Here is a 57,671-nt window from a genome sequence, read left to right on the forward strand (position 1 = left end):
AACACAACCCGGGCTTATTACTAATTTTAAAAATAATTATTGATGAAAAATACACTTTCTTATTATTCCCATTATTCACCTGCTCTATCAATTCTATAAGTTACATTTTCTGTTATCACCGAAAATCTAAACGGAAAGAAATAGCTCTCCGTCATGAAATTGTAACCATTTATCTTTCAAAAGTTTCTTTTTGAGCTGATACAACATCTTTGATCTCTGAGAATTATTATCTGATATTAATTCTTTCCGTGCAACATATGATTTGATGTTCAGCAGATTACCAGAAAAAGAAAGACTATTTTTAAAATTGATCTTAACCGCGCAGAAATAAATACAAATATGCTTAAAAAAATAATTCTCATTCTTCTCATCATACTGTATCTTACAGGTTTTCTTCTTTCCTTCCCTTATATCTTTGATAATCTTTTTGGGGCTGAAAAGTTAGACAGTATCCGGAATTTTTTTGAGTATGGAACTATGTTTTGCTCCTTTCTTGTATTCAACGCGCTTCTTTTTAAGAATAAATTTACGTCTGTAATTGCTGTTATCTTATGCTTTTTATTAAGCCTTAACTTTCTGATATCGGCATCCTGTTATCTTATTTATCATTCCGGGTTTAATGTAGGAATGGCCATCAGTATTCTTGAATCTAATCCGGATGAAGCTATGAGCATGTCTTATATGTTTATTCTTCCGGGTATTTTGTTTTTCATTTTTCTGGGGATGTTACTGTACTCTGTAAATTATCTTAAAAAAGATGTTGTAAAATTTGATGCTAAATTTATCATTATTGCTTTATTATGGCTTATTCTTCCATTTGGGTATCACTTAAAACACACCTATATAAGCAATAAAGGCGGAGGAAAGATGATCAAGAATGTATATTATCACTTGTCCGATTTCAATACAGCATTAAATATCCAGAGTGATATTAATGCAATTAAAAAGAACATTCCGGTTTTCAACATCAAAAAAATACAGCCAGGCATAGAAAATGTGATCCTGATCATAGGAGAATCCGAAAGAAAACAAAATATGTCTTTGTATGGCTATAATAAAAAAACGACTCCTTATACAGATGAGCAGGCCGGAAATATGATGATTTTTGACAATGCTGTTTCTCCTGCAGGTATTACCAACCTGAGCGTTCCTTTGATCCTTTCCAGCATTCATCCGGATGAATTCAGATATCACTATGAGAAACTGTCTTACAATATCATCAATCTTGCCAATCAGAGTGGATACAATTCTTTCTGGCTAAGCACACAGGCAAGCGCCAAAGGAATTACCGCAATTGCTTCTATGGCTAAAAACAAAAAATGGATCAACGGTTTTGATGAAGTTATTGTTCCGGAACTGAAAAATGTGATTCAGAAGAAAGAAGATAAATTTATTGTTCTTCACATCATGGGAAGCCATCCTAACCCATGTAACAGAATCCCTCCTAACTGGAATTCTGAAGGTATGGACTGCTATGACAGTTCTATAAAATATACTGATTCTGTCTTCAAAAATATTTTCAGCACGCTGAAAAACACAAATTCTGTAGTGATCTACGCATCCGATCACGGGCTTAAAATACAAGGCAACAAGCTGCTTCATGTGGACTCTAAAGAATCTACACAGGTACCGTTTTTCGTTTGGTATGGCGATAAAGTACCCGCAAATTATAGAATTACAGGACATGAATCTAAGCGAACACAAACCACTTATATCTATCCGCTTATCATGAAATATATGGGTCTGGAAGCTCCTCAGCATTATAAAAATGAAGGAAATAAGTACCTGAATTTAGAAATGAACAGTATGGAGTATGATAAACTGCCAGAGTAAAATCTACCCGGTCTATATTATAGCTGTTTTTCTATTAATATAATAAGCAACGAACAGATTAGGAACCCAACACAGCCACGCCACTGCAATATAAGAGCTTTCGGCATCGCCTGTAGCCATTTTCAGCAGGGGAAACCATAATCTCAGCGTCACTGCGGCAAACGTACAGGCATAGCTGTAGGTCATGAACCGTTCATGTTTGGGGATGTTTCCTTTTCTGATCTGCATAACCGCAGCAAGAGTCGTCATCAGCCAGATGAGTCCTAGACAGATAAATCCTGCTGCTGAAATGAATCCTCCGTTTGCATAAAAGCCCATATAAATAGCGGATACAGAACTTATAACCACTGAAATTACATACAGCCCTCCGATGATCCGATGAATTCTGAGATTTTTATTCCGGAATGAAACGCTAAACTGGCTCCATCCTATAAAAAGAGCAAATCCGCCGAAAATAATATGAGTAAAAAAAGCAGATTTCCAAATGATGTTATGAAGTACTTCTAAGGGTTTAGAACCCAGAAAGGTATATTGATGTTCTACAAAAGCATAGATCAAAGGATACAATCCAATAAGCAATGCCAGTACACACATTATTACAGACAGTAACTTTTTCATAATTGTCAATTTAATTTTCTGTAAAAATGAACATTACAAAAGCTTCAACTGTTCCAAAATGAAAGGTGGAACCTATTTATAAATCACTAATAATAAAACACTTACAATACCATCATCTAAGATAACAATAATAAGTTATTCCATATGAATGCTTTGGCTCTTTAAAAACTCCGTTGGTGAACAATCCATATATTTTTTAAAATTTCTGTTGAAAGAAGTTTTGGAATTGAAACCACATTCAAGGGCTAATGAAAGAATTGTATATTTTTGGTTTTCCGGAAGAACAACGGTTCGCTTAAAATCTTCAATACGCTGCCTGTTGATATAATCATAAAAGTTTTTATGCTCTACAGAATTAATGACCTGAGACAATACATTAGGATGAACATTCAATAGCTGAGCAATCGTATTCAGGTTAAGTTCCGGATCTTTATAAAGTTTTTCATGTTCCATTTTATACACCAGCCTTTCATAAATAGATTGTATAGCCTTATCTCCCGGAGAATTTTTCTGATATTTTACAATCTCATTATCAAATACCTGTTCATCCTTCAATTCTGTGATAACCGGTAAATTCAAGATCCCCACACGACTGATCCCAAAGTAAGCTGCCACTACAATAAAGAGAACAACCAGAGAAAAAATAAGGATATCATTTCTAATAATCACAGCAACCCATATCAAAGCGATCCCAGCAATCAGATAATACAGCCAGCTCATATTCATTTTCTCTGTATTGGAGTATTGGCTGGATATACCTTTTGTATATCTTCTGACCGAGAAAAGGCTTAAACCAACATATATTATTCCTGATAAAATCATGAGATATTTAATCACTTTACTTACTAACTTAAACCTATTATTTCCGCCCTGGTAAACAGAAAGCCGATCCCATGGAGACATTAAAAAAAGTTGAGATAACATCAGACAGATCAGGAGAACAGGAATACAGTGTAACAATCCTATCTTCAACCCCGGATTTCTTCCTGTAACGCATAGAACATACAAATACAGCATTGGTCCGTGAATAAAAGGAAAGATAACTTCAAATCCCAGAAAATAAGGAAATGCCACATAGCTTCCGGAAAAAAACAGGATAAATAATATGAGATGTATTCCTATCATCAGGAACCATGCAGCCAATACATAATCTGCCTTTATTTTTTTGCGCTTTCCTATAATTAAAAGAGAAGAAAAAAGGGCAATGAAAACTCCCGCCAGATAAAATACAGATGGTAAAGATTGCAGCCCAAATTCAGACATTCTGTGAATAGATTAATTGACCTTGAAATTATTCATTTTTTTGAAATCTCTGACGGTTTTTTTATAGCCCTGTCTCAAAACAGACAAATAATTAAGAATATTTTAATTCACAAATCTCAAATTTTAATTTTTACTTCGTAATTTTATCTTGGTTTTTTTTAAACGTTTGGATTACCATAGAGAAACCAATAGTTGTTATACAAAGTATTTCGGAATATTACATATGATTTTAAGCATATTTTAATATTAAACTTTGTTAAAAGTGTTTGAATCTTTAACAAAAAGTATATTTTTGTACAATTATTGATTTGGTCTATTGATTTTGAAAATAATTTAAACGAAATAAATAATTATAAACTTTTAAAAATTTTAAATTATGTCACAATCGTACGAGGTTATTTTCGAAAACAACAAAAAATGGGTAGAGTCTAAAGTGGCTGAAGATCCCAACTTCTTTCAGGAACTTGCAAAAACTCAGCATCCGGAATTTCTTTATATAGGATGTTCGGACAGCAGAGCGACAGCAGAAGAACTGATGGGAGCAAAGCCTGGAGAAGTATTTGTTCACAGAAACATTGCTAATGTTGTTAATACTTTAGATATGAGTTCCACAGCCGTTATACAATATGCTGTAGAACATCTGAAAGTAAACCACATTATTGTGTGCGGACATTACAACTGCGGAGGGGTAAAAGCAGCGATGACGCCTCAGGATCTTGGATTACTGAATCCATGGCTGAGAAATATTCGTGATGTTTACAGACTGCATCAGGCAGAGCTGGATTCTATTCAGGACGAAAACAAACGTTATGACAGACTTGTAGAACTTAATGTTCAGGAGCAGTGCATCAACGTTATTAAAATGGCTTGTGTACAGGAAAGATACATCCTGGAAGAGCGTCCTGTTGTACACGGCTGGGTATTTGACCTTAGAACAGGTAAAATTATTGATCTTGAAATTGATTTTGAGAAAATCTTAAAAGACATTCAAAAGATCTACAACCTTACAGGTTCTGATTGGGTAATGAGCAGAAATACTAAATAGTTTTTCTAAAAAAGAATGTAAAATGAAATTCTGGAGTATTATAGTATTAACGTTTTTTCTGAATTTTACAGCGCTGCCAAGCATAGCTGCGGTAGCGGGCTGGGATATTGCGAGAACGAATATTATAATCAATGAAGAAGAACCCCATTCTCACCCGTCCTCATTTATTGTTTACGAAAAGACCATTCCTAAACCTTTAGATGTATTCGATTATCTGAAGTTTTCTGAACCAGAGGTTCAGGGCGTGTCTTTTGTACTGATTGATGATTCTTTTCATCTTTCACCCTTACTTACCATATTTTCTCCTCCTCCGGAAGCGTAAGCCTTAATAATTAGATTTTTTTGATACCATTTCCATATCATTTTGTGATATAGGATCTCCATGTATTTAAAATTAATTTTTTTTCAACTTCTTATAATTGACTTATTTTAAATCAAATAAGCCGGTTATATCTTACAGCTTCACATTATGAAAAAGACATCATTAATAGGAGGAATCAAGGAAAATTTTCCTTCAGGACTCGTGGTATTTTTAGTAGCACTTCCGTTGTGTTTAGGAATTGCTTTAGCATCAGGTGCTCCCCCATTATCCGGTATTATTTCCGGTATTGTAGGCGGCCTGGTAGTAGGAACAATCAGCAATTCAAATATTTCAGTTTCCGGGCCTGCAGCAGGTCTTACGGCAATTGTTTTAACCGCAATAACAGATCTTGGCGCATTTGAGCTTTTCCTTTGTGCAGGGATTATTGCAGGGCTTATTCAATTGGTTTTAGGATTTGTAAGAGCCGGAAGTATTTCCAACTATTTCCCGAATAACGTGATTGAGGGAATGCTTGCAGCCATAGGAATCATTATTATTTTAAAGCAGATTCCGCATGCATTAGGATTCGATAAGGATTATGAAGGTCATGAATCTATCTTTGACAACGGCCTGAATTTCGGATATTTTACAGAATTATTTGGAGCAATCCATCCGGGAGCTATTGTTATTACTTTGGTTTCTGTAGCCATTCTTATTGCATGGGACAAAATCCACGTACTGAAAAGGATGAAAATGCTTCCAGGGGCTTTGGTAGCAGTAATTATAAGCATCCTTTTGAACCAACTTTTTAAGATGTCCGGAAGCTCTTTGGCTATTCAGACTCAGCACTTGGTTTCATTACCGGTTCCTCAGACGTTTGATGATTTTAAAAATCTGATTACAACGCCAGATCTTAATGGTTTTACCAACCTTAAAGTATGGATCGTAGGAGCTACTATTGCTATTGTAGCTTCTATTGAAACATTGCTTTGTATTGAAGCATCAGACAGATTAGACAGACAGAGAAGAATCACGGATACCAATCTTGAACTTAAAGCACAAGGAATAGGAAACCTTATCAGTTCATTTATTGGCGGACTTCCTATGACATCTGTAGTAGTAAGAAGTTCTGCCAATGCTAATGCAGGGGCAACCTCTAAAATGTCAACGATTATTCATGGTGTATTTTTATTGATCTGTGTACTCTCCATTCCTGTTGTATTAAATTTAATTCCATTGGCTACTTTGGCTGCGGTATTAATTTTAGTGGGATATAAACTGGCAAAGCCGGCTACATTCAAGCATTTCTGGCATTTAGGAAAATTCCAGTTTATACCATTCGTAGCAACGGTAGTAGCTGTGGTAGCAACAGATTTATTAAAAGGAGTAGGAATTGGCCTTGCCATCTCAGTTTTCTATATTCTTCAGGGAAATATGAAAAGAGCTTATTATCTGAGCAGAGAAAGACTGGATGATGCTGACGGAATCAATATAAAACTGGCTGAAGAAGTTTCATTTTTAAATAAAGCAGCAATCAAAAAAACACTTAAAAACATAAAGCCTAACTCTACCGTTATCATTGATGCGAGGAACACTTCCTACATTGCAACAGATGTACTGGAAATGATTCAGGATTTTGCCAATATCCGCGCAAAAGAACAGGACATCAATGTAGAACTTCTGGGCTTTAAAACTTCATACAAAGATTACGAAAGAAGTGAGGATTCTCACATTTTAGTCACTCATAAAAGAGCCATGTAATCTCAAACATCAATTAATTTTTTTAACTTTAAATTCGAAAATAATAAATAAAATATGAAAGCACATACATACGAAACACAGTCAACAATTACTCCAGAGAAAGCATTAGAATTCTTAAAAGAAGGAAACCAGAGATTTGTAAACAACCTTAAAGCTAACAGAGACCTTCTTGAACAAGTGAATGCTACCCGTGAAGGGCAATGGCCGTTTGCTGTAGTTTTAAGCTGTATAGACAGCCGTACTTCTGCAGAACTTATCTTTGACCAGGGATTAGGAGATGTTTTCAGTATCAGAATTGCGGGTAACTTTGTTAATCAGGATATTCTTGGATCTATGGAATTCGGTTGTAACGTTGCCGGTTCTAAACTGATTGTAGTATTAGGACACACAAAATGCGGTGCATTGAAAGGAGGTCTTGACGCTGCACAAATTGAAGGAATGGGAATGGATAACCTAAACCACCTTATCAATCACTTCAACCCAATCATCAATGATATCATTGAGGAGAACGAAGAGCGTTCTTCAAAAAACAGTTCTCTTTTAGAAAGACTTAACCAGCAAAACGTAAGAAGTGCCATTGAAGACATCCGTAAGCAAAGCTCTACACTTAAAAACCTTGAAACAGAAGGCAAAATTAAAATCGTAGGAGCCAATTATGATGTTGAAACAGGTGTTGTAACATGGCTATAAGCAATTAAACTCATTAAATTTCAATTATAATTTACAGAAAATGCCATCGAATTTCGGTGGCATTTATTTTGTAACATGGTTTATACCAATAAAAGTTCGGGTTTCCCCTGATACCTTCCACCTGGAACCTACTATCTGTTTATCTATTTCCCGTTAAAAGCAGACATTGTATTATTCAAACCTGCAAAAACGAAAGAAAGACTGGCCTTAGAAAAGGTTTCAATTCTTTCTGTAAGCTTTTCTGATTCTTCTTCATTCCAGGTTCCTAATACATAATCTACCTGTCTCCCCGCAGAAAAATCCGCAGAGATACCAAAACGCAGTCTTGCATAATTTTGAGTCTGCAATACTTCATTGATATTTTTAAGCCCATTATGACCTGCATCAGACCCTTTTCCTTTCATTCTTAAAGTTCCGAAGGGAAGAGCAAGATCATCCGTAACAATCAGTACATTCTCCAAAGGAATATTTTCTTTCTGCATCCAGTATTTCACTGCATTTCCGGAAAGGTTCATATAAGTATCGGGCTTAAGAACAAAAACCTTTCTCCCTTTATGTTTTCCTTCTGCCAGCCACCCAAAGTTGGAGGTATTGAATGATACTTCAAGAGTTTCGGCTATTTTTTCGGCTACTTTAAAGCCTATATTGTGTCGTGTATTTTCATATTCTGAGCCTTTGTTACCAAGCCCAACAATTAAATATTTCATCAGAAATTTTTTGCAAAATTAAGGGATAAAAAATAAAAAACTCAATCTTAGGAAAGATTGAGTTTGAATATTGTTAAAAAAATTCTTCTATTGTGGTTTATAGATGTAATTAACGCCATATCCTTTCGTCATATAAGTCTGAAGATCATAAACGTAATTGGTACTCTTCACAATCGGAGTTGGAATAGGTGGCGTAAGATCTGTCACAGACCATCTCTTAGGATTGTTTGGAGATAAAATAAGACTTTCTTTATCATTAATTACTGTAGATAATAGTCTTGAAATTTTATATACATGCGGCAATAATGTGAATGGGCTCACCTGATCATCATATGCATAGTATTCGTAGCTGTATTTGTTTGTAACAGGGCCAGGTGCACCACCTGACATAGTACCGTAAAATCTCACTACTTTAGAAACGTTATCTCCCACATAGGTATATCCTGTTCTTGAATAGTCTGTAAAAACAAGCGGAGCTCCTGCTACATCCGGACCGTTTCTCATAATGATAGAATCCAGTTTCCCTGTAGAATTGCTGTATACTATTCTGTAAGAAGTTTTCTCTTTTTTAAGCAGCGTCTGTGGCCCCGGAGTAGTTGCAGGCGGTACAGGTGGAGGTCTTCTGAAGGTAGAACGGTTTTCAGAAATTGTCTGAAGCTTACTGTTATTGGCGTAAGTAAATAATTGGGTGTAAGATACACTGTCTTTATCAAGCTTTCCGTTCCCGTCAAGATCCAGGAAACCATTGAAATTAATCTGGCTGATTTTATCACCGCTATACATAATATTTGTAATTGAAGCGCTGTCTGTGATTACTTTAGTCACAAGAAGGCCGCTGTACTGATATTCTGCGATAGTATCTTTATCTGTAATTTCTCTGTATAATGCTCTGGGGCCGCTTAGTCCTCCGGTATTGTTAAGATCCAGCAGTGGATTCCCATCCTCATCTTGTAAATTCTTGCAGGAATGTATTGAGGAAAAACCTGCGATGAGTAAAATAAAATAGAAAATTTGTTTCATTTCCTTGTAATTGATTATTTTTTTGACAAATATAATTTTTTTTTGCCTAAAAATTGTATTATTATTTATATTCTGGTAAGATTAATGACTATACTTCTTCTATAAATTTTTATAGGTAAAAGTCACGTTCTGGTTTTTCTCAACAACTACATAACCCTGATTATCATAAGAATAACTTTGAGCCGTATTAACAGGTGTTGCCGGTGATGGCAGCTCTATGAACATTGAAGTAGGATTGTTCGGAGATATTTTGTAGAAATTAACCGGACTGATCAGGCTTCGTGTAATGAAATAGACTGATGGCAGCGTAGAATAAGGGCTTTTCTGAGCATCATAGTTTTGAAAGCTATATTTACTTATTACAGCTGTTCCCATATTCGGATTTCCGTTAATATCCAATATTCCTTTGGAACAAACTACCTGAATAACATTGTTTCCGTTGTATACAAAAGAATAATCTATAAATCTGTTATAAGCGCTTATTCCTCCTTCTTTTCTTTTCTCAAGAATTTTAGTAAGCTTACTGGTTACGGGATCGTAGGTAAATGCATAGTCACTTACCACAGATACAGACGGAGTGGCTCCTGTGGCTGTAGAAGTGGCATTGTAAATCTTTTTACCTGTAGCATCCGGAACAATATTAAATTCATAAACAAGGCTGGATGCTGCAGAGCTTACATATTTAATTTTAGTAATATTCTTGTTGGTATACGTTACCGTTCCTGTAAAATAAGCACTCCCGGAAGCAAATTCGTCTTTAGATACTGCAGCCTGCAAATCTCCGGTTACAGCCAATGTAGTGTATTCTTCCTGAGAAACATTATTAGAGGTAACCTTTGCCAACACCTTTTTAGGCGGCGGCCCATCATCCGGATTCGGGATAGATTCTGTAGGATCTGAGGTAGTATTACATGCTGTCAGCAGCCCAAGAAAAGCAATACCGGCAAACATTTTAAGAAAATAGTTTTTTACCATATAGAATATTTTTAGCTTGTCCAAATATAATTCAATTTTCCATAATACACTTCAATTTATATGAACAAATTCACAAGAAATAGAGTTAATAACCAAAAAAAATCTAAAAACATAACGTTTCTAGATTTATAATTATTGTATTATGATGAAAATTAATAAGGTTGTAATATAGATGTTGTTAAAACAGACTGTGACATATCACTATTAAGGAAGGTTGCATTCACTGCTGTTCCTACTCCAACCGTAGATCCTGAAATTGCTCTTTTTGTACAGGCTACCTTCACTTTATAATCATTTTTAGGCATAAGATTCGTAAGCGTAGCATTTAGATTAAAAATTTTATAGGCTCCGGCATCACCAAGCAATACATCTGTTCTTACCGCTCTCAACATATCATCTACAAACACTCCACAGGCAAAACTGGCAGAATTGGCACCTGTTTTCTGTACTGTTGTCTGGAATGAAAAAGTAGCTTTATTTGTTTGGCTGGTTACGGAAAAGCTATCTATTGTTCCTGTCAGGACAGACCAATTCGCGTTCAGGGGATCTCCATCACTGTAAGGGTTAGTAGATCCGTTAGTTCCAGAAAAAGTAACTCCTGTTTTATCCGCAACAGTATTGATAGAAAATACAGACATACTTCCCTGCCCGTCAGCAATTTTTATTGTTTTCCAGTCATTGGAATTTAAATCCGTATTATTATGAAGAATATCACCGGCTGTTCCGGCAGATCCTTTCAATACATCTGTACCTCCTGTTCTCAGCTCTTTTCTAAGATTCATATCTCCATTTACATCTAACGTATTAGTAGGATTAGGAGTGTTAATACCCACTTGTGCGGTTATACTAATGGTTAAAAAAATTGATGCTGCAAATAGTATTTTTTTCATGATCTGCTTTAGTTTATAATGCTGTTAAACACTTCAGGAACTTCGTATACATCTACCTTCAGAGATGATTGTGAAATAAAGTCATTGATATTAGAATACACATTAATACCAATTGTAAGCTTATTGCTGGAAGCACCATATGAGCCTAGTCTAGTGCAGGCAACATCTACAGTGTGATCTCCCTTAGCAAGATTATCCACAATTCCGATTTGGGTATGGGTAAGAAAAGGATATGAAGTAGTAATTGCCTTTAAATTCCTTTGTCTCAAGTTTACCAATTTACCGTCTACAAAAATACCGCAGGCATAATCTATCGAAGTATCTCCCGTTGTACCTACCGCTCCGAAGTCTGCCTGAACCACTGTTTCAAACTGAAAGTAAGCCTTACTTTGAGTACTGAATACACTGATCGTTTTTGAAAGCCCTTCAATCTTTTTAAAATTCGGAAGGCTGCTAAGGGTTTTTCCTTTGGTAAAAGTTGCTCCTCTTGAATCAAAAGTTACCGTAGAGTCGTCGGAAGATGTAAATGTAGCTCCAACTTTATCTGAAAAAGAGTTGTTGTAAATCAGATAAAATTTATTAGGTTCATATTCCGGAATTCGAAGCGACTTCCAGATGGGAGGAAAACCTTCTCCTCTGGAAACCAGAAGCTGATCATTATTTCCTTGAAATACAGTGTTATCAGCAGTATTAAAAACACCAATTTTATTTCTGAAATTAGTATCTCCGTTCACATCTAGTCTTGCTTTTGGAGCATCTGTTTTAATTCCTACTTGAGCCGTCACCAAAAGTCCTATGGTGAAAAGCAGTGTTGACAATATTTTTTTCATCCTTAGTTGTTTTTATAGCTTACATATTCGATAACATCTACTTTCATGGTAGATTCCAGAGTAAACTGACTGGATACTCCACTTGAAGTCTGCACATTGCGTCCGATTGCAAATTCTGAAGTACTATTTGAAGTATCAATTTTTCTGCATGCAATTTCAATATTGTGAACACCTATAGGAACGTTTTGTTCGGTATAATTAAGGGTAAAGATGTAGTCCTGAAGACCATTTTTCCCAGTATTATTATTAGAAGAGATTCTATCCGGACGTACAGCCACCAGCAATCCATTTCTGAATACACCACAGGCAAACCTTACACTTTCTATAGTGGTAGATGACTGTGCTTTCATTTCAATTCCTGTCTGGAACTGATAGGTGATTCTGTTTTTTCCGTTTTTGATGGTAAAGGTGTTTATGAGGCCATCAATCTTTTTCCATTTTCCTTTTGCAGCATCAGTAACATTGTCTCCCACTTTGCTTGTGTAGATATTATCACCCGCAACCCCGTTAGACAGAGAGGTTACCCCTAACTGATCAGACGACAGATAAGAATTGATCAACTTATACTGTCCTTCTTCCATAAAGGAAACATTCAAAGATTTCCACACAGGAGGCAAGCCCTCACCCTGAGAAACCAATACCTGGCCATTCAACCCTGCGCTTCCAGCCTGAGTTGAAGTACCACCCACTCTAAGTTCTTTTCTTAAGGTAGTTTTTCCGTTCACATCCAGAACAGATTTCGGTTTTGTAGTACCGATGCCCACCTGTGCGTTAGCGTAGAAAGAAAGAAATCCAGCCACGCAGCAATATATAATTTTGTTCATAATAAGGACTGCAAAGGTACGTATTGAAGCCCTAAAAAAGCCAGCTAAACAGCCATAAGCCTATAGAAATAAACATATTACACCATAGAATTAATCACACGAAAAAGTAGAATTATTACTACATAACTCTACTTTCTCTTCATTAAAAAAATAAATAATTGCTCCAACCCCTTACTGTTCGGGGATTTACAAGCTGTTTTTAGTCATTGGAAAGTGATTTCAGATCCCTCAAAAAGGGCTTAATTCTCTCAAACAGGAATATTACCCAATAAAAACATGATAACAATCACAAAAAAACACGTAAAAAATTTAATCTTTCTACGTGTTTTGATAATTTTTATAAAGTCATTTTTAAAAAACTAAAAATAAAATTTAATTATGTTCAATGATTGCTTTCAGCAGCACATTAACCTCATCTACATTCTTTACTCTTTCTTTCCTCATCATCAGCTGATTACCTTCTTTTCCGGGCTTTTCTTTGAGCTGTGCTTCGGCAGGATTCCGGGTTAAATAATTAATAATATGTCTGAATCTGTCTGTCTGATAGAATTTATCCTGAGGGTTTCCAGGGAAATACCCTAAGAATACTCCATTTTTCATCACAATTTTCTCAAAACCGATATCAGCGGCCAGCCATTTCAGTGAGACACTCTTCAGCAGATTTACTGCTTCTTTTGGCAGCGGCCCGAAACGGTCAATCAATTCAAGTTCAAACTGATGAAGATCTGTTTCATTGTTGATTTCTGCAATTTTCTGATAGAGCAACAGCCTTTCTTCGGTATTGGAAATATAGAAGTCCGGAAGCATCAGTTCAAGGTCAGTATCGATATTAACATCTTTTACAGATTTGAAAAGTTTCTGTCTGTCCTCTTCGTTTTCGAACAGGTTTTCAAAATCGGCATCATCTTTAAGCTCTTCTAAAGCTTCCTGCATCAGTTTCTGATAAGTTTCAAACCCCATCTCATTGATAAATCCGCTCTGTTCAGCACCCAAAAGGTCTCCCGCACCTCGAATTTCAAGGTCTTTCATTGCAATCTGGAACCCGCTTCCCAAATCAGAAAACTGTTCAATAGCTTCCAAACGCTTTCTTGCATCAGAAGTCATCATATCATAAGGAGGAGTGATCAGGTAGCAGAATGCCTTTCTGTTACTACGCCCCACCCTTCCTCTCATCTGGTGAAGATCTGCCATACCAAATCTTTGTGCATCATTAATGAAAATAGTATTGGCATTCGGAACATCTACTCCACTTTCTACAATAGTCGTGGAAACAAGAACATCATATTTTCCTTCCATAAAATCCAGAACATTCTTTTCCAGTTGCTTTCCTTCCATCTGCCCATGCCCTGTAATCACTCTTGCATCCGGAACCAGCCTCTGAATAAGTCCGGCAATATCTTTCAGGTTTTCAATTCTGTTATTGATAAAATAAACCTGACCATCTCGCTGAAGCTCGTAAGAAACGGCATCACGAAGTATTTCCTCACTGAATCCAATCAACTGCGTATCTACAGGCTGTCTGTTTGGTGGTGGAGTTTTGATAACAGACAAATCCCTTGCCGCCATTAAAGAAAACTGCAATGTTCTAGGAATAGGTGTTGCTGTCAGGGTAAGCGTATCTACATTATTTTTAAGTGTTTTCAGCTTATCCTTTACTGAAACGCCAAACTTATGCTCTTCATCAATAATCAGCAAGCCAAGATCTTTAAATTTTACCGAACTGCTTGCCAACTGATGTGTACCAATGATAATATCTACTTTTCCATTCTTTAAAGCATCTAATGTTTCTGATTTTTGCTTAGCTGTCCTGAATCTGTTGACATAAGCAACATTGACCGGAAAATCTTTCAATCTTTCTTTAAAACTTCTGTAATGCTGAAAAGCAAGAATAGTGGTAGGAACCAATACAGCAACCTGCTTACCATCTGTTGCCGCTTTAAATGCCGCACGAATCGCAACTTCCGTTTTACCGAAACCTACATCACCGCAAACAAGCCTATCCATAACGGTATCAGCTTCCATATCTTTTTTTACATCTATGGTAGCTTTTTCCTGATCCGGAGTATCTTCATAGATAAAGCTTGCCTCCAGTTCATTCTGCAGATAAGAATCCGGTGTATAAGCAAAACCTTTTGCTGTTTTTCTCTGCGCATATAATTGAATAAGGTCAAAAGCAATCTGTTTTACTTTAGCTTTGGTTTTCTGTTTTAATGATTTCCAGGTCGGAGAACCGAGCTTACTCAACACAATCTCCCTTCCATCCGGTCCGTTATATTTCGAGATCTTATGCAAAGAGTGAATACTTACATATAATAAGTCTCCATTTTTATAAGTCAGTTTAAAACATTCCTGAATCTTACCATCATTATTTACTTTTACAAGCCCCATAAACTTCCCGATTCCATGGTCAATATGGGCAATATAATCCCCAATCTTCAAAGACATCAGATCTTTCAGGGTAAGCTGTTCCGATTTTGCAAAAGTGTTTTTCGCTTTATATCTCTGGTAACGGTCGAAAATCTGGTGATCTGTGTACACAAGCAATTGATGTTCGTTGTCTACAAAACCTTCATGCAGCTCAGATTTAAAACTTTTAAAAGGCAGCTCATGTTCCAGTTCCTCAAAAATAGACTCAAGTCTTTCTTTCTGCTTTTCTGTTGAAAAAGAAATCCAGGTATCAAATCCATTATTTTGTTTTTCTTCAATATCTTCAATAAGCAGCTCAAAGTTTTTATGGAAAGAAGGTTGTGGAACCTGATCCATTTTGACTTCTGTGATATCCTTTATTCCTTCAATGACCGCTCCGCCAAAATCAATCGTCTTAAATTTTTTATAATCAAATAAAAACTCCTGATCTGAAATAAAAAGTTCCTGCGGTGTTCTGTGGGCAATATCCTTATTTAATGTATCATATTTTTCCAGAGACTTTTCATAGAATGTCCTGATTTTCTGCATACCAATCATTCCATTTTTAGAAACCACAAAACTCTCATTGGGCAACAGCTGCAGCAATGATACTCTGGTTCCGGTGACAGAGAAGTTCATATTGGAAACAAGCTGAAAATCTTTCACTTTATCTACAGAAAGCTGAGTTTCGATATCAAAAGTTTTAATACTTTCTACTTCATTACCAAAGAACGTTATTCTATAAGGTTTCTCGTAAGAATAGGAAAATACGTCTACAATTCCCCCTCTCACTGAAAACTCTCCCGGTTCTGAAACAAAATCAGCCTGCTGGAAATGATAATGATTAAGAAGTTCATCTATAAAATCGAAATCCAGCTGATCACCTACTTTTATATGATGTGAAATTGCTTTAAAGTCTTCTTTTTTTAAAACCTTTTCAGACAAAGCTCCGGCATAAGCAACAATCACCTTCGGAGATCTCCCGGAATTGATCTTATTGAGAACCTCTGTTCTTAAAACCAGATTGGCATTTTGTGTTTTTTCCACCTGATAAGGCTCAAGATGAGTTGCAGGGAAATACAGTACTTTATCCTTTCCAAGAAGGTCTTCCATCTCTGTATTGGCATACAATGCATCCTCTTTATCATCTACCAGATAAAGGATATTTTTCTTTTGAGCTAAAAAAAGCTCTGCCACAAAAATAGAAACTGAGGATCCGGCACTTCCTTTTACAGAAATATGCGGACTGTTTTCTAACTGGGTGAAAATTTCTTTCCCAAACTCTTTCTGCAAAAGATCTGGAAGAAACTTTTCGTTGATGGATTTTAATTGCATAAATAGTATTAGTGTAAACGACAAAAGCGATTTCGGGAGTTTTCCGAAACCGTTTATTGCCTTACAAAGGTACGGATATTTTTTTCTTCCTCCGAAAGAGTGAAAAACTTCTGGTTTAAAATGAATGACTTAGCTTCATAAATCTTAATTTTTTACAATTTTATTTAAGAACCTGTTAAAAAAAATTTACTTATTCTCCCGTGGCATAGTGTTTGGGACTTCCAGCCTAACCAAACATTAAGAATAATATTATGAAAAAAGCAATTAAAATCTTAGGAGTGATGATGCTGTTGGTATTTACAGCGGTATCTTTTTCGTCGTGCAGTAAGGATGACGATCCGGTAAACAATGAATTTTTTGCGGGAACGTATAAAGGAAGCGTTTCTTATAAAGACGGAAGTTCTACCAACATCAGCACAGACAACGGAAGTGTATTTGTAACGAAGATTGCCAGTGGTACCAAGTACAATTTCGCTTTCTCTAACAGTATTCCGGATCTTAACGGAATAGAATTTAATCAGGAAGGAGATCATACTCTTGTGATGATAGGTTCTACAGCAACCTCTTACATCAGAATTGATAATAATGTTCTGAAAATCCTGTACGTCAAGGATGGCAAAACGTGGACAGCCAATTGTACGCGCTAGCCATGTCTATTTATATATTATGCAAGCCTGTTTCCGTTTCCGAAGACAGGCTTTTTCATTGTAAATGAAGTGTTTTAATTTTTTTTTAAGCTGTAATAAACTTTAGTTAAGTTTGAAAATCTCATTTTTCTAGCCTGCTTTTTGTATATCTTTATTCAATAAAAACAAACAATAATTCTTATGAAAAAATTCTTATCAGCAATGTCTTTGATCCTTGGGTTAGGACTTGCAACTGCTCAGCAGACTGCTCCCGCTACGAGTGCTCAGCCTCACCACCCTGTAAAAACTACCGTAAAGGCGGCTAAGCCTGCAGAAGTAAAAGCTGCAAAGCCGGCAATGGATGCGAAAGCAGCGAAACCTGCACAGCCAGCTGCCAAAATGAAAAAAGATGGTACTCCTGATAAAAGATATAAAGACAATAAGCATCTGAAAAAAGATGGCACTCCTGATAAAAGATACAAGGAGAACAAATAAGTACAACATTAACATATAGTTGTTATTTTCATAATCAAATTTCGAAAAAGCCGATGGGATGCATTCTATCGGTTTTTTTTATGTGAAGCTTCGTAAAAATGATTCCAGATTCTTTACTTATTTATAAATTTGACCCATGTTAAACTTCTTCAAGAAAAATGCGGCGCTTATCTGGGCAAAGAAACATGTTCAAAAGGCAGAGGATTTCAAAAAAAATGCAGAGAAAAATCAGGAGGATTTATTACTTTCTCTAGTGAACACGGCTCAAAAGACACTTTTTGGGCGGGAACATGATTTTGAAAACATCCATTCTGTAAAAGAATTTCAGGACAGAGTTCCTGTAGCCGATTATGAAGATCTGAAGCCTTATATTGAAAGGATAAAAAAAGGTCAAGCCAATATTTTATGGACAGAAACTCCGGAATATTTTGCCAAAACCTCAGGAACCACTTCCGGATCTAAATACATTCCTATTTCTAAAGAAGGAATGCCTTTTCAGATTGCAGGGGCTCAAAGTGCTCTATTTCACTACATCAGCAAAAAGAATAACGCTGATTTCGTAAACGGAAAAATGATTTTCCTGCAGGGCAGCCCGGAACTGGAAGAAGTATTTGGAATAAAAACAGGAAGATTGTCCGGTATTGTAGCGCATCACATCCCAAATTATCTGCAGAAAAACCGTTTACCTAGCTGGGAAACCAATATTATGGAAGACTGGGAAACCAAAGTAGACAAGATTATTGAGGAAACAGAGCGTGAAAACATGACTCTAATTTCTGGAATTCCACCATGGCTGATTATGTACTTTGAGAAGCTGACGGAAAAACATGGTAAAAAAATCAAAAAGCTTTTCCCCAATCTACAGCTTATCGTGACCGGAGGGGTTAATTATGAACCTTATCGTGATAAAATGGAAGATTTACTGGGCGGAAAAGTGGATATTATTCAGACATTTCCGGCTTCTGAAGGCTTTTTTGCTTTTCAGGATGATTATACAAAGGAAGGATTACTCCTTTTAACCAATCACGGAATTTTCTATGAGTTTATTCCATTAGAAGACTACGGTAAACCCAATGCAAAAAGATTAACATTAAAAGAAATTGAGCTTAATAAAGACTATGCTCTGATCCTGACCACTAATTCCGGATTGTGGGCTTATTCTATAGGAGATGTGGTAAGATTCATCAGCAAAGCGCCATACAGAGTGTTGGTAAGTGGCAGAACAAAACATTTCACTTCTGCTTTCGGGGAACATGTAATTGCATTTGAAGTGGAAGAAGCCATGAAAGCCACTCTTGAAAAATACCCTGCCCAGATTACAGAATTTCATCTTGCTCCACAGGTAAATCCGGAAGATGGACTTCCTTATCACGAATGGCTGATTGAATTTGAGAAAGAACCAGAAAACCTGGAGTTGTTCAGAGATGAGCTGGATCAGCAGCTCAGAGCAAGGAATACTTATTATGATGATTTGATTTCGGGAAATATTTTACAGAAACTGCATATTACCAGACTTAAAAAGAATGCTTTCCATGAATATGCCAAATCTCAGGGAAAACTGGGTGGTCAAAACAAGACTCCGAGATTGGCTAACGACAGAAACATTGCAGATCTCTTAGAAATTTACAAAAATTAATCATATTTTTTCAATTCCAAAAACGTATATTCGAAAAAAATTATAAATTTGAAAAACTAAAAGAAAATAATGAAAGCATCTGTACTGTTGAAATCGTCTTTACTAACATCTTTATTTGTTATTACATCTTGTGCTACTACAAAATACAGCGAAGATATTTCAAAAAACAACTACTCTAATCTTGAAGCCGGGAAAATATATAAAGTAACTATGAGAGATGGCTCTCCAAAACAGACCATCCTGTTCAGAAACGTCGTTGGCGAGAACCTTGTAGGTACAGCGGGTAAGAAAGACAGTACAGAAGTAATTATTCCTAAATCTAACGTAGCTGCTGTAAAAGACAGAAGAAAAGCAAGAATTGCAGCCGGAGCTACTATTATTGGTGCTGCGGGTGTAGCTGCCATTGTATTGAGTTCTTCAAGAGCCGACTAAAATAGATTTTATCTTTTGAGATATATTTAATATATCTTTCAAAAATTGTCATATAGATAGCCCTAAATAAATTTTTAGGGCTATTTTTGTTCATGATTTCCTTTACCCCGTTACAGACATTACAAAATGTCGAGTTCAGAAATCTTCTCACCGGGAGATTTTTTATTGTTTTAGCTTTCAGAATGCTTGCCACGTTATTAGGCTGGTGGGTATATCAATTAACAAAAGATCCTTTTTCCATAGGCCTTATCGGACTTTCTGAAGTAATTCCTGCGGTAAGCTGTGCACTGTATGCGGGACACGTTATTGATATGAATGAAAAGAAGAGATTACTTCTGATCTGTAATTATGCCTATATTTTTCTGATCGGACTTCTGTTGGTTCCTGCATTCCTTGATGTGGAAATGCACTTCACAGGACATCAGATTACGTACTATATTTATGGAGTTATTTTTTTTACGGGAATAGCAAGAGCTTTTATTGGCCCTATTGTTCCTTCCATGATTCCTAAAATTGTAAAGAAAGAAAATCTTCCCAACGCGGTTACACTAAACCAGGCTACCTTCCTTATTTCTTCGGTTTGCGGGCATGCAGTAGGTGGTGTTCTTATTGGATTTATTGGTGTAAAATGGACGTTGGTTGCTATTTTATCCTTAATATTTGTGGCGTCCTTATTTTTCTGGCAGCTTAAACAACAGCATTCTGAGTACAAAAAAGAAACGGTAAATGTAGTGGAAAGTATGCGTGAAGGAATCTCTTATATTTTCAAAACCAAAGAAATTTTAGGAGCTTTATGCCTTGACATGTTTGCGGTCCTTTTTGGGGGTGCAGTAGCCATGATTCCGGTATTTGCGACAGACATTCTGAATTCAGGAGCTGAAGGTTTCGGTTTGTTGAACGCGGCTTCGGACATTGGCTCCATGTGTATCATCACTATTTTATCTATTGTTCCGCTTCGAAAAAATCAGGGAAAAATACTTCTTGCCGTTGTTACAGGATTTGGGCTTTGCATTGTAGGATTCGGGTTGTCTAAATTATACTGGCTGTCTTTTATGTTCCTTGTGATGAGCGGAATGCTTGATGGAATTTCTGTAGTGATACGAGGTACCATTGTACAGTTAAAAACACCTGACCACATCAGAGGACGTGTTTTGAGTGTGAATTCAATTTTCATTATGTCCAGCAATGAAATGGGTCAGTTTGAAAGTGGAGTTATGGCCAAATTATTAGGTGTTGTACGTTCTGTGGTATTCGGGGGCTGCATGACGGTTTTAGTGGCTTTAATTGTAGGAAGTACCAATCCTAAGCTAAGAAAAATGCAATATTAACTTATTATTTATCAACTCATTTCAAATTCATTACGGGGAAAACCGTAATTCGAAATACTTAAAATCAGAATAGATCACTTTCTATTCTGATTTTTCTTTTATACCTGTTTTTCTAAAATTAATCAGAGATTTACTTCATAAATATTCAGCTAAATCACCAATATCTTTACGATCTCCATATAATTGAACCAAAAAATAAAATACAATATTAAAAACCAATATATTAGTTTCATTAAATATATCTCAAAATCTTTAATTTAACGTTAATAATTTTTTATATTTGCTTGATAAAATATCCCCCTATGACTAAACTTTTACTAACTTTAAGCTTTTTCATTGTAGGCTGTTGGGTTGAAGCCCAAACTTTCACTGACAAAGCACTAACACAGAACGTCTTGCAGCTCAATAGCGCCAAGACAGCTAATGATTACGACAGCCTTTTCAATAAATTTTCAGCAGCAAAAACTACTGAAACATGGCAGGCCAAATACTATGCTGTTGTTTCTTTATACCTTAAAAATGAAACTCTGCTAAAGAAAGCTCCCGCAGCCAGCCTTTTGGACGACAACGCTTTAGCCAGAAAAATAGCGACAGGAATATGGACCGCACAAAGAGACAATGCGGAGATGAACATATTATTAGGCTTACTGTATTTTCAGAAAACACAGATAGACGGATCTCAAAGCAATCAGCCGGACCAAAACGTCATCTCCCAAAGTATAGCAAAAGCTGAAGCAAACTCCAGCAATAACCCGAGACTAGCTGTACTTCAAGCAAAAATTAAAGAAAAATCAGGAGATAAATCCAATGCCGACATTTTATACCGAAAAGCTTTAGGCGAATTTTCTAACCAAAATTCTTCAGACAGCAAATCTCCTTCATGGGGAAAACAATTGGTACCCACTGTCCAATAATCTGGAAATAAAAAAATTAAAATGATCAACATGAAAAAATATCTACTCGTTTTTCTATTTTTCTTAGCTCAAGTGGCTTTTGGACAGCAAGACTGTACTTCTGCCATCCCGATATGCAGCGATGCAGCTATTTCTCTTACGCCCAATGGCTGGGGAAATGTGAAAGAAGGCCAGGTAGGCTGCCTGGGTCCTAACGGAGAAAGTAACTCTATATGGCTTACTTTCAGTATAGAGACCGCAGGAACATTGACTTTTGTAGTAACTCCTACAGGTCCCACTGCAGTAGGGATTGACTATGATTTTGCTCTATATGGCCCTAATTTTAACTGTGCCAATACAACGGCTACTCCATTAAGATGTTCTTATGCCGGTGTGAATTCTACTATCATTAACCCTACCGGGCTTAATATGACTTCTACTGATACTACTGAAAACGGAGGAGGTGATGGTTATGTAAAATATATTGATGTGCTGCCTGGACAGGTATACCATCTTCTTTTAAATAATTATTCTACGGAAATTGCTCCATTTACCTTAACTTTTGGAGGAACGGCTAAACTTCTTACTCCTTTTGACAATAACTCAGCGCAGGTTTATCAGCCACATCCGTTTTTAGAGCCTGGTCCTACTCAAAACGGAGAAATCCCTGTATGTGGTAAAATCGTAAACTATGATTTTTCTACATTTTCTACACAGATCATAAATGGTAACCCTAATTTCATTGTAAAATATTATGCTTCAGCAACGGATGCATTGGATGACAACAATCCTATTACTGCCCCTACGAATATTAATGTGGCTAATACATATACATATGCAGTCAGCTATGTTGATCCGAACAGCCCAACCAGCTTTTTAAATCAGTGTAGAGATTTTGGACAAATTAAATTCATTGATAAATCTTTTACGTTAAATCCCGCTACCCTTACTTCTTGTAGCAATAACGGCTCAGGAACGGCAACGTATGATCTGTCTACAGCAACTGTGGGAGCTGCCCCTAATCATATATTAAAGTATTACCCTTCTATGTATGATCTTACCAATGGAACCAATGAGATTACCAATCCTTATGTTTTCGTTTCTGCAGAAGGTTCAGTTTTTGTAAAAGCAATCAACGAATTTGGATGTACGGCATCTGCTGAAATTACACTGAAATTCTACCCTTTAGTTACAGCAACAGATGCGGCAATAAGATCTTGTTTCATAGAATCAAACCCATCTACAGCTTTATTTAATCTTGCCAACGCACCGGTTACAAGCCCTACGGGAACTACAACCAAAAGATATTTCCCATCATTGACGGATGCAATAGATGCAACAAACGAGATATTAACGGTTAATAATTATATTGCCCCAAGCGGATTGGTGTACGTTAGAGTTTCAGACACCCGCGGATGCTATACTATTGCAAAAATTTCCTTAACAGTAATTGCTCCTGTAACATCTAGTGTTCTGAAAGACAAGATTATCTGTATGGAAGATACTACAACTCTTGATGCCGGACCTGGATTCAGCAGCTATGAGTGGAGCACAGGAGCTACTACACAATCCATCAAGAATGTTGGAGTAGGAAATTACTGGGTAAAATTAAAAACAGGAGAATGTATCGCGACTCAAAAAGTAACAATATACCCTTCTGAGCAGCCAGTGGTAACAGGTGTTGACGTCTCCAATACTACACTAACAATCAATGTAATAGGAGGAACACCGGATTACCAGTATTCTATGGATAAAATTCTGTGGCAGACTTCTAATACGTTTACTAATATTGCAAGAGGAACTTACAAAGTATACGTAAAAGATGCTTACGATTGTGATCCTATTGAAGTTACGATAGTGGTTCCTAACCTTATCAATATGATTACTCCAAACGGAGATGGTGTGAATGATGTTGTAGATTATTCTGCAATAGCAGACAAACAGAACCTTGTATTAAGTATCTTTGACAGATACGGAACAAAAATCCACCAGGGAGACAAAACCAACGGATACAAATGGGACGGAACTATTGCCGGCAAGAAAATCCCAACAGGTACCTATTGGTATTCTGTAACCTGGAATGAAAATGACAAGAAGAATACTCCTTTCAAGTTTTCAGGATGGATTGTTGTAAAAAACAGAGAATAATCATCATATAATAAGAGGAAGCCGCTTTGGCGGCTTTTTCTTTTACACATTATAGAAAAAAAATTATTGATTTCAGTTTGGTTTAACAAAAACTTTTAACAATGAAAAAAATACTACTTCTTTTTATTTTACTGATAACACAATTGGCTTACTCACAATCCGACTGTGTTACAGCTATTCCTATCTGTGGTAACTCTGACATTTCTTACACTCCTTCAGGCCCAGGAAATATTATAGAAATCCTAAATCAGAATGGAGGATGTCTTAGTACCAATGAGAGATATACTGTTTGGTATACTTTCACTGTATCTACACCAGGTACACTCGCTTTTAAAATAAAACCTAACGATCAAAGTGATGATTATGACTTTGCGGTGTATGGACCAACCTTAAACGGTTGTGCTTCTTTACAGAATGCGGATCATGTTTTTATACAGCCAATAAGATGTAACTATAGCGGAACTCCGGGAGATACAGGTCTGGATCTTACTCTTGCTCCGCCTGCGGTATTCCCTACCAACCCTCCTGGTACTACAGCCAGTATGAACAATGGTAAATGGAGCCCTTATTTGAATGTATTAGTAGGCCAAACTTATTATTTGGTTATTGATAACTTCAGTAGATCCACCAATGGATTTTCTTTAGAATGGTCAGGAACAGCAAGCTTAAGCTCAGCATTTAACGATCCTGTACTTTCTCCTTATCCATTTATCCCACCGGGAATTCCAGGAGTTAATCCTAATGATCCAGCTCAGGTGATGGTTTGTGCATTACCTACACAGTTTGATTTCACAACACTTTCCGCAGCTATCATTAATGGTAACAGTACTAACTTCAAGGTTACTTATCATAAAACAACCAATGACGCCCTTACAGGACAAAACCCTCTTACGGTAACAACAGTAGACGGAACAACAACATATTATTACAGAATTGTATACCAAGACCCGAGTAACCCGAATAATCCGATCAACGGATGTTTCATAACCGGAAAATTCAAGTTTGTGAATGCTGGGATTACAGCAAACACCGCTACTCTATATTCTTGTAATAATAACGGAGCTGGTACTGCGAAATATGATTTAACCACTGCCAATATTTTTGGCGGAACAGGAGCAACCATCAAGTATTATGCTACCACCGCTGATATGAATGCAGACATTAACGAAATTACTGATCCTGTTAACTATATTTCTCCAGAAGCAACGATCTATGCAAAAGTAATTTCCACTTTCGGATGTATTGCAACAACAACCATCAGACTATTATTCTACCCAACAGTAGTATTAAAAGATGCGGTACTTCAAAACTGTTATATTGACAATGATGTTACCCGTTCTACATTTGATCTTTCCAAAGCTGATATAGGTGTACCTGTTCCAACTCCTACAGGAACTATTATTAAATATTACACTTCTGTAGCAGATGCAAAAGCACAGACTAACCCTATTGCAACCCCATTCAATTATCTTTCTGAAAGCAAGACAGTATATGCAAGAGTGGATAATGACAAGCAGTGTTATTCTATTGCCAAAATTGAGCTTGTAGTATTACCTCCTGTAAAATCTGCCGTATTAAAAGACAAAACAATCTGTGCAGAAAGCAAAACAAGTTTGGATGCAGGTCCTGGATTTGTAAGCTACGAATGGAGCACTGGAGAAACTACACAGTCTATCAACAATGTACCAGTAGGAGTATATTGGGTAAAACTTCAGACCGGAAAATGCTTCACACTTCAGGAAGTACGTATACATGCAAGTCTTCAGCCTGTAATTTCAGGAATAGAAATATCAAATAATAACATCACTGTAACTGCCACAGGCGGAGTTCCTCCTTACAAATACTCTGTAGACGGTATCAAATGGCAGGATTCTAATATCTTCACCGGACTTCCAAGAGGTGAAAATACAATCTATGTAAAGGATACTTACAACTGTACTCCAATTCAGGTGACTGTTACGGTTCCAAATCTTATTAATGCTATCACCCCGAACGGAGATAACGTGAATGATGTAATTGATTATTCTGCGCTGGCCTATAAGAAAAACCTGATTTTCATTGTGTATGACAGATACGGAAACAAACTTCATGAAGCCGACAAAATGAGAAACTTCACATGGGACGGAACAGCCTTCGGCAAGAAAATTCCAACCGGAACTTATTGGTACACGATCTCATGGAACGAAAATAACAAAAACAGTACAGAAACCAAATACTCAGGTTGGGTACTGGTAAAAAATAAAGAATAGGTTTTTACGAAAATTTTTTGAAAAAATCACCTCAGTCTGAGGTGATTTTTTTTATCAACAAGTTCAACCTCCTGTTTATAGCATTTTACTGAAGACTGCTAATAATTTGTTGAATACTATTTTTTTATTATTTTTTAAATAAACTATCTTTGCACTATGGCGCAGAAAGAAACATTATCATCCCTGACACACGGAAACTTTGCAAAAGAATTGTCTATTGCGGATGGAAAAATGCCTCCCAATGCAGTGGATTTTGAAAGACTTGTTATCGGAACTTTTTTGATTGACAAAAAAGGTCTTGACCATTCCATTGACCTTCTTACCCCAGAAGTATTTTATGATCCGAGACATCAGGTCATATTTTCTACCATCCTGAAACTTTATGAAGGAAACCAACCGGTAGACTTAATGACCATTATTCAGAATTTAAAAAAAGAAGATAAACTAAGCCAGGCAGGTGGTGACCACTATATCATTGACCTGACGATGGGGGTAAGTTCATCTGCCCATATTGAGTATCACGTGCGTGTTATTCTTGAAAAATATATTTTAAGAAGCCTTATTAATGTTTCCGCCAACGTTATTGATTCTTCCTACAAAGAATCAACCGATGTTTTTGAACTTTTAGACAAAGCAGAACAATCCTTCTTTGAAATTACCAACGGAACAATTAAGAAGGGATTTGATACTGCCAATTCATTGGTAAAGCAAGCTATTGATACTATTAAATCTTTAAAAGATAAGGAAGGTCTTTCCGGTGTTCCTTCAGGATTCCGGGATGTGGATAAGGAAACCGGTGGGTGGCAAAATTCTGACCTTATTATTATTGCAGCTCGTCCCGCGATGGGAAAAACAGCATTCCTTCTTTCCATGGCAAGAAATATTGCAGTAGGACACAAAGTCCCTATGGCTCTTTTCTCTCTCGAGATGGCCTCTGTACAGCTGATCACCAGAATGATTGCCTCCGAAACAAGGATCTCTTCTGAGAAATTAAGAAAAGGAACTTTGGATGATGAAGAATGGCAGAGATTATTCTCCAATGTATCTGAATTGGAAAACGCTCCTTTATACATTGACGAAACCCCTTCCCTTTCCATATTCGATTTCCGTGCAAAATGCCGAAGATTGGTAATGCAGCATGGCGTAAGAATTATCATGGTCGACTATCTTCAGCTGATGACAGCGGGTAGCAGCGGCGGAAAAGGAGTTGGAAACCGTGAACAGGAGATCTCCATGATTTCTCGTTCCTTAAAAGCTATTGCAAAAGAACTTAACGTTCCGGTAATTGCCCTTTCCCAGCTTTCAAGAAGCGTGGAAGCACGTCCCGGAAAAAGACCTCAGCTTTCTGATCTGAGGGAATCCGGAGCCATTGAGCAGGATGCGGATATTGTATCTTTCATCTTCAGACCGGAATATTATAAAATTACTGTTTGGGATAATGACGAGGAAGGACAGGAAACTTCTACGGAAAACCAGGCCGAACTGATTATTGCAAAACACAGAAATGGTGCTACAGCAGATGTAAGACTATCTTTCTTAAAACATTTTGCAAAATTCGGGGATATTGAAGCAGCGATGGATGGTACCGGTGGTGGATACCCTTCTAACTTTGGAGAACCGAGTGGCTTCGACAAAATCAAAACAACTATTCAGCCCGGGGCAGCATTTGACCTTCCGGACAGCTCAAAACTTTCCGGCTCCTCAATGAATGATTTTGATGACGATGATGATTTCCCGTTTTAAGATAAAACTCAGGTCTAAACCAAATTCAGTTTAATTTTACTGTTATAATTCATTTTTTAAAAAGCAGATTTGAGAATCGAAATTTATACCGATGGGGCTTGCAGCGGAAATCCGGGAAAAGGCGGATATGGAATTCTCATGCGCGTTCCTGAAAAAAATTACCAGAAAACATTTTCCAAAGGTTTCCGAAAAACCACCAACAACAGAATGGAACTTCTGGCTGTGATCACGGCATTAGAAAAACTGAAATCCACAGAAAATGAGATTCATGTGTATACTGACAGTAAGTATGTCTCTGATGCCATTAACCAAAACTGGATTGCCGGATGGATTAAAAGAGGCTGGAAAAATGTAAAAAATCCGGATCTGTGGAAAAAATTTGTGGAACTCTACCATAAACACACTCCTAAAATGCACTGGGTAAAAGGACACGCAGGACATTTTGAAAATGAGCTCTGCGACAAATTAGCAGTAGCAGCAGCAAGTTCTCCCGATCTCGAAATTGACACCTATTTTGAGAGTCTTGATAGTAATTCTCTATTTTAATCTTAATTAAAAACAATCTAAACCCGACACTCAATATTTGCCATTTCATCACAAGAAATATGATTTATTAAAAAATAATTAAATTTTTTAACAAAATTAACATTAAATACATATTATTCAAACGGGATTTAATATCTTTACATATTAATAAAAGTCCCAATTACATGAATAAAAATCTATTATTGTATTTATCTGTTTTTTTACTCTGTATAGCCGGGAAGTCCTTTGCTCAGACTTATCAGCTTATCGGCAACCCAGTAAACACTACTGGATGGACGATGGTTTCCCCTACGCAGGTAAACACAGATTTTATTCAGCTCACTCCGGACACCAACAACCAATCCGGTTCCATTAGACTGAATGACCCCATTAACTTAAAATATTGCGACAAATGGAGAGTGGAATTCGATTTCAGAATGGACTCTAACCAAACCTCTAACGGGGACGGAATTGCCTTCTGGTATCTCGCCAATCCACCCGTTGCCAGCGTATTGGGATCCGGCCTTGGGGTATCTCAAAACGCAGTAGGACTTGTGGTAGGGCTTGATACTTACAACAATACCACAACAGCAACAATGAGCAAAGTGCACGTTGCCTACGGACAGGTTCAAAATACAACCGACACCAATAACGTTGAATTTTTCAATGTTCCGGGAAGTTCCTTTCATTCTCCAGATCTGAATGCTACTCAACCTTTTCAGGGAGCGACCTTCAAACATGTAGAAGTTACAGCTCAGGTAGATCCTGCTGCTCCTACCAGCTGGATTATCAAAATAACAATAGACGGCAATGTAATTTGTAATCAGTCTTTTGCCCCATCGGGCACAGCTGCTGCAATGACTGTAGGATATTTTGGATTCTCCGCATCTACGGGAGGTGCAAGATCAAGGCATTCTATTAAAAATGTGAAAATTTATACGGATAAAGTTCCTATTTTACAGAATTCAGCAACCCAGTCTTTCTGTCCTAATCCTACAACAGGATACGGATCTGTAAACCTTACTACGTTCAATTCACAATTTGTAAGCAACCCTTCTAATTATACATTCACCTATTATCCATTCGGAAGTTCAACCCCTATTGCCAATCCTACCAACTACCAGTTCAATGCCAATGCAACTGTTACCGTTGTTATTAAAGATAATGCAGGACTCCTTTGTGATAATCCGGATGGTAAAATCTTATTGGTTCTGGCTCCTTTCAAAGCGGAAGACAAAACCATTACCGTATGTAATAATAACAAAGCAGGAAGTGCTGCTTTCGACTTGAATACAGCACCTGTTACCACCGTTTTAGGAGTGACTAAAAAATATTACAAAACGCTGGCAGACCTAAATGCGGATACGAATGAAATTCAAAATCCCAGCAATTATATATCTGCTCCGGGAGTAGTTTACGTAAAAGTAACAACTCCTCAGGGATGTACAGGTTCTGCAAAAATTACACTGGCATTTTATGCAGATACGCCTGTAAAAGAAGCTACTTTAAGATCATGTTTCATTGAAAATAATATTACGAGTGCCATCTTTAACTTAACTTCAGCAGACGTTACTAGTTTGGGAGCTGGTGCAGCAAAAAAATATTACACTTCTATAGCGAATGCTTTAGACGGTGTGAATGAAATCATGAATCCTCTTCAGTATTTATCTACAAGTACTGCAGTGTATGCAAAAGTTACTGATGCCAACGGGTGTTTTAATATTGCTAAAATCAATCTTATTGTATTACCTCCTACACCATCTTCTGTTCTGAAAGACAAAACGATTTGTATTGGTGAAAAAACAGATCTTGATGCAGGTGCCGGATTTGACGGTTACGAATGGAGCACCGGAGCAACAACCTCATCTATCAAGGATGTAGGCGTAGGTACTTATTGGGTAAAACTGAAAACAGGAAACTGTATCACTACGCAGATTGTCAATGTAAAAGCATCTGCAAATCCTGTGATTTCCAGTATAGACATTGATAACAATACAATCACTGTAAATGTTGCCGGAGGAAAACCTGCATACCAATTCTCATTGGATGGAGTCAACTGGCAGACCAGCAATGTATTTACCGGACTGGCCAGAGGAGAAGTAAAAGTATATGTAAAAGATTTCTATAATTGTACTCCTGTTGAAGTTCAGATCACCGTTCCTAATCTGATCAATGCCATCACTCCAAACGGCGATAATGTAAACGATTTCATTGACTACTCAGCGCTCGCTTACAAGAAAAACCTCATCTTCATTGTTTATGACAGATATGGTAACAAACTATATGAAGCAGGAAAAATGAGGAACTTCACTTGGGACGGAACGGCTTCCGGCAAAAAAGTTCTTACAGGAACTTACTGGTACACTATCTCATGGAACGAAAGCAACAAAGATAATACTGAAACTAAATACTCAGGCTGGGTATTGGTTAAAAACAGAGAATAAATTTTACTATCAGAAACTACCTCCCTGGGGGTAGTTTCGGTATTAAAAGCAGAATCTGCACAAAAAGAGATTGGGAGTAAATATTGCTTCTCATCATCAATTCAAAAAGAAAAAAACTAAAACAATTTTATATCTAAGATTAAGTATAACATCACAATCCATCCACTATGAAAAAAGATATACTCATTTTTGTACTGACTATCTTATTATGCTTGCCGGGAAGACTATTTTCACAAACCTATCAGCTTACCGGAAACCCCGTAAATACAACAGGCTGGGATCTTGTCTCTGATGCTATCGTAAGCGGAGACTTTGTAAGACTTACCACAGATCAAACCAGCAAATATGGAGCGGTAAAATTATCCACCCCCATTACCCTTAGCTACTGCGATAAATGGAAAGTAGAATTCGACTTCAGAATTGACGGAAACGGAACTACACAGTTTGGAAAAGGTGACGGCTTCACTTTCTGGTATCTTGCCAATCCGCCAACAGGTTTCGTATCAGGAGGAGGATTAGGTATTCCTGCCAATGCTTCCGGGCTGATGGTTGGTTTTGACATTTTCAACAATACCACAGAAGGCCAAATGAGTAAAGTTCATATTCTTTACGGAACCAATAATACAGCAGGTAACAACATTGAATACAATACTACTCCGGGAAGTACATTCCATTCTCCGGACCTTATTGCTACCCAACCGTTTGTAGGAGACACTTACAGACACGTTGAAGTAAATGGGGAAACAGACCTTACCAATCCCACCAACTGGATTATCAAAGTAAGAATCAACGGTGTATTAATTGTAGATCAATCATTTGCTCCGTCAGGAGGTGCAGTAGGAATGTCGCAGGGATATTTTGGTTTTTCTGCAGCAACCGGAGGCGCCAGTGCAAGACATTCTATTAAAGATGTTAAAGTATATGTAGATAAAGTTCCTATTTTAAGTAATACAATCAGTCCATTTGTATGTACAAATCCTGCTACAGGAAATGGTACCGTGGACCTTACTTCTTACAATTCTCAATTTGTAACCAATCCTGGAAATTATATTTTCACGTATTATGTATTAGGCAGCTCTACTCCTATTGCCAATCCTACCGCTTTCCAATATTCAGGAAATACAACTATCAAGGTAATTGTAAAAGACCCTAGTTCTACTCTCTGTGATAATGGTGACGGAGTGATACAGCTTAACCCAACACCATTTGCCGCAACAGATGCCACTCTGACGGGATGTAATAACAACAATGCAGGAACAGCAACCTTTGATCTTAACACAGCAGCTGTTACAACCGTTGCCGGAGTAGCCAAGGAATTCTACCCTACATTATATGATCTGAATAACGGCACAAACCAGATTACAAATCCCTCAGCCTATGCTTCTGCAGCAGCTACAATATATGTAAAGGTAACAACCCCTCAAGGCTGTGTAAGCACCTCTAAAATTACACTGAATATTTACCCTGTTGTAGTTGTTAATGATGTTGAGATAAAATCATGTTTTATTGAAACCAATCCTTCTATGGCATCTTTCAATCTTTTGGGAGCAGTTGTTTCTCAAAACGGACTTACAAAAGAATACTATCCTTCATTAACAGATGCGATCAGCGGGACCAATGCAATAGCCACCCCAGCTGCATACATTGCGCCTAACGGAGTTGTATATATTAAAGTATTCAGTGCAGACGGATGTTATTCTATTGCTAAAGTTACCTTAACAGTAATACCTCCAGTTTATTCAAGAACTTTACATGACCAGACAATCTGTATTGAAAAAACTACAACCTTAGATGCAGGAGCAGGCTTCAAAAGCTACGAATGGAGCACAGGAGCTACCACACAGTCTATCAAGAATGTAGGAGTAGGTACCTATTGGGTAAAACTTAAGACCGGAGATTGTGTCGCTACACAAAAAGTAACGGTATACCCTTCTGACAATCCGGTTATTACCACTGTTGACATTTCAGGAAATACAGTAACAATCTATGCCAATGGCGGAACTCCGTCTTACCAGTATTCTATGGATAATATTAACTGGCAGGATTCTAATATCTTTACCAATATTGCAAGAGGAGAAGCTAAAGTATATGTAAAAGACGCTTACAATTGTATTCCCGTAGAAATCAATATTACAGTACCTAATCTTATTAATGTAATTACACCTAATGACGATGGTATTAATGATTTCGTTGATTATTCTGCATTAGCCAACAAACAAAATCTGGAAATAGCAATCTTTGACAGATATGGCTATAAAATGTTCCAGGCAGATAAAACCAATGGTTATAAATGGGCAGGAACTACTAATGGAAGCAAAAAAGTTCCTACAGGAAATTATTGGTACTCTGTTTCATGGAATGAAAACAATAAAAACAGTACTCCGATAAAATTCTCAGGCTGGATTGTTGTAAAAAACAGAGAATAATTACACTTTCCATCACATCAAAAGAATCACCCTGCACGTCGGGGTGATTTTTTGTATAATCAGGCAGGAGATATTTCATTTTAAAGGCACTTTATTCATATTCAATTCTTAAATTTGTCCTATGAATTATTTGGAAGCTTTAAGCAGAAGATATTCTGTAAAAAAATTCAATCATCAGATTATTCCTCAGGAAACTCTTCACAACATTCTTGAGTCGGGAAAGCTGTCTGCCAGTTCGCTGGGACTTCAGCCCTACAAAATTGTAATTGTGGAGAGTGAAGAAATGAAGCAGAAACTGATTCCGGCTTTCTATAATCCTTCTCAGATTTCCACCTGTTCTCATCTTATTGTTATTATTTCCAAGAAAATTATTGAAGAGAACTATATCCGAGGCTATTTTAATCATATTTCTGAAGTAAGAGATACTCCCATTGAAAAACTGGATCCTTTTAGAAACAGCATTAATCAGCATATTACACAAAAAACACAGGATGAAATTTTCAACTGGGCAGAAAAGCAGTCTTATATAGTATTGGCTAATCTTATGTACGCTGCTGCTATTGAAAATATAGACTCCTGCCCCATGGAAGGTTTCCGTCAGGATCTCATAGAAAATATTCTAGACATAGATCCAGAAACAGAAAAAGTAACCGTTACCCTCGCTTTAGGCTACCGTTCTGAGGAAGACTACTTCCAGCACATGAAAAAAGTAAGAAAACCAAACGAAAAATTGTTTAAATTTATTTAATATTTTAAACGATTGTACCTAAAGCAAGCATATGATAAAAGCGGATGTATTAGTAATCGGTTCCGGCATTTCCGGACTTTCCTATGCCATTAAAGTTTCTGAACAGCTCCCTGATGCCAAAATCATTATTGTAACAAAATCTGACGAAGATGAAAGCAACACCAAATATGCCCAAGGCGGACTGGCAGTTGTTACAGATTTTCAAAATGATAATTTCCAAAAACATATTGATGACACCATGCGCGCCGGTGACGGAGAAAATAAGCGCGATGTTGTAGAGATGGTAGTAAGAGAAGCTCCTGCAAGATTCAATGAAATTGTAGAATGGGGTGCCCAGTTTGACATGAAGAACGGCAAATTTGCTTTAGGAAGAGAAGGAGGCCATACTGAAAACAGAATCGTTCACCACAAAGATATCACAGGTTTTGAAATTGAAAGAGCTTTACTGCAAACAGCAAACAGCAGCCCGAATATTGAAATCCTTGATCATCATTATGTAATTGATATCATTACCCAGCACCACGTTCCCGGAAAAGAACTTAATGAAGGAGACATTCATTGCTATGGCGCCTATATTTTGGATGAAAAATCCAAAACCATCAAAAAAATTACTTCAAAAATAACATTGGTTGCCACAGGAGGTGCCGGACATGTTTATAAAAATACCACCAACCCAACCATTGCTACCGGAGACGGAATTGCTTTTGTAGCCCGTGCCAAAGGAAAGGTTTCCAATATGCAGTATTATCAGTTTCACCCAACAGCTTTGTATAGCAAAATGGATGGAATGTTGTTTTTAATTTCAGAAGCCGTTCGTGGAGACGGAGCGAAACTGAGAACAAAGAGAGGAGAAAAATTCATGCATAAGTATGATGAACGTGAAGAACTTGCCTCAAGAGATATTGTTGCCAGAGCGATTGATGCCGAAATGAAAATTACCGGAGACGAATTTGTAGGTTTAGATTGTAAGGAAATGAATCATGAAAAATTCTTAGAACATTTCCCGAATATCTATAAAAAGTGCAAAGACGAAGGAATTGATCCGTTTACCCAATTAATTCCTGTAGTTCCCGCATGCCATTACTTAATGGGAGGAATTGAAGTAGACAGAGACGGCCAATCTTCCATCAGAAATCTTTTTGCCGTGGGAGAATGCACCAATTCAGGATTGCATGGTGCCAACAGACTTGCTTCCAATTCATTGCTTGAAGGTTTGGTTTTTGGACATAATGCTGCTATGAAGACCGTAAATCTTCTGAATGAAAATAATTTCAACTTCGATGATCTTAAAGCCGTTCCGGAATGGAATGAAGAAGGAATGAAAATCATGGATGAAATGGTAATCGTCAGCTACCTAAGAAAACAACTCCAGGAAATGATGAGTGATCTCGTAGGTATTGTAAGAAGCAACAGACGTCTGAATATGGCTCTACAAAAGCATCAGGAGATTGCAGCTGCCGTGGATGAGATCTACCACTACTCTATTCTTTCTCCACAACTTTCAGAATTAAGAAACCTAACAACCGTGGCCCACCTCATCATTACCCAATCTATGGAAATGACAGAGAATAAGGGAGCGTTTTATAATAAAGATTTAGTCTAAAAGTATCATACAATGAAAAGACCAGCATACGTTACAGATAAAGCATTAAAAACATTTATAAAAAGTGCCCTTGAAGAAGATATTCAGGATGGTGATCACTCTACCCTATCTACCATTCCGCAGGATCTTGTGCAAAGTGCAAAGCTTTTGGTAAAACAAGACTGTATTCTTGCAGGGGTGGAGCTGGCTGAAATTATTTTTAAAGCGTTTGATAAAAATTTAAAAGTTGAAGTTTTCATTAAAGACGGAACGCCTTGTAAATTCGGAGATGTAGCCCTTATCGTAACGGGAAGCGCAAGATCTATTCTTTCTACGGAAAGATTTGTTCTTAATTGTATGCAAAGAATGAGCGGCATTGCAACGCTTACCCACGACTGGGACTCAAGATTGGTAGGGACAAAAACTAAACTTTTAGATACAAGAAAAACAACTCCAAACTTCAGAATGTGCGAAAAATGGGCTGTTGCCATTGGAGGAGGAACCAATCACAGGTATGGTCTTTATGACATGATTATGCTGAAAGACAATCATATAGATTACAACGGAAGCATCACCAATGCCGTAGCAATGGCGAAGGACTATGTTAAAAAGAACAAAAAAAAGTTAAAAATAGAGGTTGAAACAAGAAATCTTGAAGAAGTTCAGGAAGCCATTAACGCAAAAGTTGACAGAATTATGCTAGATAATATGGATGTCAAAACCATGAAGCAGGCAGTAAAGATGATCAACGGTTCATGCGAGTCTGAAGCTTCAGGCGGAATTACCAGAGATATGCTTAAAGAAATTGCGTCAACGGGAGTAACCTTCATCTCTGTAGGAGCCCTTACACACTCAGCTGAGAATATAGATTTGAGTCTCAAAGCAGTGAAATAGTTTTGAATTTTTAATAAAAACACCCCCGCTTTGTTAAAAATTCAATAACATGACTTTTTTCATACAAAAATTCAATTTTTAGCCATAATACTGAATTTCAACACCTTAACATTATTAAGACTGAGTAAAAATTAACATTGAGTTAATAATAGTTAAATTTTATTTTGCGAATTTTGCAGAAAATTAAATCTAATTATTACTAACGATTATGAAATTAATCAACAAATCGATGCTATCTGCGGTTATTACTTTATCTACAGCTAGTGTTTATTATGCTCAACAAGTTCAGGATACCGTAAAGGCAAAATCTAACGATATTGAACAAGTTGTATTAACTGGTGTTGCTGATATCGCTAAAGATAGAAAAACTCCAGTAGCAGTTTCAACAATTAAAGAAGCTCAAATTGTTGAAAGATTAGGAAATCAAGAATTTCCTGAAATTCTGAACACTACACCATCTGTGTATGCTACTAAAGGTGGTGGTGGATTTGGAGACTCTAAATTAAACATTAGAGGATTCAGTCAAAACAACATTGCCGTAATGGTAAATGGTATGCCAGTTAATGACATGGAAAATGGTTCTGTTTACTGGTCTAACTGGGCAGGACTATCTGACGTAACCTCAGCAATGCAGGTTCAAAGAGGTCTTGGTTCATCCAAATTAGCAATTGCTTCTATTGGAGGTACCGTAAATATCTTGACAAGAGCTTCTGATAAAAAACAAGGAGGAATTGTTTCTTTTGGAGTAGGTAATAATGACTATGTAAAATCTCTATTTGCTTATAACACTGGTAAATCTGCAAAAGGATGGTCTTCTTCATTCTTAATGAGTAGAACAGCTGGTTCTATGTATGCAGATGGAACTAAGTTCGAAGGATATAACTATTACTTTGCATTAGGGTATCAGAAACCTGGAGGTAACCATGATTTCCAATTCACAATCACTGGAGCTCCACAATGGCATAACCAAAGATCTTATGCTTCTACAATCGATAACTATATTCTATACAATCAAGACCACGATGGGACACCAGATAGAAAATACAACTCTGACTGGGGATATTTAAACGGTAGAGAGTACTCTGCAAGAGTAAATTATTATCACAAACCAGTAATGTCTTTAAACTGGGATTGGAATATAAGTGAAAAATCAAAACTTAATACAGTTGTTTATGCTTCTTTTGGTAGAGGTGGAGGAACCAATACTACAGGTACTGCAAACGGTAAGGCTTTAAGTACTTTCAGAGATCCTAACACTGGCCTTTATAATTTTGATGCAATTTATGCAGCAAACCAAGCCTCAAACCCTACAAAAGGAATCTTAATCAGAAACTCTTCTATTAATTCTCACAACTGGTTTGGATTAATCTCTTCTTTCAATCACCGTTTCAATGAAAATTTCAAAATCAGTGCTGGTGTTGACGCTAGATACTACCAAGGATACCACTATCAGGTAGTTAGCGATTTATTAGGAGGATCTGGTTATCTTGATAAAAACAATAAAAATATTGGTAACAATATTGTAACAGCAACTGAAGGTACAGATCCAAAATGGAATCCTTTCGGAGGTAAATTAATGGATATCAATAACAGAATCGGTTATAGCAATGATTCTAATGTACTTTGGTATGGAGCATTTGGACAATTGGAGTATACAAAGAATGATTTCTCTGCATTTGTACAGGGATCAGTTTCTAACCAAGGGTTCCAGAGAATAGATAACTTTATCATTGATAATGTTACTAAATCTAAGAATGGTACCATCATGCCTACAACAACTGATTACAAAAACCTAACTGGTTACAACATCAAAGGGGGATTAAACTATAACATCAACGAGCACCATAATGTTTTTGGTAACATAGGATATTATGAAAAACAACCTTTCTTTAACTCTATTTATAGAAGTAATGAAAATGTGGTTTCTCCAGATGCAACCAATGAAAAAATCTTTGGAGTTGAACTTGGATATGGATTCAGATCTTCTAAATTCAATGCTAATGTAAACATCTACAGAACTACTTGGGATGACAGATATCAAAGAAAGACAGGATTATCTTATACTGATCCAGCTACTAAGGTAAGAACAACTTATTATGCTGAAATCAATGGCCTAAGTGAAATTCACCAAGGTATTGAATTTGACGCTAATCTAGTTCTTAACAAATTCTTATCTGCTTACGGTATGTTCTCAATAGGAGACTGGCGTTATAAAGGAACTGCAAATGCTACCACTTTTAACGATACGGATAATTCACCATACATTATTCCAGGAAATACTTCTAATGAACTAACACTTAATTTAGATAAAGTAAAAGTAGGAGAATCTGCTCAGATGACTGCAGCTCTAGGTATTACAGTTACTCCTGTTAAAGATTTGAAAGTGGATATGAACTGGAGATATGCTAACAAGCTATATTCTTCACTAGATGTATACTCTTACAGCAGCTCATCTGCAAAAGGAGCTCTTCAGCTTCCTGACTATCATTTGTTTGACCTAGGAATCTCTTATAAAATCAAACTAAACAATCCTTCACAGTACTTTACAATCAGAGGAAACGTTTACAATTTGTTTGATACAACTTATATCGCAGAATCTCTAACAGCTATTCATGCTGATGATAAAGCAACAGGTGCTACACAAACATACGAACAAGCAGGTAATTTATATAAAGGTGTTGCAACAGCGAATCAGGTGTATTTCGGATTCGGAAGAACTTGGGCTGCAACACTGTCATTCAACTTCTAATAATATCACAATATTAGATTTTATAAATATCAATCCCGGCTTTGAGCCGGGATTTTTGTTATCTTTGTGTACAAAAAAATAGAAAGTATGGATTTTTACAACATTTTACTTAATGCCCACAAAGGTTTCGGGTATCTTGAAATTCTTTTGGTAACATTATTTATCATTGCACTTTTAGCTACCATGTTCGGTTTCAGTGGAAAAGTGAACAAATTTTTGAAGAAAACAACGCTGTTTACAATGATTTTCTTCCACGTTCAGTTTTTATTGGGAATCATTATGCTGATCACAACATTCAGCAAAGGATTAAACATGGGAGAAGTAATGAAAAATGCAGCATTAAGATTCCAATATGTTGAACATCCATTTTCTATGCTTATTGCAGCTGTTTTGATGACGATTGTCAACAAAAAAGTAAAATCTAATGATACGATTTCTCTAGGAGTTGTAATTATGGGACTGATTGCAGTAGGTTTATTTGCATTCGCGTTCCCTTGGACAAGAGTCTTTGGGGCTTAAAAAATAAAGAAAAATTATATGCGTTATAATTTATAAATAGTTTAATCTTAAATTTTTAATTAAATCAATGAAAGTAGCTGTAGTAGGTTCAACAGGAATGGTTGGACAAGTTATGCTTAAAGTTTTGGAGGAGAGAAACTTCCCTGTAACAGAATTAATCCCGGTAGCATCCGAAAGATCTGTAGGCAAGAAGGTGAAGTATAAACAGAAGGAATTTACCATCGTAAGCATGAAGGACGCTATAGCTGCCAAACCGGATATTGCAATCTTCTCTGCGGGTGGTTCTACCTCTCTTGAATTCGCTCCTTTATTTGCAGAAGCAGGAACAACAGTAATTGACAATTCTTCTGCCTGGAGAATGGATCCTGACAAAAAATTAGTCGTTCCTGAAATCAATGCTGATGTTTTAACAAAAGAAGATAAAATCATTGCAAATCCGAATTGTTCTACCATTCAGTTGGTAATGGTTCTTGGACCTTTGAACAAAAAATATGATTTAAAAAGAGTAATCGTTTCTACGTATCAGTCTGTAACAGGAACTGGTAAAGCAGCTGTAGACCAGTTAAACGGTGAAATCAGCGGAGATGATTCTACTGAAAAAGTATATCCTTATCAAATCTTCAAAAATGCATTGCCGCACTGTGATGTATTTGCTGATGATGATTATACAAAAGAAGAGATCAAACTGATGAAGGAGCCTAAGAAAATTTTAGGAGATGATACCTTCAACCTAACAGCAACTGCTGTAAGAGTTCCGGTTCAGGGAGGACATTCTGAAAGCGTAAATATTGAATTCGAAAATGAATTTGAACTGGATGAAGTAAGAAAAATCTTATCCGAAACCCCGGGAGTCATTGTAATGGACGATGTAAAAAACAACCATTATCCAATGCCGTTATATTCTGAAGGGAAAGACGAAGTTTTCGTAGGAAGGATCCGAAGAGACCTGTCACAGCCCAAAACACTTAACCTCTGGATTGTAGCAGACAATCTGAGGAAAGGAGCAGCAACAAACGCTGTACAAATTGCAGAATACATTGTAGCAAACAACTTAGTATAAACTAACAAAATAAAAAAGAGTCTCAAAATTGAGATTCTTTTTTTTATCAAACTCTTTATATGAATACCCAGAAAAGTACCCACAAAGAGAAAATAGGATTCCAAAAACTTATTGCAGTATTTGGAGTGATCCTTTTTATCGGAAAGATTATTGCCTGGAAACTCACCAATTCAGATGCCGTATTTTCTGATGCCATGGAAAGTATTGTTAACGTCATCAGTGCATTCATGGGATTGTATTCCCTTCATCTTGCTGCCAAACCGAAAGATGAAGACCACCCGTATGGACATGGAAAAGTAGAATTCGTTACTTCCGGTATTGAAGGAGCTTTGATTGCCATAGCCGGTGTTATGATCATCTATGAAGGAATTAATAGCCTTATTGTAGGAAAAACACTGAGTAAAATTGATCTTGGGATATGGATTATTGCAGCTACGGCAATTGTCAATTATCTTTTGGGGTATATTTCGATAAAAAAAGGAGAAAGAGAAAACTCTCTGGTTCTGATTTCATCCGGAAAACATCTTCAATCCGATACCATTACTACACTTGGGGTAGTAGGAAGCTTAATTATTGTTTATTTTACTAAAATATACTGGCTGGATTCTGTAGTGGCACTTACTTTCGGGCTTTATATCATATTTATAGGCTATAAAATCGTCCGAAAATCTTTAAGCGGTATTATGGACGAACAGGATCCTGAAATACTTAATCAGGTCATTAAAATCCTTGAAGAAAACAGACATGTAGAATGGATTGATGTACACAATATGAAAATTCAGCAATTCGGTTCTTCTCTTCATATTGATGCCCATATAACATTACCGTGGTATTATGACCTTCGTGATGCTCACGGTGAAATGGAAAAAGTAATTATCCTTCTTGCTAAAAATATTAAACGAACTATTGAGTTCAATTTCCATATGGATGACTGTAAACCCATCTCATGTTCAATCTGCCAGATCAAAGAATGCCCTGTCCGCGAAAAAGACTTTGTAAAGCGCGTAGAATGGACGCCGGAAAATGTAACGAGTGTAGATAAACACACTTTAGAATAGTTTATAGGAAAATGCGGACAAACAATGTTGTTTTATTTTCCTCCGCTTTCTCTACCGAGCATCTGCTTTCTGTAATAAAACATGGGAACAACCAGTAATATGATCAAAGGCTGAATGACAAACCTTCTCATGTAAAAAGAAAAAAGATATCCTATTTCAAATCTGTCTGAAATACAATACAGATAAATTGGCAAAGAGATGATAAAAACAATGGTAATCATCACAGCACCCTGCAATGTCCATTGTTTGTCTTTAAATAAACCGTAAATAATAAGGCAGGAAAATATAAGATTCAAAAGAAATCTCAACAAATGTCCACCAATGAGTTTTCCCCATTCAAATGCAGGGAAATCAATATTTTTATTGGCTTCATGAAAGTAATTCAGGAAAGGATCATAGAAAAGAGTATCTTCCAGAGCCCTCACCCCTATCAATCCGCAGATTCCTGCTATAACCAAAAGCCAATTAAGAATTTTCATGTTTTAAAGCAAAAAATTTAATCCATACCAGCCAAAGCAAAACAACAGTTCCATAAATCACAGCCGGGAAAATAAAATCGTGAAACATTTTTCCGTATTGTTCATAATCAGACATCACGATGTTCAGCCCAACAATTCTAAGGAGATTCATGATATACAATAAAACCAATCCTACTCCTAAAAAAACAAAAGTCTTTGCACCTTTATAAAATGCAAAAACAAAGGATACAAACAGAATAATAACAGAAATAGCATTACAGCCTTCCACCATTCTTGTCTCATATCTGTCTTTTACATAAAACCAAACCTGTTCATTCTTTACATCATCATAAAGCTGTGTAGGATATCCCAGCACATTCTGAATAGAAGTTACCTGATTCGCAATAATCCTGGAAAAAGGATCCAAACCAGAATCTTTACCACTATTAAGGTAAAGCTGGTAAGCAAAAAGCAGCACCAGATAAACAACAATAAAACGCAATAAAATACCTAAAACAGGTTTAAAGTCTTTCAGCATAATGCAAAGATAAAAATTAGCCCTTAATATCCTGAATCTGAATAAAGAAAGTTAAAAATCAAAACCTAAAACCGACAATAATCTGACTCAGGCTTAATAATTTTCTTAAAAACTCTAGCTAGAACAAATATTTAACATGCTTTTCATATCAATATCTTAACACTTAGCTTACTTCTTTAAACGATTATTTTCAACTCATGTTAATTTAGTATATTTGTTTCCATATTATGACTTCTGAAAACGCAAAACGATTTTTTGAAAACCATACAGGTAAAAAATCTTCCGAATTCGTCACATTAGCTCAAAGCGGCTCTGCTAGGGTCAATTTTCTGGCCACTGCCGGCACTGAAAAGTATATCATCACCTACAATGAAAATATTCCGGAAAACGAAAGTTTCCTTTATTATTCTGAAGTATTTTCTGGTCTGAACCTTAATACTCCTTCCATTCTTGCCATTTCTGATGACAGGAAAATGTACATTCAGGAGTTTCTGGGGCAGCATACACTTTCTGAGGTGATTACAAAAGAACAGCTGTCTTCCACTGTAAAAGTGTTGGTACAAGAGACATTGAATAAGCTTTACCAGATGCAGATCCTTACACTTGGGAAAATTGATTTTTCAAAAACTTTTGAATATGAAAGCTATGATGAACTTCCCGTGATTCATGATCTTTATTATTTTAAAAACTTTGTGGCCGATTTTCTTGAGCTTGAGTATAATAAATCAACGCTTCTTAAAGAATTCAAAAAGATTGCAGCGCTTATTGAAAATATTGAACCTAAAGGAATTATGATCCGTGATTTCCAGGCAAGAAACATCATGGTGAATCAAAATAATGAAGTTTCTTTCATTGATTATCAGTCTGCGATGAAGGGACCATTACTATATGATGTCATCTCTTTTCTTTTCCAGGCTAAAGCCAATTTCCCGGAAGATTTCAAACAGGAAATGCTGGAGTTTTATATTCAGCAGTTCGAAAATCCTGAAACCAGAATTCAACTAAAGAATGCGGTTATGCCTATTCAGATGATGAGATTTTTGCAGGTTTTAGGAGCATACGGATTCCGGGGATTGATTCAGAGAAAACAGCATTTCATGGCAAGCCTTGAAAAAGGAATCCAGAATATAACACAGTTCTCCGATTCATGGGAACACATGAATCATTATCCGGAACTGAAAAAAGTAATTCAACAACTTACCTCAGAGAAGACAAAGCAAAAAATTGAGGAAATAATAAATTTGAACCATTAAGAAAGCTTTAAGTCATTAAGAATATTAAGGTTATGACAAAAAAAGAAGTTACTCAACTGTCATATGAAATTACAGGCTTTGCTATTAAAGTCCACAAGGCACTTGGCCCTGGTCTGCTTGAAAGTGTTTATGAAGAATGCTTAAAGATTGAACTTCTTAAAAATGGTTATGATGTTAAACAGCAATTGTATTTCCCCATCAATTATGAAGGAATAGAAATTGAAACAAAATTAGTTGTAGATCTTCTCGTCAACGATATAATTATTATAGAATTAAAAGCCATAGAAGAAGTTTTACCAATCCATGAGGCACAATTACTTACTTACATGAAAGTTCTTAAAAAGCCACAGGGACTTCTTATTAATTTTTTCTCTAATAATATTACAAAGTCATTGAAGCCTTTCATTAATGAATTTTTCAAGGAACTTCCTGACTAAATTTTGATTTATCAAAATCTTAACTTACCTTAAAACCTAAATAAGCCTTAATGGTTTAAAAAATATATAGAAAATATGTTAAACATCGAGATACACAGTTTTTCCTACAAAAAAGGAGGAATCCCTAAAGACTATTCAGGAAATGGCGGAGGTTTCGCTTTTGACTGCCGTGGAATTTTAAATCCGGGAAGAATTGAAGAATATAAAATCCAGACCGGAAATGACATCGGAGTTCAGGAATACCTGGAAACCAAAACCGAAATGCCTAAGTTTTTAGAACTGATAAAATCTCTTGTTTCTATCAATATCGACGATTATCTTGCAAGAGGCTTTGAACACCTGCAGATCAATTTCGGATGTACTGGCGGACAGCACAGATCCGTATATTCCGCTATCAAAATTGCAGAATTTATCAAAGAAAAATATCCTGAAGGAACAGAGGTAACTCTTCATCACGATGAACAACCACAACTGAACATTAGTAATAAGTAATGAGCAATAAGTAATTTTCTAATTATACTTATATTACTCATTACCAATCACTCATTACTTATAATATTATGAAAGCTCTAATTTTCGCAGCAGGAAAAGGGACCAGACTTAAGCCGTTTACGGATCACCATCCGAAAGCTTTGGCCAAAGTAAATGAAGTTCCGCTTCTGGAAAGAAATATCACTTACCTGAAAAGTTTCGGAATAAAAGATTTTGTGATCAACATTCATCATTTTGGAGATCAGATTGTTGATTTTTTACATAAAAACAATAATTTCGGATGTAAGATCGAAATTTCTGATGAGACCAACGAACTTCTTGAAACAGGAGGCGGCTTGATTTTTGCAAGAAAATTTCTTGATCACGGAGAAGATTTTTTAATTGTGAATGCTGATATTCTAACCGACCTGAACATCAATGCATTGGTAGAATACCACAAAAAGATAAAAGATTTTGCTACTTTAGCGGTTTCGGACAGAGAGAGTTCGAGAAAACTCCTTTTCAATGATGATTTGGTTTTGAGAGGCTGGCTGAATGTACAGACTGGTGAACAAAGACTCGCTGAATTCAATAAAGGCTTCAAGGCTCTTGCTTTCAGTGGAATTCACTGCATCAATCCTGTCATTTTTGAAAAAATAAAAAGAACAGGCAAATTTTCTGTTATGGAAGAATATCTGGATCTGATGCAGACCGAACACATTCACGGTTTTGTTCATGACAGCATTCTTGTTGATGTCGGAAGACCTTCATCCGTAATAGAAGCCGAGAAACATTTTAAATAAATTTTTGCAATGGAACTTGATGGAACGAGGGATGAAAGTTTAGTAAATCCGGAACTTGACATTAACGAAACAAAACTACACAACAGTTTCAGACAAAAAACCTGGGACGAAACAATTACTAAAGACAGCTGGATGGTCTTCAAGGTCATGGCTGAATTTGTAGATGGCTATGAAAAGCTGGCCAAAATTGGTCCATGTGTTTCTATATTTGGTTCTGCCCGACTGAAGCCGGAGAACAAATATTATGAAATGGCTGTAGATATTGCTGAAAAAATCACCAAATTAGGCTTCGGAATCATTACCGGAGGCGGTCCCGGGATTATGGAAGCAGGAAATAAAGGCGCTTTTAATGCGAAAGGAAAATCAATTGGACTTAATATTGATCTTCCTTTTGAGCAGCATTTTAATCCTTATATCAATAAATCTTACTCCATGAATTTTGATTACTTCTTCGTGAGAAAAGTAATGTTTGTAAAATATTCTCAGGGATTCGTAGTAATGCCGGGAGGTTTTGGTACTTTGGATGAATTAACTGAAGCGATGACATTGATTCAAACCAACAAAATTGGAAAATTTCCAATTGTTTTGGTAGGAAGTGAATTTTGGGGTGGATTATTGGATTGGTTCAAGGCAACTCTGTTAAAAGAGGGTATGATTGCAGAAGATGATCTGGATCTTTATCGTGTGGTAGATACTGCTGATGAGGCCGTAGCACATATTAAGGCTTTTTATGATAAATATTCTGTGAATGTAAATTTCTAATTGGCATATTATTTGTGACTTAAAACTAGCAAGCATGATTGTAAATCTATTAATTAAGATGAAAAAACTTTTATATATATCAGGAATTTTAACATTTTTTGTGTTAATGAGTTTTATGTATGTAGACTTTTTCTCTTCAATGACCAAAGTTGACTATGTTGATGGAAGCAAGACATTGAAGTTTACCACAAAAATGAATACAAGCCACATCTCTGATGCTATAAAAATTAACCCTAGTACGGCAGGATTTGAAGCAGAAGTAAAAAAATATGTGAACAATAATTTTGATGTGTTTGTCAATGGGGCTCCCAAAACGATTACCTTCACAGGAAGTCAGGTCAGTGGAGAAACTGTATGGGTATATTTTGAAACCGGAGGTGTTTCGGATATCAATACCTTAAAGATTAAGAATACCATTCTTTTAAGTGCTTTTCCTAAACAAATCAATCTGGTAAATATTGCTTACAAAGGCAGCCAGAAAACAATGAATTTCCAAAGAGGAAAAGAAGTGAACGAGGTTTCTTTTTAAACGAAAATTAGATTTAACCATTATAAATGGGTACCCTGGAAAGTTGAACTTTTCAGGGTATTTTTTTGGAACTCATAAAAATCACCTCAAAGAGATTAATTAAGTACAAATACCTAATCTTAAATTTCAGCATTTACACTCTACTATTTTCATTTTCAGGAATGTACATTTGTATTGTAATTACAACCCAACAGGTGAAGCCGCATCACTTTAATCACGGGGCGGAATCTGAAAAGCCCAATGAGTAAGAAACACCAAACAAAACTAAAGTATCATGGAAGATATAGAACTTAAATCGTCCAGTCAGGCAATAGATGTCCTGATCGTAATTGACACGGATTATGTACGGGAAAAATATAAAAGCCCGAGTACAGATCCTAACAAACCTGTAGGAATAGACCATAACAGCCAGCATATGATTGTTTCAAATGCCAATGCTATTTCAGGACAGGGTTCTGCTGACCTCAACTTCAGTGCAAGAGCCGGAGATACAGTTTCCTTCAGAGGAACTTCAATTTATCAGAATTCGGATGACGCAGTTATTATTTATAATATTAAATACTGGTCCGGAGATCAGGTTTTTAATAATTTCGTATACAATTCTGTAAGAAGAAAGCAAGCTGCTGTACCGGATGTAAATTCTTTAAACGGCCTTCCTGCCACCTCTGCAGATATCAGCTTTGCCAGTATCGATTCAAAAGTAAGATCTACTGGGACAGAAAACTTTTATGTACAGTTTGGTCTTTATATTTTAGATCCTAAAGACAGTAACAAACAGATTCTGTACGGTTACTTTTACTGGGATCCAACAATTACAGTTAAATAAAAGGAAATAATAAAACCACTGCTGATGTAGTGGTTTTTGTTTTTAAATACTTCCAAATCCTGTATCCCATAAAAGTATTCCAAGATCAAGCTCACTGATATTAAAATCATTCTGATAATCTTTAAAACCGGGCTTCTTTTTTAAGTCTTCAATTGCTTTTTCTGCTTTTTCTAAAGATGAAAATACTCCGATATATCTTTCGTCATCCAGAAACGTGTGTATTGTATAATAATGACTGACGCTGAAAACAGTATTTAAGCCTAGTTCTTTCACTGAAATACAATTTTCATCTATGTCATCACCTTTTTCAATGTAGTCACGACCAATCTCTCCTATCACCTCTTTAAATCCTTCATTCCAGTGTACTTTATCTAAAATATAATGATCTGTAACAAAACATTCCGGATAATCTCTGAATCCGAGCAGAATAACCGCTTTGGCTTTTAGCGCCTCCAAATCTTCAATACTATTGGAAAACCCAAGAAATTTGGTATCTGTATGGGTTTCATCAGTATAAGTATGATTTAAAGCGTAGATAAAATATTCCATCTTAATTTTTAAATACAATTTTAAAAATAAAAGTATAAAATCTCTGTTAATTAAACTTTATCCTAACTATTAAAAATAAAATGCGGCAGCTTGAAAAGCTGCCGCATTTTTATAAAGTGTATTAGAACTATATTTTATCCTAATGTATTACTCAATTTTGATGTTATCAATCTGAACATCATATACTCCACCAGTTCCGGTTTTGATAGCAAACATATCTTTTCCGGCAGTAGTGTTAATATCAGCAATACCTGTAAGAGTAAGTTCAACTAATCTCCACTGTCCGTTTGTGTTGATAGATCCTGTGTAAGAGTTTGCACTTTCAACTCCTAATGTAGCTCCAGTAGAGAATGTTCCTAGGTTAAATACATAGAAACCTCCACCTGCTTTATATACGTTGAAAGAAAGTGTTTTTCCTGTTGCAGTACCTTTGATGTACATCGTAATTCTTTTTGGTACAGCTGGAATTCCTGTAGTAGCAATAGATGTAAATACATAATCGTTAGCTGTAGGGGTACCTTTAATCTGAAGTGAATTTGTACCATTATATCCTAAACCAACCCCTTGTGTAGCATAAGGCTTAAGTCCGAAGCTGTTTACACTTGTTAAGAAAGTTGCCCAGTTTTCAAAATCAGATCCTGCAAAAAGGTTTACAGCAGAAGCAGAAGGAGCTTCAGGCTCACCTGGGTTGAATCTGTCATTCGGGAAGTTGATATCATCAAGAGTTCTGATATAAGCCTGTTCTGTATAAGTTGTAGTGTTGCTTGTCCCTGTATAACGGCTTAAAAGAAGAACGGTATCACCACTTTTTGCATATTTAGGAGAAATGGGAGACTTCGCAAATGTTGCATAGTTGCTGAAACGAAGGTCTAATCTTCCTGCTTTTTTATCTGTAATGTAACGGTCACCTGTAGCAGATTCATCGGCAAAAGTTTTTGTTAATTCCGGGTCTTCAAACTGAACGTTTTTAATTTTTACAAGCTGGTTGATGTGAGCACCATTTTTAAGAGCATCAGAGATAGAAGCAAACTCTAATGGCTTCATTGCAGCTACAACTGGCTTTTGTCCGTCACAAACTCTTGCAACATAATTTGAAACTTTATTCGGGTTGATTCTACCGATAGGATAGTTAGGATCAAAAGAACCTACTTTAATGTTTCCATTAACCCCCTGAACGATCAATCCTTTAAGGTTAATTCTTACTAAAGCTCCTACCGGGAAATCAAGATACTGATTACCTCCATCGATATCAATTTCGATACCCTGCGTTGGGTTTTCAGGCTTATCCTGAAGGAACATCATTTTGTAGATGTTTCCTGACTCATCACTTGAAGAAACATAAGCTTCAACGATATAATCTTCTTTAATGATATCAGCTTCAGCAGGTTTTACTTTTGCAATGGTTGCAAGTTCTGATAACTGGTGATTAGCTGCTGCAAATTTGTTGGTACATTTGATTTCCGGCACATCATAATCATCAGTCTTTACACAAGATGAGAACGACAGCATTGAAATGGCACTAAAGATCGCCGCTTTAAAATATATATTTTTCATTGTTTTCGATTTTTAATTAATTTTTTTAGAATCTGAATTGAAGGTTCACAAAATAAGATCTACCCTGATTATACCAATATTTCGGAGCGAATACCATATTTCCGCTGTCATAATCATTAGCATAGTCATTATAGTTAACGTTTCTAGTCTGCTCAAATCCACCTGTAATAAAGTTTCTGTTATTAAGGATGTTATTTACAGATGCCGACACCAATACATAATACTTACCAATCATCCACGACTTACCTGCATTCACATTAAAGAAGAATGCTGAAGGCAGTTTTGTAGGAGTAAGAACTCTTGCAAGCTCTTCATCAGTTACGTTATCGTAAGGTACTCCCGGTGTATTGGGGTTAGTATAGAATCTGGCAGTTCTGGTTACCGGAGACGGATCTAAGAAAGAATGGCCGAAATAGTTCCATGTTGCGCCTACCCACCAGTATTTAGGGCTGCTGTAACGAAGACCTAAAGTATATGCCTCCTGAGGAGTTCCACCCTGTCTGTAGTTTTTAAGAGTAGCCTCACCCATGTTCGTGTAAGATCTTGAAACGATGTTTCCGTTTCCGTCAAGCTCTCTGAATGTTCCTACTGCATCAGACGCAAAATAAACTGTAGGATTGTTTGTATACGTATACTGTCCTAAGCTTAATAATCCACTAGCCGTTAATGTAGGAGTAACTTTCAGCTGTGCACCAAGTTCAACACCCATGTTTCTCTTATTAGCACCTGCCAATACCTGCGTAATGAAAGCACCATCCTGAATTGGAGCCTGATCCCCGCTTTCAGTAAGCGTTGTCAATTTAACTCCCTGTGCGAAATATCTTTGTACACTTGTTTCGTTCTGAGTATTAACAAGGTAACCTGTTAATCTAAGTTTTAAAACCGGAGTAGAGATTACGTAACTCAAATCATTGGCATCAACAACAACGTTCTTAATCCCCGGTGTAGTAACACCACTTACTCTTGTATTAAAATAAATATCATTTAAGAAAGGAGACTGTGAAAAGTAAGCTCCGTTATAAACCAGGAAGTTTCTACCATTGATTTTGTACGTAACCTGACCTTTAACCCCAACATTCCAGAAGTTCTGGTCTGCTCCTTTTCCGTAAGAAGACTCATACAGATAGTGCTGGAACAATCCTTCTCTGCTGTTTGTAGTGTAACCGAATAATCCGGAAATGAAAACATCAAATTTCCCTGTTGCAAATTTGAAAGCAGGGTTTATTTTAAATTCCTGTCTTCTGAAAATATAGCTGTACCCTATTTTATCTCCTTCTTTTTTGGCAACATCTGTATCGCTTTCTCTAGTGTTAAATTTACCCCAAACACTTCCTGCGGTAGTATTGGATGCAAAAGGATCCATATTCAGTGCAAAATCTGCTCCTAAAAGATCGTTTACTTCTCTGTACTGTTCAGATCTGTAATTCTGGTAAGATAAGTTTAAGATAAAACGGGATGTATCGTTAAAGTTGTACGTATAGTGCGTTGCTACATTCCATACTTTATCATCTTTTACATCATCTACAAGATAATAAGCAGCTCTTCTTCCGCCAAGGAATGCATTGTATTCTACGTTTCTGTTGGCATTATAAAGATTATCCCAATTAATCTGAGTGTGAGACTGATCATCGTTTGTCCACCAGTCTCTGGTAATTCCGATGTTTGCAGCCTGTTCAGGTGCAGGGTTGGTGTAGTTTAACCAATAGCTCGGCAAATTACGGTAATAGGTTGGAGACGGGTTATTGGCTCTGTACCAATCTAACCTTGAACTGTATTCTTTACCGAACTGGTAAGAAACAGAAGTCCACAATTGAGAGTTTTTGTTGATTTTCCAGAAATCCTGTAATTGGATCATTGGCTGGAAACCTCTTTTCACTCTTTCATTTCTTTTATCTCCGTTTTGCCATCCCCAGTAAGAGTTGTAATGAACTCCTCTGAAGTCATACACTTCCTGAGTACTTGGACTTGAAGAGCTTCTTGAATATTTGGAACCAATAGCATTTAAAGTCATGGTATGGCTGTCGCTGAATTTCTTCTCAATACCAAGATATCCACTGTATGCATCATATGCTGTACCATCCTGAATCCCTTCCTGTGCCCATCTTCTCGCGATCATTCCTGTAAATGCCCATCCGTTCTTATTCATTCCGGAAGAGAATCTGTAAGATAATCTGTTCGTATAGTTTCTGTTCGTAAGAGAGTAGGTCAGCTGACTTCCTTTTCTGTATTCGCTGGCTTTAGTGTTTTTGTAAAATACACCGGTAGTTCCTCCGAAAGCATATTCTGAAGGCGCATGGTTAGCTGAAATTTCCGGGTAACGGGTAATTTCGTTCAAACCTCCCCATGTGCTGAAGTCTACGTCACCGTTATCTGCAGCGGCCATAGAAACCCCATTGATCATATTCTCACCTGTTCTGCTATCAATTCCTCTTGGTCGGAACCAGTATGGTCCTAAATCGAAACTTGCAATTCTGTTGAAAACATCCTGAGAGGACTGCAGTAATCCTACTGTTGCAGTTTGCTGTGCACCACCGCTGTCACTTTCTCCCGAATCCTCTACAATAGCCAAACCCTGATCTGCACCGTTCAATGCAGAATAAAGAGTAATTACTCCAAGATCTTTTCTTTTCTCATCACTAGTTACATCAAATTCAAAAATTTTAGTCTCGAAATTTGGTTTTGTAACCATAATCTGATAATGTCCGGGCATCAAATCCGTAAATTGGAAATAACCGATTTTGTCTGCCTTTGCATCATTTCCTGCTCCTTTTAAATCTACACTTGCTTGCTCCACAGGCTTGCCATCTGCATCCTTAAGATACGCAAACACTGTTGTCTGCGCATAATAATATGACGCAGGCAGCAAAGTAAATAAAGAGATCAATGATAGTTTTTTAATCATGAGTATATTAATTTTTTAATACTTTTCTTATTAATTCTCAACAGTTTAAAAGTTGGGGGCACAAATTTAGTTAAATTTTATAATTCACAACTTTTTTAACGTAAATTTTTCTTAACATTGCAAACTTTTAAGAATCATTATATAAATGATGATAGCATTGTTGCTTTTAAATTTACAAATATTTAAAATACAGTGAATTAAAAAAAAGTAAATTTGCAAATTAAATAGTATTAATAATAACTCTAAAGAAATGAAGAGATTTTCGAGTCTGTTTGCCATCCTTATTTCAATCATGGCATTCTCACAACAACAAGGGAAACTGAGAAAAGTAGCTACCGTAGGATTTTTAAACGTAGAAAACCTTTGGGACACTATTCGCTCAGCAGATTATATCGATGGAACCAAAGACATAAAGAATCCTGCTTTTCACAGAAGTATTCCTATTGATTCGATCAAATTTTTGGAAGCTGAAAAATATGACGGACCATGGAGCGACGGTGCTTTAATAGGGAAAAAAGTAGTTAGAGAACAAGGAGGATCTGAAGAATTTACTCCAAAAAGTGCAAAAAACTACGGGTCAAAAATCTATAAAGCAAAATTAGCCAACGAAGCGAAGGTAATTTCTGAAATGGGAGCGCAATATACCAAAACAGCTCCTGCGGTAGTAGGCTTAATTGAGGTTGAAAACAGACAGGTCATTCAGGATCTTGTAAATGAACCTGCTTTAAAGAAGTATGACTACGGAATCATTCATTACAATTCTTATGACTACAGAGGAATTGACGTTGCATTGATTTATCAGAAAAGAAGATTTACTCCTACTAATTCTTTAAAAAAGGAATTGGTAATCTACGGAGACAACGGAAGAAGAGAATATACCAGGGATATCCTTGTGGTAACAGGGTTTTTAGATAATGAGAAAGTAGCATTTTTCATGAATCACTGGCCTTCAAGAAGAGGTGGTGAAGCTATTTCTTTACCTAAAAGAAATGCTGCTGCAGCTTTATTAAAACAACAGATGGACAGCGTAAGAGCTGCAGATCCTACCACAAAGCTGTTTGCAATGGGAGATTTTAACGATGATCCTGTAAGCCCAAGTTTAAAAAATCATTTGAAAGCTCAGGCAAGCCCTAAAGATTTAAGCGAAGAAACACCTTATCTGAACCTAATGTATCCTCTATATAAAAAGGGAGTTGCCTCTCTTGCTTATCAGGATGCTCCTAACCTGTTTGACCAGATTATTGTTTCTAAAAACGTAATTTCTGATCAGGTAACTAAAGAATATTCTGTTTATAAGGCAGAAATTTTTGCTCCGGCTTACTTAGTCAATAAAGAAGGAAATTATAAAGGGTATCCTTTCAGATCCTGGAACGGAGACCAGTTTACAGGAGGCTACAGTGACCACTTCCCGGCATTTGTAGTTCTCCAGAAAGAACCATAAAAAAGTTAGGCACTCTTATTGGAGTGCTTTTTTTATGTAAATACTTCTATCATGAAAAATATTGTTTTATTAATAATGATTGCATTAGTGCCTTTCAATTGTTTTTCTCAGGAAACATCAAAGAAAGATAAAGAGCAGCATGAAATGAAGCCTTCTAAAAACGAAGACGGAGAATGGGATCTTACTGTAATTGATACCCAGTTTGATTATTTTCTGAGTGCTGTTGCAAAACCCATAAGCCAGTATACAGAATCTTATCTGAAAACAAAAAACACATTTTTGGTCAACGAATGGAACAGCTATTATAATTCCGGGAGATACAGAAACGTCATAGAATCTGGAATAGATTACGATCCTAAGGAAAACTACGGGATCAAGTTTGAATATAAATTATACCAGGTCTTCGTGTATGTGAACTGGAAATATAAATTAAGAATGAACGGATTATCCGGAAGTGATGCAATAAGGTAGTTTATAATTATATTACATAAAAAAGGTTCAGAATTACTCTGAACCTTTTCATTTTTATAATAGCTGAAAATTATTTATTGAATAATTCTTCTACTTTATCCCAGTTTACTACATCGAAGAATGCAGAAACATAGTCAGGTCTTCTGTTTTGATAGTTTAAATAATAAGCATGCTCCCAAACATCTAATCCTAAAACCGGAGTTCCTTTAACGTCTGCAACAGGCATTAATGGGTTGTCCTGGTTAGGTGTAGAAGAAACAGATACAGAACCGTCAGCATTTTTTACCAACCAAGCCCATCCTGAACCGAATCTTGTTTTAGCAGCATCAGAAAAATCAGTTTTGAATTTCTCAAGACCTCCGTAGTTTTCGATAGCAGCTTTTACATTTCCTACAGGCTCTTTGCTTCCTCCTGGCGTTAAAATTTCCCAGAATAAAGAGTGGTTGAAGTGTCCTCCGCCATTGTTTCTTACGGCTGGCTTATCAGTTCCTGTCTGGCAGATTTCTTCGATTGTTTTTCCTTCCAGTTCAGTTCCTTCAATTGCTTTATTTAAATTGTCAATATATGCCTGGTGGTGTTTTGTATGGTGGATTTCCATAGTTTTTGCATCAATAGTCGGCTCTAATGCATCATATGCATATCCTAGTTTTGGTAATTCAAATGACATAATCTTTATTTTTAATGTTATAACCCAAAAATAGCCAATATTTAAGGTATTATCAAGGATTGTAGATTACTTTAATAAATCTTTAACATTGATACATTGATTTAGAATGAATTAAATTTTAGAGTAAAGAAGTTTGAAGAGGGAAGATGGAGGTTTAAAAGGCTTTTTTTAATGTAAATATTAGACTTGCGGCTTCTAATCTTTGGATTAAGTCCTAAAAAAGCACGAATCAAAATGATCCGTGCTTTCTATTTAACAATATTAAATTAAATTTATTTATTCATAGACATCAGGAATTCTTCATTATTCAGAGTTCCTTTGATGTTTTTATTAACAAATTCCATCGCTTCTACAGGATTCATTTCAGAAAGATATTTTCTGAAGATCCACATTCTCTGAGAAGTTACTTCATCCAGAAGCAGATCATCTCTACGCGTGCTGGAAGAAATAAGGTCAATAGCAGGATAAATTCTTCTGTTAGCAATTTTTCTGTCTAACTGAAGCTCCATATTACCTGTACCTTTGAATTCTTCAAAGATTACTTCATCCATTTTAGATCCAGTATCAATCAATGCAGTTGCAATAATGGTAAGAGATCCTCCTCCTTCAATTTTTCTTGCCGCTCCGAAGAATCTTTTCGGCTTGTGAAGAGCATTCGCATCTACCCCACCGGAAAGTACTTTACCTGATGCAGGAGTTACCGTGTTATAAGCTCTTGCCAATCTTGTAATCGAATCCAGTAAGATCACTACATCATGTCCGCATTCAACCATTCTTTGTGCTTTTGCAAGAACAAGGTTGGCCACTTTCACGTGTTTTTCTGCTGCTTCATCAAATGTAGAGGCAATTACTTCTGCATTTACGCTTCTTTCCATGTCAGTAACCTCTTCCGGACGTTCATCAATCAAAAGAACCATCATATATACTTCCGGGTGGTTGGCTGCAATAGAATTTGCAATATCTTTCAGCAACATCGTTTTACCTGTTTTAGGCTGTGCAACGATCATTGCTCTCTGACCTTTTCCGATAGGTGCAAATAAATCTACAATTCTGGTAGAAATGGTAGAATTGTTTCCTGTCAAATTGAATTTTTCTTCAGGGAAAAGTGGAGTAAGATATTCAAAAGCAACACGGTCTTTGATAAACGCAAGATCACGTCCGTTAACTTCGGTAGGTTTTAATAATGAAAAGTATTTCTCTCCCTCTTTTGGAAGTCTTACAATTCCTTTTACAGTATCTCCTGTTTTTAAGCCATAATTCCTGATCTGTGCTGTAGATACATACACATCATCCGGAGAAGAGATATAGCTGAAATCTGAAGAACGTAAAAATCCGTAGTTATCCGGTAAAATTTCCAAAACACCTTCTATACTTACCAATCCATCGAAATTAAATTCTTTTTTATGGTCGTGCTGCTCCTCTGCCTTTTCAGAATATCTGTTTTGATTCTGATTTTGGTTTTGATGCTGCTGGTGTTGTTGGTTTTGGTTTTTATGCTGGTTTCCACCGTTCTGTGGATGGTTGTGTCCTTTTTGAGGTCTGTTTGCCTGTTGCTGTTGAGGATTGTTAGGCTTTTCATCAGCCTGAGCAGGCTCTTGAGGTTCTGTGTTTTTTGGAGTTTCAGTTCTTTCCTGAGATACTTCTGTATTAGCTGTATTGGTAGAAACTCTTTTTCTTTTCTTTTTAGCTTGAGCATTTGCTGCTGATTCTTCATTTACTGCAGCTACTTCAGCTTTTGGCTCTTCCGGTTTTATTTCTTCAGAAGCGGGTACCTTTTCTTCTATTTTTTCTTCTGCTTTAGGTTCTTCTGCCGGAGCTTTTGTATTTGTGTTTGTTTTTGGCTTGGCTGCCGGTTTTTTCGGAGCAGCTTTTCTTGCCGGGGCTTTAGCAGGTTTTTCTGCTGGAGCCTCTTCAGTAGTTACACTGGTAGTTTCTGTGGCGTTGATATAATCTTTTG

Annotated in this window: 49 protein-coding genes (1 of these 49 only partly in view); 33 read left to right on the forward strand and 16 right to left on the reverse strand. The window is 36.5% G+C overall.

The window, feature by feature from the left end; translation table 11 throughout:
* Positions 1–339 precede the first annotated feature (339 nt).
* Positions 340–1,833 carry a phosphoethanolamine transferase gene (locus tag CLU97_RS01665; RefSeq protein ID WP_121486402.1) on the forward strand — a complete coding sequence of 498 codons (1,494 nt, stop codon included), beginning with the start codon at positions 340–342 and terminating at the stop codon, positions 1,831–1,833.
* A 12-nt stretch (positions 1,834–1,845) separates the two neighbouring features.
* On the opposite strand, the gene CLU97_RS01670 is transcribed toward CLU97_RS01665, so the two are convergent.
* Complete coding sequence (locus CLU97_RS01670) at positions 1,846–2,451, reverse strand: DUF2306 domain-containing protein (protein WP_183084497.1); 606 nt, start codon at positions 2,449–2,451, stop codon at positions 1,846–1,848.
* 135 nt (positions 2,452–2,586) lie between these two features.
* On the reverse strand, positions 2,587–3,714 hold the full coding sequence (locus CLU97_RS01675) for an AraC family transcriptional regulator (protein ID WP_121486403.1): 1,128 nt from the start codon (positions 3,712–3,714) through the stop codon (positions 2,587–2,589).
* A gap of 376 nt (positions 3,715–4,090) precedes the next feature.
* Between CLU97_RS01675 and CLU97_RS01680 the strand changes: the two genes are divergently transcribed.
* The 4 genes from CLU97_RS01680 to CLU97_RS01695 all read left to right on the forward strand — a co-directional run bounded on the left by CLU97_RS01680 (position 4,091) and on the right by CLU97_RS01695 (position 7,511).
* Positions 4,091–4,759, forward strand: a complete 669-nt coding sequence (locus CLU97_RS01680) for a carbonic anhydrase (protein WP_121486404.1) — start codon at positions 4,091–4,093, stop codon at positions 4,757–4,759.
* 22 nt (positions 4,760–4,781) lie between these two features.
* Entirely contained in the window at positions 4,782–5,081 is a 300-nt protein-coding gene (locus CLU97_RS01685) for a hypothetical protein (RefSeq protein WP_121486405.1), read from the forward strand.
* A gap of 147 nt (positions 5,082–5,228) precedes the next feature.
* A complete protein-coding gene (locus tag CLU97_RS01690; protein WP_121486406.1) occupies positions 5,229–6,821 on the forward strand; it encodes a SulP family inorganic anion transporter in 1,593 nt (530 codons plus the stop codon).
* A gap of 54 nt (positions 6,822–6,875) precedes the next feature.
* Positions 6,876–7,511: a carbonic anhydrase gene (locus tag CLU97_RS01695; RefSeq protein WP_121486407.1), complete on the forward strand. Its 636-nt coding sequence runs from the start codon at positions 6,876–6,878 to the stop codon at positions 7,509–7,511.
* A gap of 143 nt (positions 7,512–7,654) precedes the next feature.
* On the opposite strand, the gene pth is transcribed toward CLU97_RS01695, so the two are convergent.
* The 7 genes from pth to mfd all read right to left on the reverse strand — a co-directional run bounded on the left by pth (position 7,655) and on the right by mfd (position 16,498).
* Positions 7,655–8,218, reverse strand: a complete 564-nt coding sequence (pth, locus tag CLU97_RS01700) for an aminoacyl-tRNA hydrolase (RefSeq protein ID WP_121486408.1) — start codon at positions 8,216–8,218, stop codon at positions 7,655–7,657.
* Positions 8,219–8,305: 87 nt separating this feature from the next.
* On the reverse strand, positions 8,306–9,238 hold the full coding sequence (locus tag CLU97_RS01705; RefSeq protein WP_121486409.1) for a hypothetical protein: 933 nt from the start codon (positions 9,236–9,238) through the stop codon (positions 8,306–8,308).
* 99 nt (positions 9,239–9,337) lie between these two features.
* Positions 9,338–10,213 (reverse strand): hypothetical protein, encoded by an 876-nt coding sequence (locus CLU97_RS01710; protein WP_121486410.1) that lies wholly within the window; start codon positions 10,211–10,213, stop codon positions 9,338–9,340.
* A gap of 152 nt (positions 10,214–10,365) precedes the next feature.
* Positions 10,366–11,103 (reverse strand): hypothetical protein, encoded by a 738-nt coding sequence (locus CLU97_RS01715; protein WP_121486411.1) that lies wholly within the window; start codon positions 11,101–11,103, stop codon positions 10,366–10,368.
* A gap of 8 nt (positions 11,104–11,111) precedes the next feature.
* Positions 11,112–11,933, reverse strand: a complete 822-nt coding sequence (locus CLU97_RS01720) for a hypothetical protein (protein ID WP_121486412.1) — start codon at positions 11,931–11,933, stop codon at positions 11,112–11,114.
* 2 nt (positions 11,934–11,935) lie between these two features.
* Positions 11,936–12,757: a hypothetical protein gene (locus CLU97_RS01725; protein WP_121486413.1), complete on the reverse strand. Its 822-nt coding sequence runs from the start codon at positions 12,755–12,757 to the stop codon at positions 11,936–11,938.
* Positions 12,758–13,129: 372 nt separating this feature from the next.
* The gene (gene mfd, locus CLU97_RS01730) at positions 13,130–16,498 is read right to left on the reverse strand and encodes a transcription-repair coupling factor (RefSeq protein ID WP_121486414.1); all 3,369 of its coding nucleotides are present in this window, start codon (positions 16,496–16,498) and stop codon (positions 13,130–13,132) included.
* Between the two features lie 251 nt (positions 16,499–16,749).
* Between mfd and CLU97_RS01735 the strand changes: the two genes are divergently transcribed.
* From CLU97_RS01735 to CLU97_RS01825, 19 genes are all read left to right on the forward strand, one after another.
* On the forward strand, positions 16,750–17,145 hold the full coding sequence (locus tag CLU97_RS01735; RefSeq protein ID WP_121486415.1) for a hypothetical protein: 396 nt from the start codon (positions 16,750–16,752) through the stop codon (positions 17,143–17,145).
* Positions 17,146–17,325: 180 nt separating this feature from the next.
* A complete protein-coding gene (locus CLU97_RS01740) occupies positions 17,326–17,619 on the forward strand; it encodes a hypothetical protein (RefSeq protein WP_121486416.1) in 294 nt (97 codons plus the stop codon).
* A 136-nt stretch (positions 17,620–17,755) separates the two neighbouring features.
* Positions 17,756–19,255 (forward strand): GH3 auxin-responsive promoter family protein, encoded by a 1,500-nt coding sequence (locus CLU97_RS01745; protein WP_121486417.1) that lies wholly within the window; start codon positions 17,756–17,758, stop codon positions 19,253–19,255.
* Between the two features lie 69 nt (positions 19,256–19,324).
* Positions 19,325–19,687: a hypothetical protein gene (locus tag CLU97_RS01750; protein ID WP_121486418.1), complete on the forward strand. Its 363-nt coding sequence runs from the start codon at positions 19,325–19,327 to the stop codon at positions 19,685–19,687.
* Between the two features lie 92 nt (positions 19,688–19,779).
* The gene (locus CLU97_RS01755; RefSeq protein ID WP_121486419.1) at positions 19,780–21,015 is read left to right on the forward strand and encodes an MFS transporter; all 1,236 of its coding nucleotides are present in this window, start codon (positions 19,780–19,782) and stop codon (positions 21,013–21,015) included.
* Between the two features lie 302 nt (positions 21,016–21,317).
* Positions 21,318–21,929, forward strand: coding sequence for a hypothetical protein (locus CLU97_RS01760; protein WP_121486420.1), 612 nt, complete (start codon positions 21,318–21,320; stop codon positions 21,927–21,929).
* Between the two features lie 30 nt (positions 21,930–21,959).
* Entirely contained in the window at positions 21,960–24,056 is a 2,097-nt protein-coding gene (locus tag CLU97_RS01765; RefSeq protein ID WP_228437459.1) for a T9SS type B sorting domain-containing protein, read from the forward strand.
* Between the two features lie 101 nt (positions 24,057–24,157).
* On the forward strand, positions 24,158–26,305 hold the full coding sequence (locus tag CLU97_RS01770; protein WP_121486422.1) for a T9SS type B sorting domain-containing protein: 2,148 nt from the start codon (positions 24,158–24,160) through the stop codon (positions 26,303–26,305).
* 156 nt (positions 26,306–26,461) lie between these two features.
* The gene (gene dnaB / locus CLU97_RS01775; RefSeq protein ID WP_121486423.1) at positions 26,462–28,048 is read left to right on the forward strand and encodes a replicative DNA helicase; all 1,587 of its coding nucleotides are present in this window, start codon (positions 26,462–26,464) and stop codon (positions 28,046–28,048) included.
* 69 nt (positions 28,049–28,117) lie between these two features.
* Positions 28,118–28,594: a ribonuclease HI gene (gene rnhA, locus CLU97_RS01780; protein ID WP_121486424.1), complete on the forward strand. Its 477-nt coding sequence runs from the start codon at positions 28,118–28,120 to the stop codon at positions 28,592–28,594.
* 164 nt (positions 28,595–28,758) lie between these two features.
* Positions 28,759–31,017: a lectin-like domain-containing protein gene (locus tag CLU97_RS01785; RefSeq protein ID WP_121486425.1), complete on the forward strand. Its 2,259-nt coding sequence runs from the start codon at positions 28,759–28,761 to the stop codon at positions 31,015–31,017.
* Between the two features lie 167 nt (positions 31,018–31,184).
* A complete protein-coding gene (locus CLU97_RS01790; protein ID WP_121486426.1) occupies positions 31,185–33,443 on the forward strand; it encodes a T9SS type B sorting domain-containing protein in 2,259 nt (752 codons plus the stop codon).
* A gap of 121 nt (positions 33,444–33,564) precedes the next feature.
* Complete coding sequence (locus CLU97_RS01795) at positions 33,565–34,191, forward strand: NAD(P)H-dependent oxidoreductase (protein WP_121486427.1); 627 nt, start codon at positions 33,565–33,567, stop codon at positions 34,189–34,191.
* Between the two features lie 31 nt (positions 34,192–34,222).
* Positions 34,223–35,794, forward strand: a complete 1,572-nt coding sequence (gene nadB, locus CLU97_RS01800) for an L-aspartate oxidase (protein WP_121486428.1) — start codon at positions 34,223–34,225, stop codon at positions 35,792–35,794.
* Between the two features lie 12 nt (positions 35,795–35,806).
* Positions 35,807–36,667, forward strand: a complete 861-nt coding sequence (nadC, locus tag CLU97_RS01805) for a carboxylating nicotinate-nucleotide diphosphorylase (RefSeq protein ID WP_121486429.1) — start codon at positions 35,807–35,809, stop codon at positions 36,665–36,667.
* A 208-nt stretch (positions 36,668–36,875) separates the two neighbouring features.
* Positions 36,876–39,416 (forward strand): TonB-dependent receptor, encoded by a 2,541-nt coding sequence (locus CLU97_RS01810; protein WP_121486430.1) that lies wholly within the window; start codon positions 36,876–36,878, stop codon positions 39,414–39,416.
* 87 nt (positions 39,417–39,503) lie between these two features.
* The gene (locus tag CLU97_RS01815; protein ID WP_089692819.1) at positions 39,504–39,935 is read left to right on the forward strand and encodes a hypothetical protein; all 432 of its coding nucleotides are present in this window, start codon (positions 39,504–39,506) and stop codon (positions 39,933–39,935) included.
* A 67-nt stretch (positions 39,936–40,002) separates the two neighbouring features.
* A complete protein-coding gene (locus CLU97_RS01820) occupies positions 40,003–40,995 on the forward strand; it encodes an aspartate-semialdehyde dehydrogenase (protein ID WP_121486431.1) in 993 nt (330 codons plus the stop codon).
* A 59-nt stretch (positions 40,996–41,054) separates the two neighbouring features.
* Complete coding sequence (locus tag CLU97_RS01825; RefSeq protein WP_121486432.1) at positions 41,055–42,053, forward strand: cation diffusion facilitator family transporter; 999 nt, start codon at positions 41,055–41,057, stop codon at positions 42,051–42,053.
* A gap of 32 nt (positions 42,054–42,085) precedes the next feature.
* Here the strand turns inward: CLU97_RS01825 and CLU97_RS01830 are convergent, their stop codons facing one another.
* Positions 42,086–42,532 carry an exosortase F system-associated membrane protein gene (locus tag CLU97_RS01830; RefSeq protein WP_121486433.1) on the reverse strand — a complete coding sequence of 149 codons (447 nt, stop codon included), beginning with the start codon at positions 42,530–42,532 and terminating at the stop codon, positions 42,086–42,088.
* The gene (gene xrtF / locus CLU97_RS01835) at positions 42,519–43,049 is read right to left on the reverse strand and encodes an exosortase family protein XrtF (protein WP_121486434.1); all 531 of its coding nucleotides are present in this window, start codon (positions 43,047–43,049) and stop codon (positions 42,519–42,521) included. Before xrtF ends, CLU97_RS01830 begins: the two co-directional genes overlap by 14 nt.
* A gap of 227 nt (positions 43,050–43,276) precedes the next feature.
* Between xrtF and CLU97_RS01840 the strand changes: the two genes are divergently transcribed.
* The 7 genes from CLU97_RS01840 (at position 43,277) to CLU97_RS01870 (ending at position 48,130) form a co-directional block, all read left to right on the forward strand.
* Positions 43,277–44,302, forward strand: a complete 1,026-nt coding sequence (locus CLU97_RS01840; protein ID WP_121486435.1) for an aminoglycoside phosphotransferase family protein — start codon at positions 43,277–43,279, stop codon at positions 44,300–44,302.
* A gap of 32 nt (positions 44,303–44,334) precedes the next feature.
* On the forward strand, positions 44,335–44,739 hold the full coding sequence (locus CLU97_RS01845) for a GxxExxY protein (protein ID WP_121486436.1): 405 nt from the start codon (positions 44,335–44,337) through the stop codon (positions 44,737–44,739).
* Positions 44,740–44,814: 75 nt separating this feature from the next.
* Positions 44,815–45,231, forward strand: a complete 417-nt coding sequence (locus CLU97_RS01850; RefSeq protein WP_121486437.1) for an RNase adapter RapZ — start codon at positions 44,815–44,817, stop codon at positions 45,229–45,231.
* A 68-nt stretch (positions 45,232–45,299) separates the two neighbouring features.
* The gene (locus CLU97_RS01855) at positions 45,300–46,013 is read left to right on the forward strand and encodes an NDP-sugar synthase (protein ID WP_121486438.1); all 714 of its coding nucleotides are present in this window, start codon (positions 45,300–45,302) and stop codon (positions 46,011–46,013) included.
* 9 nt (positions 46,014–46,022) lie between these two features.
* Entirely contained in the window at positions 46,023–46,775 is a 753-nt protein-coding gene (locus tag CLU97_RS01860) for a TIGR00730 family Rossman fold protein (protein WP_183084498.1), read from the forward strand.
* 58 nt (positions 46,776–46,833) lie between these two features.
* Entirely contained in the window at positions 46,834–47,304 is a 471-nt protein-coding gene (locus tag CLU97_RS01865; protein ID WP_228437461.1) for a DUF6702 family protein, read from the forward strand.
* Positions 47,305–47,578: 274 nt separating this feature from the next.
* Positions 47,579–48,130 carry an inclusion body family protein gene (locus CLU97_RS01870; RefSeq protein ID WP_121486440.1) on the forward strand — a complete coding sequence of 184 codons (552 nt, stop codon included), beginning with the start codon at positions 47,579–47,581 and terminating at the stop codon, positions 48,128–48,130.
* Positions 48,131–48,172: 42 nt separating this feature from the next.
* Here CLU97_RS01870 and CLU97_RS01875 read toward each other — a convergent pair whose 3' ends face one another.
* The 3 genes from CLU97_RS01875 to CLU97_RS01885 all read right to left on the reverse strand — a co-directional run bounded on the left by CLU97_RS01875 (position 48,173) and on the right by CLU97_RS01885 (position 53,135).
* Complete coding sequence (locus CLU97_RS01875; RefSeq protein WP_121486441.1) at positions 48,173–48,679, reverse strand: hypothetical protein; 507 nt, start codon at positions 48,677–48,679, stop codon at positions 48,173–48,175.
* Positions 48,680–48,826: 147 nt separating this feature from the next.
* The gene (locus CLU97_RS01880; protein ID WP_121486442.1) at positions 48,827–50,233 is read right to left on the reverse strand and encodes a DUF5689 domain-containing protein; all 1,407 of its coding nucleotides are present in this window, start codon (positions 50,231–50,233) and stop codon (positions 48,827–48,829) included.
* A gap of 25 nt (positions 50,234–50,258) precedes the next feature.
* Positions 50,259–53,135, reverse strand: coding sequence for a carboxypeptidase-like regulatory domain-containing protein (locus tag CLU97_RS01885; protein ID WP_121486443.1), 2,877 nt, complete (start codon positions 53,133–53,135; stop codon positions 50,259–50,261).
* Positions 53,136–53,385: 250 nt separating this feature from the next.
* On the opposite strand from CLU97_RS01885, the gene CLU97_RS01890 reads away from it, so the two are divergent.
* Together CLU97_RS01890 and CLU97_RS01895 are read left to right on the forward strand one after the other, a co-directional pair.
* On the forward strand, positions 53,386–54,576 hold the full coding sequence (locus tag CLU97_RS01890) for an endonuclease (RefSeq protein WP_121486444.1): 1,191 nt from the start codon (positions 53,386–53,388) through the stop codon (positions 54,574–54,576).
* Positions 54,577–54,627: 51 nt separating this feature from the next.
* Positions 54,628–55,047 carry a DUF6146 family protein gene (locus tag CLU97_RS01895; protein ID WP_121486445.1) on the forward strand — a complete coding sequence of 140 codons (420 nt, stop codon included), beginning with the start codon at positions 54,628–54,630 and terminating at the stop codon, positions 55,045–55,047.
* A gap of 70 nt (positions 55,048–55,117) precedes the next feature.
* On the opposite strand, the gene CLU97_RS01900 is transcribed toward CLU97_RS01895, so the two are convergent.
* Together CLU97_RS01900 and rho are read right to left on the reverse strand one after the other, a co-directional pair.
* The gene (locus CLU97_RS01900; protein WP_121486446.1) at positions 55,118–55,714 is read right to left on the reverse strand and encodes a superoxide dismutase; all 597 of its coding nucleotides are present in this window, start codon (positions 55,712–55,714) and stop codon (positions 55,118–55,120) included.
* Between the two features lie 272 nt (positions 55,715–55,986).
* A protein-coding gene (gene rho / locus CLU97_RS01905; RefSeq protein WP_121486447.1) for a transcription termination factor Rho crosses the window boundary here: on the reverse strand, positions 55,987–57,671 show its 3' portion. Its footprint extends 148 nt past the window's final position; only the last 1,685 of its 1,833 coding nucleotides appear in the window; its start codon lies off the right edge, out of view — the gene reads right to left on this strand; the stop codon is at positions 55,987–55,989.

Source organism: Chryseobacterium sp. 7 (assembly GCF_003663845.1).
Taxonomy (GTDB): domain Bacteria; phylum Bacteroidota; class Bacteroidia; order Flavobacteriales; family Weeksellaceae; genus Chryseobacterium.

Bases quoted from the DNA above. Each gene is read 5' to 3' on its own strand.
- nadB (WP_121486428.1), top strand. From the start codon at position 34,223: ATGATAAAAGCGGATGTATTAGTAATCGGTTCCGGCATTTCCGGACTT.
- CLU97_RS01760 (WP_121486420.1), top strand. From the start codon at position 21,318: ATGACTAAACTTTTACTAACTTTAAGCTTTTTCATTGTAGGCTGTTGG.
- CLU97_RS01670 (WP_183084497.1), bottom strand. From the start codon at position 2,451: ATGAAAAAGTTACTGTCTGTAATAATGTGTGTACTGGCATTGCTTATT.
- CLU97_RS01740 (WP_121486416.1), top strand. From the start codon at position 17,326: ATGAAAAAATTCTTATCAGCAATGTCTTTGATCCTTGGGTTAGGACTT.
- CLU97_RS01890 (WP_121486444.1), top strand. From the start codon at position 53,386: ATGAAGAGATTTTCGAGTCTGTTTGCCATCCTTATTTCAATCATGGCA.
- CLU97_RS01710 (WP_121486410.1), bottom strand. From the start codon at position 10,213: ATGGTAAAAAACTATTTTCTTAAAATGTTTGCCGGTATTGCTTTTCTT.
- CLU97_RS01865 (WP_228437461.1), top strand. From the start codon at position 46,834: ATGAAAAAACTTTTATATATATCAGGAATTTTAACATTTTTTGTGTTA.
- CLU97_RS01825 (WP_121486432.1), top strand. From the start codon at position 41,055: ATGAATACCCAGAAAAGTACCCACAAAGAGAAAATAGGATTCCAAAAA.
- CLU97_RS01860 (WP_183084498.1), top strand. From the start codon at position 46,023: ATGGAACTTGATGGAACGAGGGATGAAAGTTTAGTAAATCCGGAACTT.
- CLU97_RS01785 (WP_121486425.1), top strand. From the start codon at position 28,759: ATGAATAAAAATCTATTATTGTATTTATCTGTTTTTTTACTCTGTATA.
- CLU97_RS01870 (WP_121486440.1), top strand. From the start codon at position 47,579: ATGGAAGATATAGAACTTAAATCGTCCAGTCAGGCAATAGATGTCCTG.
- CLU97_RS01695 (WP_121486407.1), top strand. From the start codon at position 6,876: ATGAAAGCACATACATACGAAACACAGTCAACAATTACTCCAGAGAAA.
- mfd (WP_121486414.1), bottom strand. From the start codon at position 16,498: ATGCAATTAAAATCCATCAACGAAAAGTTTCTTCCAGATCTTTTGCAG.
- CLU97_RS01810 (WP_121486430.1), top strand. From the start codon at position 36,876: ATGAAATTAATCAACAAATCGATGCTATCTGCGGTTATTACTTTATCT.
- CLU97_RS01765 (WP_228437459.1), top strand. From the start codon at position 21,960: ATGAAAAAATATCTACTCGTTTTTCTATTTTTCTTAGCTCAAGTGGCT.
- CLU97_RS01840 (WP_121486435.1), top strand. From the start codon at position 43,277: ATGACTTCTGAAAACGCAAAACGATTTTTTGAAAACCATACAGGTAAA.
- CLU97_RS01885 (WP_121486443.1), bottom strand. From the start codon at position 53,135: ATGATTAAAAAACTATCATTGATCTCTTTATTTACTTTGCTGCCTGCG.
- CLU97_RS01830 (WP_121486433.1), bottom strand. From the start codon at position 42,532: ATGAAAATTCTTAATTGGCTTTTGGTTATAGCAGGAATCTGCGGATTG.
- CLU97_RS01755 (WP_121486419.1), top strand. From the start codon at position 19,780: ATGATTTCCTTTACCCCGTTACAGACATTACAAAATGTCGAGTTCAGA.
- pth (WP_121486408.1), bottom strand. From the start codon at position 8,218: ATGAAATATTTAATTGTTGGGCTTGGTAACAAAGGCTCAGAATATGAA.
- xrtF (WP_121486434.1), bottom strand. From the start codon at position 43,049: ATGCTGAAAGACTTTAAACCTGTTTTAGGTATTTTATTGCGTTTTATT.
- CLU97_RS01715 (WP_121486411.1), bottom strand. From the start codon at position 11,103: ATGAAAAAAATACTATTTGCAGCATCAATTTTTTTAACCATTAGTATA.
- CLU97_RS01770 (WP_121486422.1), top strand. From the start codon at position 24,158: ATGAAAAAAATACTACTTCTTTTTATTTTACTGATAACACAATTGGCT.
- CLU97_RS01845 (WP_121486436.1), top strand. From the start codon at position 44,335: ATGACAAAAAAAGAAGTTACTCAACTGTCATATGAAATTACAGGCTTT.
- CLU97_RS01725 (WP_121486413.1), bottom strand. From the start codon at position 12,757: ATGAACAAAATTATATATTGCTGCGTGGCTGGATTTCTTTCTTTCTAC.
- CLU97_RS01735 (WP_121486415.1), top strand. From the start codon at position 16,750: ATGAAAAAAGCAATTAAAATCTTAGGAGTGATGATGCTGTTGGTATTT.
- CLU97_RS01875 (WP_121486441.1), bottom strand. From the start codon at position 48,679: ATGGAATATTTTATCTACGCTTTAAATCATACTTATACTGATGAAACC.
- CLU97_RS01795 (WP_121486427.1), top strand. From the start codon at position 33,565: ATGAATTATTTGGAAGCTTTAAGCAGAAGATATTCTGTAAAAAAATTC.
- CLU97_RS01790 (WP_121486426.1), top strand. From the start codon at position 31,185: ATGAAAAAAGATATACTCATTTTTGTACTGACTATCTTATTATGCTTG.
- CLU97_RS01815 (WP_089692819.1), top strand. From the start codon at position 39,504: ATGGATTTTTACAACATTTTACTTAATGCCCACAAAGGTTTCGGGTAT.
- CLU97_RS01850 (WP_121486437.1), top strand. From the start codon at position 44,815: ATGTTAAACATCGAGATACACAGTTTTTCCTACAAAAAAGGAGGAATC.
- CLU97_RS01675 (WP_121486403.1), bottom strand. From the start codon at position 3,714: ATGTCTGAATTTGGGCTGCAATCTTTACCATCTGTATTTTATCTGGCG.
- CLU97_RS01680 (WP_121486404.1), top strand. From the start codon at position 4,091: ATGTCACAATCGTACGAGGTTATTTTCGAAAACAACAAAAAATGGGTA.
- dnaB (WP_121486423.1), top strand. From the start codon at position 26,462: ATGGCGCAGAAAGAAACATTATCATCCCTGACACACGGAAACTTTGCA.
- CLU97_RS01685 (WP_121486405.1), top strand. From the start codon at position 4,782: ATGAAATTCTGGAGTATTATAGTATTAACGTTTTTTCTGAATTTTACA.
- CLU97_RS01855 (WP_121486438.1), top strand. From the start codon at position 45,300: ATGAAAGCTCTAATTTTCGCAGCAGGAAAAGGGACCAGACTTAAGCCG.
- CLU97_RS01745 (WP_121486417.1), top strand. From the start codon at position 17,756: ATGTTAAACTTCTTCAAGAAAAATGCGGCGCTTATCTGGGCAAAGAAA.
- CLU97_RS01820 (WP_121486431.1), top strand. From the start codon at position 40,003: ATGAAAGTAGCTGTAGTAGGTTCAACAGGAATGGTTGGACAAGTTATG.
- CLU97_RS01750 (WP_121486418.1), top strand. From the start codon at position 19,325: ATGAAAGCATCTGTACTGTTGAAATCGTCTTTACTAACATCTTTATTT.
- CLU97_RS01665 (WP_121486402.1), top strand. From the start codon at position 340: ATGCTTAAAAAAATAATTCTCATTCTTCTCATCATACTGTATCTTACA.
- CLU97_RS01895 (WP_121486445.1), top strand. From the start codon at position 54,628: ATGAAAAATATTGTTTTATTAATAATGATTGCATTAGTGCCTTTCAAT.
- nadC (WP_121486429.1), top strand. From the start codon at position 35,807: ATGAAAAGACCAGCATACGTTACAGATAAAGCATTAAAAACATTTATA.
- CLU97_RS01705 (WP_121486409.1), bottom strand. From the start codon at position 9,238: ATGAAACAAATTTTCTATTTTATTTTACTCATCGCAGGTTTTTCCTCA.
- CLU97_RS01900 (WP_121486446.1), bottom strand. From the start codon at position 55,714: ATGTCATTTGAATTACCAAAACTAGGATATGCATATGATGCATTAGAG.
- CLU97_RS01880 (WP_121486442.1), bottom strand. From the start codon at position 50,233: ATGAAAAATATATATTTTAAAGCGGCGATCTTTAGTGCCATTTCAATG.
- CLU97_RS01690 (WP_121486406.1), top strand. From the start codon at position 5,229: ATGAAAAAGACATCATTAATAGGAGGAATCAAGGAAAATTTTCCTTCA.
- CLU97_RS01720 (WP_121486412.1), bottom strand. From the start codon at position 11,933: ATGAAAAAAATATTGTCAACACTGCTTTTCACCATAGGACTTTTGGTG.